The sequence below is a fragment of the Streptococcus sp. CL5.50 genome (assembly GCF_049738015.1).
GTDB lineage: Bacteria > Bacillota > Bacilli > Lactobacillales > Streptococcaceae > Streptococcus > Streptococcus mitis_CA.
Genome location: NZ_JBKOTR010000007.1, coordinates 57,672 through 115,342 on the forward strand (window position 1 = coordinate 57,672; position 57,671 = coordinate 115,342).

Consider the following 57,671-nt stretch of genomic DNA (forward strand, 5'->3'; position numbering starts at 1 on the left):
AAAGCACGCGCAATACTAAGTCTCTGTCTTTCTCCCCCAGATAGATTTGATCCATTCTCGCCACATGAAGTTTGTAGACCTAATTCATTTTCTAAAATATAACTTTCTAAGCCAGACTGCTGTACAGCTTTTTTTATATCATCTTCAGTAAAGGATTGACTAAGGGTAATATTTGCTTTTAAAGTATCATCAAAGATATAAACATCTTGCTGAACAATAGTCATTAAGTTATAAAGGCTCTCTGCTGAAATAGCTTGCAAATCTTGATTATCAATTGAGATATACCCACTTGTTACATCATAGAAACGCAGTAATAGATTGAGTAAAGTTGATTTTCCACTACCTGACATACCTACTATTGCAATTTTTTCCCCCTTTTTGATCTGTAAAGATAAATTATTAAAAATCTTTTCCTCAGTATTAGGGTAGGAAAAATCTACATTTGAAAAAGAAATGACATCATCAAAATATTCTTTCGTTTTACCAGTTTGAAGTTCGATTACATCTTTTACCTCAAATGAATTCAGTGTAGCCTGACCTTCGCGGAATTTACTCATTCCCATACCAATTTCATTTAGTGGCATTACTACAAAATTGACTAGTTGAACAATAGCTGTAACACTCCCAATTGTGGTATGCCCACCGAAGACCAGATACATTCCTCCACCAAAGGCTACTAAAAAAACAATCATCCCTGAAAGTTGAGAAACAACATTAGATAAAACATCAAATTTCCCTTTGATGAAATATATCTCATCCAATTTTTCGCTTTCGTTTTTGTAATCTTGACCGATAGCCTCTTTCACATTAAAACTCTTTATAACTAGAAACCCTGCTAAAATATCTTTAACCTTAGCTAAATATTTCTGCTCGGCTATCATAGAACTATTTTGTAGAGAGGCTGATTTTTGTCCAATAAAACCTGAAATCATCATAGGAATAATGCTAGCAATGATAACTAATAAGGTCAAAAACCAATTACCTATAAACATGGCTACTAGTGAGAAAATCATTAAGGAAATATTTTTTGAAATATTAAAATACTGGTGCAAATAATCCTGCTCAATTTTCTTCATGTTCTCAGTTAATATTGAAATAAATTTCCCTGATTTTTCCTTAGAAAATTCTCTATAATCCCTATCTAAAATAGATTTAAACACCTTATTTTTGTATCTTGACATAATCTGCCTAACAAGTTTATTTCTTAATCGAAGGGATATAAAATTAAGACTGGCATAGATAAATATTACGATAGCGCCTATTAGTATCGCTTGGGTTAAATCTTCCCTATTTTGGGACATTCCACTATCAATTATAATTTTAATAGAATAAGCAAAAGCAATATTAGTTAAAGGAACTAGTATATTAAAAATCATGAAAGTATAAAAAGATTTCTTATGGTACTTTGTCAATTGTTTCATTCCTAATCTACCTCATAATTCTTAAATTTCATTTAGAAAATGTGACATAAAATATTCTTCTAAGTCAATATTCTCTCTCCTAAGCTCTCTCATAGAGACCTGTTCTAGCATTTCTCCATTTTTGATAACACCAATCTTATCTGCTATCTGTGAAATTTCCGATAAAATATGACTTGAGATGAATATTGTAACACCACATTCCTTAGATAGAGACAACAAAAGATTCCGAATTTCTTGAATTCCTATTGGATCTAAACCATTGATTGGTTCATCTAAAATTAACAATTTAGGTTTTGTTAGGAAAGCCCGAGCTAAACCAAGTCTCTGTCTCATTCCTAACGAAAAATCTTTTACTTTTTTAGTCGTATTTTTTAATCCGACCATTCTTAAGGCTCTTATTATATCTGATTCGGTAATATTTTTCCTCATATATTGCGCGTGAATTTCCAAAATTTCTTTTGCTGTGAGGTTTTCATAAAAAATTGGTGTTTCAATAACACTTCCAACTTGACTTAGAATCTCTTCTCTGTGTTCTTGTAGATTTTTCCCAAAAATTTCAATACTACCTGATGTAATTGTTGATAAGGATAACATACATTTCATTAACGTTGTTTTTCCAGCACCATTCGGTCCTAAAAAACCATAGATTTCTCCTTCAGCAATTTGAAGGTTGATACCACTTAAAATTTCTTCCTTATCAATTGTTTTAAAAACTTCTTTTACTTCAACAATATTTCTCATTTCTATCTCTCTTTCTATATCTAGCTTTAAATGCAAGAATTTTTCTTCAGGAGCATAAATACTAACTTATACAGTCTCTTCGTTTAAATAAATCATCACAAAATTAGCACTTTCCTTCCATTAAATTTAGCTATACTACTTGATATTAATATCTGATTTTGAAATAGTATAAATTGAAAACGAAACAATCATTAAACTTATGAAACTAGCAAATATTAAGAAGAATAAGTTATCAACAAAATTATTCGTTAAACTGCCTGGACTTACATTCGAAAGTAAAGCTGCTAAACCAAGTCCTGAAAGCATTGTTATAGCTATTGAATGCCTAATCATGCCTAAAACAAAAGGTAGTATTCCGATTAATACCGTTCCAAACGTAATTCCAGCTAAGTTAATCATTTGATTAGCTACTGGGATATAATTTGATTCAGTTAAAACTGCTACTAATTTAATTAATAATTGAATAACTAAATGTGCAGTAAAATGAGCAATAAATGATATCAGAATTACTGTAAGCACTTTTCCCCATAGTAACTTTATTTTAGAAACAGGGTAGGAAAACAGCTGAAAAATTGTTCTTCGTTTAAATTCATCAATAATAATCGTAGACAATAAATAAGATTCAAAAATCAAAAATGCTGCTTTGGTAAATAAAGATGAAAACAATGAAGCTACAATTGCCCAACCTTCCCATTTACCAGTAACTCTAATAACATTAGAATCCTGTCCAGTGAATTCTCCTAGTTTATTATCAGTACCTAAACCCATAATAATGATTGCTATAATACCTAACACTATAAATATAGTACACATCCAGGCTAAAAATAATTTTGATTTTGAAACTTTATTTAATTCTATTTTAATAAGCGACAACATAGATTTTTCCTCCAAAAAATTTTGTTAATATTAATTACACTATTCAAAAAGCACTTTACATACTTCTGGTATGTGAAATTCAAAAAATAAACATACTGAAGGTATGTATAATGGAATTTTTAATACCATATCTAGAGTATGGTATTTTTTAAAATATCAATACTTATAATTTATTTGACACCTTTTAAGTGATCGAATAAGTTGAAAATCACCTCCATCATTTCATCAGAAATTAACTGTACCCCTAGACCTTCAAAAGTAAGTTTAATGAAATTCATTTTGCGCTTTAATTCTACTAATGAAAAAACGGAAATTTGGAAACCAATCCAAATATTTAGAGTTAAAACAATTAAATCTGCTAGCTCTTCTGGATATTCTGTTTTAATAGACCCATCTTCAACTCCTTCGAAAACTCTTTCTCTAATTTCGGGTAAAAAATCAGAAAATAGACCTAGATACTGCTCTCCTAACAAACGTGGACTTCTTAGCATGATTGAGGCAGAGTAAACGAGCCTTTGATGTTCAAAATTAGAGAAAGAGTCCATCAAAGAATTTTGTATCTTTTCTAATCCAGTATTTCCTCTCCAATTATAATTGAAAATTTCTTGATTGTTTTCGCTAATGATTGTTTGCAGTATATCATATTTAGACTCAAAATGATGATAGATAACACCTTTTGTTAATCCACCTAAGCCATCTATGATATCTTGTATTGACGTATTGTCAAATCCTTTTTCTAAAAATAAATTTTTTGAGACCTCTAGTATTTTTTTTCTAGTTTCATGTGAGTTTCTACTCCTTGCCATCATATTTCCTTTCTATCATACTGTCGGTATGTAATTCTATTGTAGTGGAAGTAACTAATAATGTCAAGTTCTTTATTGGAAAATGCAAAAAAGCCTTACAATCAAGGCTTTTCTATACTTTCACAAAAATCCTAATAAATTTCCATTCAACTTCTTCTAAGCATCTTTTCTAAAAAATAAATTGACAATCTCATCTTCTGAAAAGTCTAGCTCACCAAGTTTTTCAAACAAAATTTTCACTAGCTTGTTAGATTCTTGATATCTTAACTCCTTTATTTCTTGCTCGCTTGCTATGACAAAATATCCTAATGTTCCACAGCTAATAATCAAATTCTGTTCTTCGAGAACTTTCATTGCTTTTTGGACAGTTGCCGGATTACACTTCTCGTTTTCTGCTAATCTCCTTATTGAAGGAATTTGTTGTTCAGGTGCATAATCACCTCTTAAAATAGTCGTTCTTAATTTTGATGCAATTTGTAAATATAGATGGGGTTTCATTTAATCTTTTTATTATCACTTTGCCTAACAAACTTCCAATATGCAGAATAGGGGATGACTGTAGCTAGTAGAAGATAGTATTTATTTGCAAACATATCTGCTTCTCCTTTTGCATTGAAATGAATCGGAACTTTTTCTGGGAGAAATCTACAAATAACAACTATTATAGCTAGCATTACTAATAACACCAAAATATCTTTTATCAGTCTGTTTTTCATCTTATTTTTCTCCTTTAACTAGATAAAATTTGACTTGCTTATTGTTAAATAAACACCCATTGTAATAATCAATAAAACTACTGATACTACCTGTAAAACAAATATAATCGGAAGATTAAACAGCCAATTAAGCAAAAGTGGCGTAATAAGCGCAATCATACCAATAATTCCAGTTACAATAACAGGAAGACTTTGTTTGACAACTATCATCTCACTGTCCCAATCATAGTTAGGATATTTTTTATTTAATGCAATTCCGATTACCGTTATAAAAAGGGAGTAACATATAGGAACAATAACTAGATTCATAACTTGAATAGGATTCATATCAAGTTTAAGCATAAATACAGATACAGAAATCATATATCCAATCAAATGAAGTGTAAGGTTGACAGCTATCTTAGCATTTAAAATCATTTTCACTTCAACCGGAGAACTTTTCAAAATCCAAATATTTTTACCCTCTAAAGACATAGATGAAGCTGCTGGACAACTGAGTGAAAGCATAGATGAAATAAAGACGGGAGCTAAGTTTGAAAGATACTCATTTATATTTTCAATTCCTGCAGAATTTCCTATTTGCCCTACAGAATTAAACAGGAAACATATACTAAAGACACATAAAAGAATCACTCCAAGCCCAGCATTCAAGACTGCCATATAAGAACTTAAAAATCGTCCAAGCTCTTTTTGATACAAGGCAAAAAATACCGATTTTCTTTCATAAGATACTTTGCAATTAGCATATCTTGATTTTGTATTGGCAAGTGTATTAAGTATTCCATACTTCAACGAAGCAATTTTGACAAATAGATAAAAGACGACTATTGAAAGAACTATATAAAATCCCATTCCATAGTACATTGGAAAATTGTAGTATGACATAAATAGTCTAGAAATTGGATACAGTCCAGTAATTTGCTTAGCCAGAGTAACCCCAATACTACTTTCATCACCTGATTGCAAAGCTGATAATGCAAAATATCCAATTATACCTAACATCGCAAATGAAAAAATAAGAGAGATAACATTTTTCCTTTTAAAAAAAGATGAAGCGACAACAATAACGATTCCCATGCATGTCGCTATACACATGGGGATCAACGGGGCAAAAATTATAGAAGTAAAATACAATATAATCTGTAGGAGGTTTAAACTTCCGTTCAAGCCCCATACAATTCCACCCGGAAGCATAAACATCAAGCCGATTAAAAAATTCAATAAGTACATAAACATGAACTTGCTGGTGATAATATACGAACTTTTAACAGGTAAGGATAGGAGAATTTCCATATCTCGACTGCCAAATAAAATGCCATTCGAATAAAAGACAGTCAAAAATAATATTGAAAAACTTGATACAGAGACCATATATGCCGGTATCAAGTTCTGCTGTCCAACTTGTACCAATGTTTTAGCTGTTAGCATATTATAAAAAAAGCAAAATAAGGCAAGAGTTACTATGCCAAAACTCGCAATAGCCATTGAACTTTGTTTTTTATTTCCCGTCTCTCTAATCTGGTTAATGGGAAAAAAATTTATCAATTGTGCTCTAATTAGTATCCAAATGTTACTCATTGCCCTGCACCTCCATGAAAAATGCCTCCAATGATTCATTGCCTTTGATATCTCCTGTATTACCACTTGCAACTAACTTTCCATTTTTGATAATGGCAATCTTATTACATAATTTTTCCGCAACATCCAATACATGGGTTGAAAAGAAAATAGCACCTCCATCTGAAACACACTCATGCATAATTTTCTTTAGTAGGAAAGTTGCTTTGGGATCTAGCCCAACAAAAGGTTCATCTAAAATCAACAGTTTGGGAGAATGTACAAGTGCAGAAATAATGGCTGTTCGTTGCTTCATACCATGTGAATATGAAGAAATAATCCCCGAAAGATGCTCAGTCATATCAAATAAATCACCGTATTTTTGGATTCTCTCCCTGCGTGTTTTTGTAGGAATTTCAAACAGGTCAGCAATAAAATTAATATATTGAAGTCCTGTCATATGTTCATACAAATCTGGATTATCTGGGATATACGCCATCATTTTTTTACAAATAACAGGTTCTTCTTTAATAGAATGACCGTTGATAATTATACTTCCGTCTTCAAAATCATGGATACCAACAACTGCCTTTATCGTTGACGTTTTTCCTGCACCATTTGCTCCAATAAAACCATAAATATCTCCAGGCTGTACTGAAATAGATAGGTTATCCACAACCTTCTTATCCCCATAACTTTTACTAAAATTCTTTATCTCTAACATATTTTCGTCTCCATTGACAATTTGTCAGTTATATTTTGAAATAATACCGATAGCTTGTTTTGATTTAGCTATCGGTACATAGTTCTCTTTACAAACATTCTATCTTTTTTTAATTGCTAAAGAGTCCTTTTGTATTTAGATTTTGTTCCAGCATTATCTTAAATGCATTCAAGTAATCTTTGACAGGTTCTTTCTTTGAAGTTATTATACCTATGTTATTTGAAACAAAAACATAGGCTGTCATCAGAAATTCTGCTGTTTCTGATGGATATTTTACAGAAAATACTTTTTCTGAGATACCTTGATTTATTATCCTCTCAAAATATATAGTCAGTTTTTCAATGAGCTTATGAGATAACTTATCTAACATATAACGATTTTCTTCAAGATCAACCGTCTTTTGTAACTCAGTTCCTTCCGCTGAAACGTTATCTGTAGAGATTATTGTGGCATCTATAAAGGCTCTTATTTTTTCAATAGCAGTTTTGTCGTCATCATTGACAATCACATGAATATCTCTCAATAATTTCTCTGAATAACGTTCCACAAGACAATACAGAATATCTTCTTTGTTCTTAAAGTGATAGTATAACAAACCTCGTGATATATTTACCTTATCGACTATATCCTGAGTTGTTGTGTTCGCATATCCTTTCTCCATAAAGAGGAGCATAGCAGCATCCATAATCTCAGCCCGTCGAATTTCCGGATCTTTTACATCTCGCATTTTATTCCTCCTGATTATAAATTATACTACTATACTGACAAATTGTCAATTATAAAATTACCTTTTTGAGGATACCAAAAAAATCCTTGACACCAAGGATTTTTCGTCAACATTTTTTCTAAGCTCGTACAAGCAGTGATACCGCCTCAACATGCGCTGTTTTCTTTATTTGTACACTTTTTTTCGTCATCGGTTACGGCATTAAAACACAATTTATCATTTTCTATTTTAGCATTCTTTCTTTTAGATTTGTAAGATTTTGCATCTTTAGTCGAAGAATCTCCCGTTTTAAAAATTATAGTCAACATTGCTGGATCAATTTCTCCATCAGAATTTATTCCGCCTACTATTATTTTTTCAACGATACTTTCAAAAATGTCCTTGTCAAACTCCGTCAAAGTCTTTTGTGAAGTTAAAATTTCTTTAAAATTCTCTAATCTACTTTTTATATCAACTTCTGATTTTAAAGTTACTTCTAAGTTTACTTTTTCTTCTAAAAGTTTTTCTTTCTCAATTTGTATTTGATTGAATTTATCTTCATATACAGAATCACTTATTTTTCCATCTAGATTCATTGAAACTAATTTTTCTTCTTTTTTGTACAACGAATTTAATTTACTAACTATCTTATTCAACTCTACTTTTAAGGTATCATCAGTAAGCTCTTCTTTTATAATTTCAAGAAAGTCTTCAGTTAGGTTATTATTTTCATAAAACAACTGTTGGTAGCTCTGTAAAAAAGCATTTTCTATTGCTTTTTCCTCTATGCCTTTACTATGAGTGCAATGCTTTTTACCTCTCTTTATAGATGTTGTACAGTGCCAAATAATCTTTTTGTACTCTGAACTAGAGTGCCAACTTCTTCTAGACAGAACAGTACCACAAAAACCACATTCCAATCTACTGCTAAAAGGGTACATTCTTGAATATCTTTCTCGTTTACCTTTTGTATTTGCTATGGTTTTTTTGTTTCCTGATCTCCGTAATCGAATTTCTTGCGCCTGTGTAAAAATTTCTGGACTAATTATTGCATCATGATTATTTTTAATGTAGTATTTATCTTCTTCACCGAAATTTATTAAACGTCTCTTACTAATGGGATCAACAGTGAAAGTTTTTCCCATTAGAATATCACCTTTATACTTCTCATTTTTAATAATTCCTAAAACTGTTGTATCTTGCCAGTGATCAAGACCTCTCGGAGTTTTATAACCTAGTTCATCAAGTTCTCTAGCTATTGCCCTACCCCCAATACCATCAATGTATCGTTCAAAAATATAACGTACTATCTTGGCTTCTTTTTCATTTATTGATATCGACTTTGTATCTTGATTATAGTCATAACCAAGACAACCTTGAAAACCAATAAGTTCTCCACGTTGCATCTTCATTTTTAAACCCTTTTTAACATGGGCAGATGTATTTTCAACTTCCTGTTGAGCCACTGAACTTAATATCGTCAATAGTAACTCACCATCCATAGTTAAAGTATCAATATTTTCTTCTTCGAAAAATACACCAATTTGTTTATCTTTGAGCAAACGAACATATTTGAGAGTATCTAATGTATTTCTAGCAAAGCGAGCAATGGCTTTGGTAATGATATAGTCTATTTTTCCATCAAGGCAATCTGAAATCAATCTTTGAAAATCTTGTCTTTTTCCAACTTGAGTTCCTGAAATCCCTTCATCAGCATAAATGTCAACCAAAATCCAATCTGGGTGCTGTGATATATACTCTCTATAATGACGAACTTGAGAATCATAGCTATTTTTTTGATCATCACTATCGGAACTAACACGACAATATGCTGCTACTCTCCTCGATAAAGAACCACTATTATCATTTCTTCTAGTTACTAAAGGATTTGCTTTTATAATTTCAACGTTATTTGACATGGCTTAACCTCCTATTTCTCTGCATTTATTTTACCGCAACCAATAAAAAAGGTCAGCTAATTTGTGTATATTTTACGCAGTTTCAGCTTTATTTTTTCATATTCTTTTTCGCTAATAAGTTTTTTTAAGAATAATAGATTTAGCATCTCTAGCTCGACTATATAATTTTTTAAATTTGATTTCAAAAAATCACTTCCCTTTTATCTTTTATCAATCTCCTCCATGGCATGACTGATGAAGTCATCATAAGAATTTCACTTACTGCTCTTTTACGTTGGCAGCCTGAACGGTCAGAAGTATCATTGTATATCATTTGTATCATGGCATATAAAGTATCGCTCTATTTTATTGATGGTTTTAAATCGCTCTTATCATGGCGAGCCATTCAAATTTGCTCCACAAATGAGGAAAGTACCATTTTGGACTATTCAATTTTCAAAGAACAAATAAAAAATCCCCTCATTTTCACACTCTATGAAATTGAGGAGATTATTTTCTAAAGCGAATTTTATCAGGAAAATCTGTCAATCCCAATAGGTAGTCTGTACTAACATCGTAAAAGCTTGAGAGAGTTACCAATACATCTGCAGTTAACATATGTTCCCCCCGTTCAATTTTAGCATAAGCTGAGTTTGTAAACGAAAGTATTTTAGCTATTTGTTTTTGGGTCAAATCGTGATCTTCCCTCAAATCTCTCAAACGTCTGTACATCTAGCTTTCTCCTGAGAAAAGTATAATATATAAAACTAAGAAATCATTCAAAGTGTCCAAATTGGACATTTTGAACTAAAATTAATTTATTAAACACTTCTCATAAGCATATCTATTAACCATCTGAGAGCAAAGATTTTATCAAATATTTAATATTACTGACTTTCAAAAATTAGTATTATTTTAAAATAAAGTGAAACACAAAAGACATGTTTATCTGATATATTATAGTCTCAAAAATATTACAAAATTATAGGAAAATGTTCACAAATCAATCATACAAGCACTTCTCTGAAGCTGAACAATACTAAATTTTAGGTTTATTTAAACAAAGGAAAAAACTGCTTAGGCTGCTCGTCGTTAGGATAGAAACCGTTCTATTTTTACTTGTAAAACTAATCGAGATTCTGTAACACAGGTGAAACAAATCAATGGATAGAAGATCTACTGATAACAGTATTATGCAAATCCAATCTAGAATTTTCATTATCATTCTATAGAAGCTAGCTATTACTTGTAACTTAATAAGATTTAGTCTGACTTTCTGACAGAGTTCACAGAAGTGATGAAAGAAAAACCAAGGGGACATAGTATGAAAACTTTCGTCCACACTTATAAATTCCAACCTTTTGATTATGTGACTATTAGTTAGCATATTTCGGGAGTATAAAAATTTAAGCATTGAAAATTGCATACTATATTTTACTACTGATTATTCCAGAACTTTCCCTCCTGATAACATGTTACTCTAAGTTGCTCTCAGTGGGAATGATTAGTATTATCACTCATGGGAGTTTCACCCGCTATCTTTTTACGATGGCGGCCTGAACGGTCAGAAGTATCATTATCATTAATTGTGTCATGGCAGATAGGTTACCATACTATTTTTGAATAAATGATTCTCGCTCATTTCCTAGCACATTACATTCTATTGCTCAACAAATAAAGTCCCACCTAAGATTATTCAATTATCAATGAACAAATCAGGAGGGACTATTTTTTATTTTTCAGGTAATAAGGACAATCTGCCAGCCCTAATGTATACTTTATAGAGGGAAGAGAGCATTATTAAATAGTCAATAGATAGCTAGCGTTCGTTGAGCACCCTCAATCTTAGAGTATGAAATTGACTCCAGAACAAGTACTGTGCAATATACTCTTGCGTAAATCAAATCTCTGACGCGCCTATACACTCGTTCACTTCTAAGAAAATTATAGTTAAGATCTGAACGAGACTTGTATTTTATGCCAAATTGGCATAAAAATATTTAAAAACACACTTATAAATTAAATAAATATATTATTAACTATTGTTAATGATTAATAGTGTAAAACATAAAAACGAACAAGATTAATTTTCTAATAAGGTACATTCTTAATCCGTTCGTTTTCTATTTAATAGTTTTTACTATCTTAAATGCCGATTGTTGATTTATATATCATTTTAGGTACTGCTATCTTTTTCATATATAAAATATGTCGAAAATATTGATTCACCCTATTGTTTTTTATCGTTGATCAAGGCCCATTGATTTTTGAGTTTTTCTTAAATCCTAATTGGTTTACTGAAAAAATCGTCTAAAGCTTAATTCTATTAATTTGCTGACTTTCACGCTCCTTTATTAATAAACTGAGTTTCAACCAATTCTTTATAGAGTTTATTCCTTGATAATAGTTCTTGATGAGTACCGAAGTCATGCACTTCTCCTTCTCTTATTAAATAAATTGAATCAGCGTTTTGAATAGTAGATAATCTATGAGCAATTATTAAAACAGTCTTCTTACTAGATAAATCTTTAATTACTTGTTGTATTTTTGACTCGTTTATACTATCTAAATTCGATGTACTCTCATCCAATAATATTATGTCATTCGGAGAAATTAAAGCCCTAGCTAACGATAACCTTTGTTGTTCACCACCACTCAAAGTGAGTCCAGACTCCCCTATTACCCTATCTAGTATTTCTTCCTCAGGAATATCCTGAAAAAGATTAACTAAATTAAGTGCATACAAGCAGTCAAATCTTGAAACATTCTTATTAGCTATTTGTAGATTCTCTAGTACTGTTCCAGAAAAGATTGAAGCATTTTGTTCCACAAAGGTTATCTTTGAACGAAGAACTTTAATTGGCAAATCATAAATATTATTTCCATACAATTCTATTGACCCATTATCTGAATCATAAAATCTTTCAATAAGTTCAAATATTGTTGTTTTTCCTGAACCAGATGGTCCAACTAATGCTGTCACTCCCGGACCATTAACTGAAATATTAATCTTGTTTAGAATATTTTTGTCAGAATTGCCATTATATTTAAAGGTTAAATTTTTAATTTGCAAAACTAGATTCGTTTTTTTATCAAGAACATTTAAAGAATTTACATCATCTTCTATCGGAAGTTCCAATGCAAGTTTAATCCTAGAATAAGCTCCTAACCCCTCATTTATTGATGACAATACTCCTCCTAGCATTGCAGCTGGAGTCAGCACTAGCATTACATACATTATAAAGGCACTTAGATTTCCAATAGATATAATCCCTGTAGCAACTCTAATTGAACCAATTCCAATAATTATTATTAGCATTATTTGTAGTGCTATATTGGAAAAGCCACTTATAATCGATTTAAAAATAGCTACTTTTTTACCAATTTTTGTCGCATTAGTTACAACACTACTCATTCTTTCAATAAAAACAACTTCTGATAAAAATGCTCGAATAGTCCTAATCCCCCGCAAAGTTCGTTCTAACTCAGAGGATAACTCTCCAACTATTTCTTGTAAATCCTTTGCAATCGGTCTAGTTTTTTTTCCAAGAAATAAGCCACAAATTAAAAGAGAGAGTACGGCTAACAAAGATACACCAAATAATTGAATATCAAGATAAAACATCATAATCAATGCAAATATCATTGTGAATGTTTGTGATATCAATTCTACTATTCCTTGGCTCAAAATCCCCCTTAGCTGGGCTGTATCCGCACTCAAGATTGATGCCAAATCCCCAATCTTTTTAGTATCAAATACTTCAATCTTATATTTTATTGATCGATTTACAATTTGAATTCGTAAACTACTCACTAAATTTTCACTAATACTCTCCAATATATACTGCTTAATTGAGTTAAGGATTGCAGATAACAATACTATTATGGAGAAAAATATTACAGTTTGTCCTAAAATGTTATCGTTAATATTGTCAATAATTTTTGAAAGAAGTATTGGTTGAAAAATTGATAATGTTGACGAAATCAGTGCAATAATCAAAGCAATACTTATAGCTATTTTATATGGTTTTAGTAATATTAAAAATTCCCGGAACATGACCTCTGAATGATTTTACTAATCATTTTTCAACCTCTTTTTGACTTTCAAATAAATTAATAGGAGTAAAATCAAATTCCACAATAACAGTATGATATGACTATCAGATACTGCTGATATTTTAAAACTTTCAGAAATAGTTTCATAATAAATGAATGGTAATACTCCAGGAAATACACGCTCAATATAGGGTATAACTAATATTGGAAATAGTAGCAAAGTAGCTATCGCTGTCATTGAACTCTTAAAAAATAAAGTTAAATAATATGCAATGAAGAAACACAAAACGCTACTAAATAGATAAGAAAAAAACTGTATTACGCTAACTTCTTTAATACTTCCTTTAAAAATGAAGAAGATTGCGATAACTAAGAATGATAGAATGGCTTGTAATACACAATCTATCAATTCAACAATAATGATTTTTTGTGTACTACTTTTTTTGTTTCCGATTAATAAATAGACTATTTTAGATTCTGGATTCTCGACTTCTATAGATCCATTTATCAGTCCACCAATCATAAATAAATAAGATGTAATTGCCAAAATTTGATTAATTGATAACACAATATAACTTCCATTGATTTCAAATGTTATCAAACTAAGAATACATGTAAATAGAATAAGCAATAAATGACTTAAAATTTGTATTTTCACTGCATTCAAACTATATTTTTTATAAATAAGAGCATATACTATTTCATCCATATTTCTTGTCCTTCTGATTTTTATACCAACCTTTAATATACATCAAAATTGTTACTATTGATGCTTGAGATAATAATAATAATAAACCATACATTTCCGAAGGATTGTTATTTTCTACTCTTCCAAATACAAATGACTTTGCACCTATTAGGGGTAATAAATTTTCAAGTGTCGGAGAAACGACTTTCAATATGCCTGATAAAGTTATAATAAGAATACTTACAATAACAATGACAGATGGAATAGGCTTTCTTGTTATTTTTACTAAAAACATTGAAAGCAATGTCAATGTTATGGCAAAGATAATGATTCTTAACGTCACTTCTAAAACAAGACCTAGGCTAAGATAATTTTGCAATGTTTCATCTAACATTACATAGAGCATTGCACTATTTATTAGGGATAGAGCAACTGTCAACGTACTGGCTACAATAATTCCAGAACAAATCTGACCTGTTAAAATCGTCTGCCATTTTGGTGTTAATAATTTAGTTAATGATTCCTGACCAAATTTGTACTCCGTAGATAGAATCAGTGCAAATAAGATTGGAAAAAATAGAATACTAGATTGATAAGGGGAAGACAATACAGCATCTCTTACTGTTTGAAACTCCGTTAATTGACTAGTCGTATCTTCAAGCATAAGAATCTCTGTATTACCATTTGCTATCGCATTAATGACTTGAATATTTTGAAATGTAAAGAATACAGTGATTCCAATCACAATTGCTACACCCCTCCAAAAAAGTGGCAATGATAATATTTTGTATAGTTCACTACGAGTATTTTTCATAAATCATTACCCCCATCTAACTTGTAACAGACTTAAAATATGCTTCCTCAAAAGAGCCATATTCTTCAAGAACATCTTTACTGCTACCATCAATGACTACCTTACCATTAGATAATCCTACAATTTTATCAACCGTAAGTTCTAACTCATTCATATAGTGGCTTGTGATTAAAACTATTTTATCGTCTCTTACAAATTCTCTTAGAAACTCTCTAACCCATCTAATTCCATCTGGATCAAGTCCATTAATTGGTTCATCCAAAATAAGTATTTTAGGATTCGCTAAAATAGCCGTAGCCAGCCCCAGTCTTTGCTTCATTCCAAGAGAGTAGTCTTTTATCCTTTTATTACCAACATCCTGAAGGCCAACTATTTTTAAACATTCTAAACATCTCTGCTTTTCTATACCACTAGTTAAAGCAATCCACCTCAAGTGATTATAGGCCGTCCTTGTTGGATTGGGTTGAAAACTATCTAGAAATGCACCTACATATCTGAAGGGGTATTTTCCTAATTCTTCATAATTTTTTCCATCAAAAGTCGCTCTGCCTTCATCTGACGAAATCAAGCCAAGCAATATTTTTATTAAAGTTGATTTACCAGACCCATTTGGCCCAATTAATGCCGTTATTTCGCCCTTTTTTGCTGTAAACGAAACTTCTGAAAGAACACTCTTACTGCTAAAACCTTTGCTAATTTTCTCAATTTGTATCATTTATCTTTTCCACCTTTTACAAATATAATTTTTTGAAATTTAGATAAATCCATTTCTTTACCAATGGGTTTCCCATCAATTTCTAGCCATACATGAACTATAAATTGTACTACTTGGAAAGCTGAAACCCGAACTGAAGTTCGTCTATCTATTATTCCTCGTAGCATAACTGCAACTGCCCTTTGTAAGCACCCATTACCTGCACCATTTGTCGAAGTTCGATAGCTACCGTTTTTGTAATAGTTGATTTTTGGTACATAGCATTCTCCTTCCTATTATTCATATTACCCTACAGCAATTTCAATAGAGTAACAACTATGTTTACCTGTTAAATTCTGAGCAAATTGATTTAACTTACCACATATATTGCTGATTTGGAGTTTTGAACTACTCTCAGAAAAATATGCTATAGAATAATTCCCAATCCATAATAGTGACTATTAGGGCAGATGATAAGTTGTCATCTACATTTCATATTCTACAAAACGAATATCGGAAAAATATCAGAATTTCTGATTTCTATGTAATTTTTTTGATTCCAGATTATCGTATTGTCGTATACTAGTGATAGAGTAACAGACTATATACTCATTTCCATAAGAAGTCTGCATTATTTAGATTATTATTATTCTATATCATTACTTGAGGGTAAACATGGTATAATTAGAATATATTTTAAAAGGAGAGATAATTATGAAATATAAAGTCCTAGTCATAGATGATGATATTGCCATTTTAAGACTTATTCAAAATGTTCTGGAGAATAAAAACTTTGTCGTCGATACGCGGACTGCTATTCCAGAAATTGATATCTGTCATTTTATCGGCTATGATTTAATTATTTTAGATATTATGATGCCCCACGATGGAATTGAAATCTGTAAGTATATCCGAGAATTTATTTCTGTTCCAATCATATTTTTAACAGCCAAAAATTTAGAAGAGGATATTGTATATGGTATACAGTCCGGTGCAGATGACTATATTACAAAACCATTTAGCATACCTGAACTAGTAGCTAGAGTACAGATGCATATCCGTCGAGAAGTGCGCAATAATCATTCTAGTGAGATTCTACAATTTGGACCTCTGGCAATTGATAAAACTAAAGAAGAACTTAGAATTTCAGATATACATATTCCAACTACAAAAAGAGAATTCCAATTAATTTTGTTGCTTTCCAGCAATCCAAATAGAATATTTTCAAATGACGAACTCTTTGATTATCTTTACCCTCATGATTCTGAAACACTGGGAAGGTCTATTACAGAGTATGTATACCAAATCAGGCAAAAATTAAAACCTTATGAAATTAATCCAATTAAAACAATCTGGGGAGGTGGTTATCAGTGGATAACGCTCTGACTTTTAACCAACTGATTAAACAAACATATTTTAAGATTTTAAGACAATTTCTTATTAGTCTTTTTCTATTTTATTTGCTACCATTGTTATTTACTGCTTTTACTAATATTACTGAAAAAAATGCAGGTGCATTTACTATCTATTTCAGCACGATTTCTTGGATTTATATTAGTCTAATTTTATTTTCTATTATTGCTAAAAATATTAGCAACCTTCTAGAAAAGATAAAGCAAGAAACAAATATTGTTTATAATCAAAGTCTATTGGTTGATATAAATGAACAAGCCCCAGCTAAATTAACTTTGATTGAACTGATTGAAACAAGACAAAAAATTCAGGAAATGCAGTCAACGATTAAAAAAATGCTTCAATCTGAAAAACAGCAAAAAAAGGAATTGATGTTTCAAGTCTCAGCTGCAGCACATGATTTGAAGACACCTTTAACAATTATTCAAGGAAATGCTCAATTTTTACAATCTATGGATATTACTGGAAATATTGGTCAATGTTTAGGAGATATCGAAATTGCTAGCCAACAACTTAATAGATACTTTAATCAGCTAATTAATTACTCTAAAACATTCTATAATGATAGTTCTAATTGGGAGAGTTTCTCTTCGGATTACTTACTTGAATTATTTGAACAAGAAATTAAGTTAATTACTGATAAAAAGGCAAAAATCCAATTTTCCAATAATCTACCAATCACTATTAATTTAACACTTAATTTAAACCTATTCCTACGAGCAATCCTAAATATTATTAATAATGCAATTGACCATTCCAAAAGTAATTCTCCATTAATAAGAGTAGACTATAAGTTAATAGATAATAAATTTTATATTTCCATATGGAATAGCAATTCTTCATTTTCGGAGAATATACTCGAGAAATATGGGTTACTATACTTTCAAGACAAACAGGCAACAAATTCAGAGCAAGGAAGTCATTTCGGAATTGGATTAGCATTTGTTAATCGGGTAGCGAAAATTCATGGCGGAGAAGTAAATTTGAGTAATTTTGAGAACGGTGCTCTTGTCACTATTTGTATACCAGTCTAGTCTTTAGTTATCAAATATTTTATACCACTATGTCAATTATAGAGATTAGTCCATCAAAATATTCTCTTGAAATTTTGGATTAGGATTATTAGTAGTAATATTTAACATTTTTACAAATTCTTCCAATATTATAATCAGTCTTTCATACTCATAAAGATAATGACCTAGCTCCTCTTGTAATACTCTTATTTCTTCAGTCACTTGCTCTAGTGTAATTGATTCTGTTAAATTTAGTTTTGAAAAGTCATACCTTGCTAGTTTTCGACTATTTGGATCTTCACTCTTCAAATTGATAAGCACTTCCGCCATCTTGTTTAAGGTGGCGATTTTTTCATTTGTTTGAGTCAGTTTGATGTCTAGCTCTGCTATTTCTGCAACCAGTTCGTCTTTGATGTCCTGGTATTTTTTGTCTGTCTCTGTCAACTCAATCAAGAGATTAATCTCAGAAATCTTTTCTTGAAGTCGATCAACAGTCGGTCTTCTGTATGGTATTACTCGACTATCGTTGGTTAACTGTCTAATCAAGGTTCGCCCTTTAATATACTGATTTTTATCCGAATGTTCTTTGTTATAGACAAAGTATGAGGTTGTCTCACGTATAAAGATTTTATATTTTGTCTGATTCTCTTCTTCCTGAATATCTAATTGATAATTGGGAATGAAAATGAGACCACTCTGCTTAATACCAAAAGACACTTTGATATAAATGCCCTCATCAACTAGCTTCTCTATTTGGTTCTCTGCAAGTTCCACTTCAAATTCATGAACGGTATCTCGTTTTTCCTTAAATGTCTCAAAGGCATCCTCAATCTTTTCAGTGGATACTTTATCCTTATCTCGTTCTTCTTGGAAAGCATAGTACTGTTCCTGTAAATTCTCTAATCCTTCTGAAGCAACGACTTCCTTATTTTTAAAATAATCTTGAAAAAATTTGACATCATATAATTTCTTATCACTTATTTTTTGATGACCCAAACTTATCTTTTGATTCTCTTCTTCCAGGATAAAAGTTACATTTTTTTGTTTTAAGTCAATGGTTAGATTCAATTCTTTTGCTTTTGTTATTAAATCTTCTAAAGAATTGACACGGTTCAACAAAAATTCTAAACGACTTTCAATCTCTTGCTTAGCAAAATGCATTCTAAAAAATTCTTCATCATATAAATCTCGTTTGCTGAGTTGGCGTCCTCGAATTGGTTTTATCATCGTTCTATCTGTCATCAAAAAACGGCTATGCTTTTGACTAAAATCAATCTGAACATGCAACTGCTTTGCTTTCTCTAAAAAATCATCAAACGATTTAGATTGCTGCAGCAAAAAATAAAGACGTTGCTTTAATTCAAATTTATGACTAGACTGCCTATATTTTTGATAGTCACGGTAAGAAAAACTCTTCTCAATAATTTTCGCCCCAGCCACTTTAGAAATACGGTCTGAAATCATACGGAGGTTTCGTTCCAAGGCATAGTTCCATATCAACTTTTTATCTGAATTGCGGTCAATAGAGTTGATTAGGATGTGATTATGAACATGATCTTTGTCTGTGTGAGTTGCTACGATAAACTTAAAACGACCTCCTGTCAATTCCATCATGGTCTCATAACCAATTCGATTAATTTCTTCAGGTGTCAGGTTATCTTCAGGAGAAAATGATTGGATGAGATGATGGGCATGAATAGTTTGTTGGTATTTTTCTTGTCGGTCGTTTCTGGATTCGTACAACTTGTCATTATTGGTGAAGTTGACATTGTACATTTCTACCATTTCTGCATGACTAGGGAAGTCCAAGTAATTGCTCATACCAAAATCAGATACCAATTTCAAATTGTCCGTTTTATCGGGATTGAGGATATACTTAATTAAACGCCTACGATATTTTTTTCCGTGCGTCGCAAAGTGTTTAGTAACTACCATGAAACTCCTTCAGTCTTTTCACCTCCACTTGAAATTCTTTGTCCACTTCCTTAATTAACTCTCCGACTCCTTTACTCAATTCTTGTAATTGGTCCTGAGAAATCAGGTGGCTTTGATTAATCGCACGCGCAATTTGATTGATGTTATTTCCAATCCTTCTCAATTCAAAAACTAACTGGTCATAAGTATCAGTGTTAATCGTGACAAATGACATATTGGGATTAAGCAAAACTTTTCTGGCATAGACTGAGAAATTTTGACAATTGCTCTTAGCAATCCGTTCATTCAATTGGTGTAATTCTGGATCAGTTAGAAATACTTTTTTGAGATTGGTACGATAGCGATAAACCATTACATCCTCCTAACCCATATATTTTTCACGGAACTCACGACTGAGTGGCTGCACTTGATTCACTTCTACAATTAATTCTTGAACACAAGTCAATAAGATTGAGACGTGCTCTTGAGTCACTTGATGATTCTCTTTTGCAATAATCAAAACCTCATGCACATCTCGACTAATCTGTTCTAACTTTTGAGAGTTCCAAAGAGAGAACCAACTTTCAAAAATTCTATCCTGATAATTCTTTTTCAATAAATTCTGACGAAGAAATTCTGAGAAACTATCCATTTTTTGTTCCCTCATCATTTCTTTTATCTGTTTTTCTTCTTGTCTCGTGATTCTAAATTGCTTTCGGATTGACTTAATTTCTTGTCCCATTCTGATATCCCTTCAACATTCTACTTGTCTGACAGTGTAAGTCTACCTCACATTGTCAGTACGCTTCCTAAAGACCTCACTCGCTTCTTGTTCGGTCTTTGCGAGCTCAGATATTGTGTCCACAATATCCCAAAAATCATATCGCCAGCCGACCAAAACCTTCTAGTTTTGATAGCCAACGATAAGATAACTTGGTGGCTTCGCCCCCAAACCCCCAGTTTAAATTTGAGTATCGATTTTCTTAGGATGATATTAGGATAACAAGGAAGATTTGGAAAAGGTATCACAACATCAAAAAAAATAAGAAAAAGAGCCAGGTGGCTCTCTAAAAAATAATTGCAATAAAACATTAAGAAGAGTTTTACAATTCTCAACCATTGATTTCCTATTAATTTTCGTATATTACAAATGGAACTTTGTAAATTTTTGTTTCATCCATCTGTATAACTGAGACTTTATCAAAACCTGATCTATCTAATGTTAAAAATGCTTTTCCTACAATTCCTTGTGTATTTAATGGATTTGTTGTCATGAATAGATTAACCTCATTATAGGTGTTAACTATTTTCTGTACCTCTTCTCGAACTGTACTAACTAATAGAGGATTGTTATATCTGTTACCACTATAATTTCTTTGCGATGAAATTTTTACTGTTGTATTTTCCAAATAGTCAGGTGCTAATTTTTCTATAGGAATATCATATGTATCACATACTAATAAATTTACAACTTTATTCTTTTTGTTTTCAATTAGATACTCAACAATAATTTCTCCTTGAAATTCATCATATTGAACAACTGATGATTCAGAGATAAACTCTGAAAAAACTCCATTATTAATAAGTTCAAACTGCATTGGTATTGAGACACCTATAAGTTGTAACTTTCGATAACCTAATAAATTTGCTGCAATCCACAGTCTTTTATAACAGTTATGAAGATATACAGAATGACCATCATTAAATGTTCGTTCAGCATTGTTTTTTCTAAAAATCATCAATAATGAAGTAGAGATTAATAAATAAAGAACTATATAAGTAGCGGTAGAATTATCAGGAATTAGTTCAAAAATAGCTCTTGTAAAAAAATTGGTATTTGATATTTTTTCAACTTCAACCAGGGTCAAACTCTTCCCAATCAAATAACAAATCAGAATTGGAAATATAAAAATTAATACTAATGGTAAATAAAATTTTTGAGACCAAAAAAAGAATTTCTTAAATAATTTATTTTTTCGATTCATACGTATCTATACATCCTTAAAATAGATTAGAGTGGATTGCCACTTATTTGATTCCCTAAAGTATAATCTACCAGCCCGAAGTCCAACTATCAAAAAGAATAACCTGTCATCATTATCTGAGATAATTTTTTCCCATGAGTTAATGTCAACACAAGATGCAGTAGGTATATCTTCAGGATGGGTATGCCATTCTCCAATTAAACTTATAAAACCTGAACTTTTACTAAAATAATCATCTGCAAACTTCTGGTGATATGGAGAAGTTTTTGAGAATTTAAATCTACTTCTTACATCATTATCCTGTGGTTCTGAAAAATTTATAATAAGTATCGAATTATTTAAAAGTCTCTTACCAACAAAAATACCACCTGCTTCAGGCTCCAAACCCAATTGCCTAAACGCTAGTAATGAATTAAAAATATCAGATGGTATTACAATTTGATATTTATTATTCAGATTTACATATATCAACTTTATAATCTCCGTTACACTCTGGACAAGATATATTTGTTCTTAAAGAAACATTTAATAAATCACTATTTTTTAAACAATTGTAGTATCGAACACTATATGTAAATCCTTCTTTTCCAAACTGTTTATCTGAACCAATTTCTGATACTAGTCTGTTTTCAGAAGAAAATTCCCCATCCAAGTACTGTAAATATACTTCTATAGCTTTATTTGCCAAAGAACTAGGCGCAATAACATTATAAGGAATAAATGAAGAATAACAGCTAGCTAGACGCTTTTCAAATATTTGATTTTTCTCCGCAAAAGAGGCTCTATTATTAACAAGACGCCCATCTTCATAGTTCATACACATATAGCATCCATTATTTTGCGGAGAAACTAGTAGGTTATGATACCCAACTCCATATGGATCTAACCAGCAATACAATACCGTTTTTCCAATCTTTCTGAAAAAATGATTAATTTCAAAATTAGTTTTAGTATCTCCGACACAAGAAAAAACAAAATCATATTCATAAAATAAATTTGGATTCTTCCGAACTATTTCTTGAAATCGGATACCCTCACATTCAATTTCCAAATCAGGATTTTCTTTTTTTAATCTATCTTCTAAAGCGTCTACTTTTTGAATATTATCTATTATACTATCCATACCTAAGTAGTGTCTTGAAATGTTATCGACCGTTAAAATATCAGGATCTATTAAAAGAAGTTTCTCTATACCCATTTTAGATAAATTGTTTGCAACAAATGATCCTACAGATCCAAGTCCAACAATTACAACTTTTTTATTGAGAAAATCATATTCTTGGGATGTCCTACTCACTCTATACTCCTTGTCGAATCTTGTAATATATACTGGAGTAATATTGAAACTCCCATTTTTTGATTTTTTTGCCTTAGAACCAATTTTTTTTCTATCTTTATTTTTTTGTGGTACCTTATTATCAATTTTAAATGGATATTTGGAAGTTCTAGACTCAAAAAGCGCACCAAACAAAACATAATCATTATCAGATATAGGAAGTGATAAAATTAATATGAATGACTTTCGTTTCGTTTTACACCACTTTTGGAAGCGGCGTCTAACACCCGAAGATAGATTTCCTGTGATCATTTTCTTAAACGTTGCTTCTGTTAGTTCATTCAGGGGGTTAGGAGGAATCACAGGATTCGAATCTTTAAGTGGAAGTATGTAAACATCTCTCCTTTTTTCAGAATGTGGCGCAACACTCCCTTTGAGTTGTGAACCATAATTAAAAAGATGGAATTTCTGATTCGACAGGACTAATTCATATTTCTCAAATGTACTGACCCTGGATAAGTAACTTCGAATCTCTATATATTTTGTTTTTGACTTCAAACAACTGATATACCAATATGACAGAAACTCTTTCCTGAGCTCTTCGGTCATTTTTGGTGTATCCCAACTATCCAGTAATGCCTTTACTTTTTCACAGCAATCTTTTAATAATCCACTTGGATTATTAAACTCCCAAATTAAATTATCTTCTGAAATGTAACACAATTTCCCTTCGGAACCGACATGGCTGTACCATTTATTAAAATCCATATAATTTGAAAGATAGATTTCAGGAAGTGAATGGGGAAAATCATTAGAAATGATAATTTTTAAGGTAAATTTTTTATATTGATAAAAATAGCATTCCTTATCTTCTAATTCCAGGCTCTTTAAAGGTATTTCGTCAAAGTATATCTGGAATATTTCTTTTTTTTCTAACATATACGCCTCTAAGCACTTGGATAATCACTGATTATAGCCCGAGTCCCAAAGTTTTCTGCAGTCTCTTTTTGTTCAATAATAGGAAAATCATCACCAAACTGTTTACTCAATACTTTTGTAGACTCACTTAAATCAGTAGAACTTATTGCCTCATCTAGTGAGTCTCTTAATTTTTCTAATTTATTCTTAAAGGCTTCCATTTGTATATTTGATACCCTTTCATATACATCAGTATATGGCTTAACAGGTAAGATAACTTCTAATCTCGGATAAAATAATTTTCTTTCAACATCATATCTATCCGAAAATGAATTAATCATAGTATTTATTAAGTTTCTTAAAGCTGAAATATCATCATAAGTAGTTTTCCCAGATAAATAGTCTACTTTTTTGGTTACAGAAAAATTATTAATAGCAAAAACTGAAATCCCAATACCTGTCGGTCTATTATCTTGATTTTTAAATTTGAGATCTTTCCATCTTTTTAAGTAACGAATTACTCTCCTAAATTGGTTTCTGTCTTCGGAGTTCTCCATAGCATTATTAATTTCTTTAGTTAATTCTATAGGGTCTGCTTCCTCCCATTTAATGTTTTCGTCAGTACTATTAAGTTTTCCTCTGGCTAAAAAATAGTTATCATTTTCAGTACAATACACCGCTATATCAATGTGAACATTATCTTCAGGGAATGATACTGTCACACATGGATTTTTTACTTTGACACTCTTTTCCCCAAATTCGGAAGCTAATGCATCAAAAATAAGCTTCTTTACCTCTTTAGGAGAATTCGATTGTCTATCAACATCTATTTTTAAACCTCTATCTAAATCATAATCTCCTTCATCAATTGGCAAAATACCCGTGTAAGTTGAGTAACTTCCTTGGTTGAAAAAGCTTTTTCCAAATCCTGAAACACCTTTGTTTATTGCTTCTTCAACTTCTTTACGTTTGTCAATTAATACTTTTTTATCGTCATCGTCTAGCTTAATCGTTTCGTGAAATTTAATAAACTGTGACTGTAAAGTTGGCATGAGTCTCTCCTTAAATTATCGTCTTTACTTATCTTCATTATATCATGTTAAACGACAATTGTTGAATTATTAATTGAATAATAAAAACTTATTTATACTATGCGTTTTTTCTATTCTAAAGACTTTCTGCCCACCTCAAATAACTAACAAAAGTTATAAGTAGATTATATTTTAAAATTTGTGTTCTAACAACCATTTCGATTAGTTAAATCTTTCAATCTTTCTTCTCCTGATTTAAGCATATCCTTCTCTACTTGATTCCATTCTCCAAATAGTAAGTCATGAAGAACGGTTGCTGCTGAAGTTGTATTTTCTTTTGAATCATATACACAACTTCTATCTCGTTGGTAAATTTGAATTCTTTCAAAGATAGCTAGTTCTTCCAATTGTCGTGTATTATTAACTAGATGATTTACAATGAAATCATGATGTTCTTTTGTAGTTGCGCGTGCTTGATTTGGATTGATAGCGTACAGTTCTTCGAATCGGATAAGAGTGCTCAGATAGGACAGCTTAGGCTTTGTCGCAATCAAGGCTAATTGTACTTCGTATCCCTTATTTTTCAAGAGTTGTGCTGTTTTCTTTGGAACATCAACTGTTCGTAAAGTTCCCTCTATCAAAAGATTGTATCCCAAATGACTCAATTCTCTTACTAAAGACTCTACCATTTTCCCCGCAAACTCTTTGGTATACTCCACACTATCTTTGCCATATTCTTGCTGCAGTTCTAAATAGTGTGGATGCTGAGAACGAAAACTATCACCATCTATGATAACAATATTTCCTTGAAACTCTTTCTGTTTAATACGATGAATTGTAGTCTTACCGGCACCACTTTGCCCTCCAAGCAAAATCGCTATAGGTTGCTTACTGGACTTTTTTCCTCTTGTCAGTGAACGAAGATTCCGCGCTAAAGCATGTTTGAATTCACTATCAGTATAATCTTGGATATCCATTAGGCTACCATCCGTTTTTCAGATATCTCTAACATACGTTCAATTCCATCCAAATAGCCGCTATATCTCTCTATTTCATCAAAAGTTTCAACTAGATAGATATTCGTATGAATCAAATCAGAAAGATCATCACTCATTAAAATCCAAGGATTAGATTCATCATCAATGCTAATTCCCTGACTATCTTGATAACGATAGAGTCGTGATAATAGATTAGCTCCTCTTTCTTTCACAATTTCAATTTTTAAAGTCAATTCATAATCTTCAACAGGATTCAGCATTTTATCTTCTCCTACAATATCGACATAAGATACATTAAACTTCTGACAAATGATATCTATTAGTTCCGTAGAGACTGAACTCGTTCCATTTTCATACCGGCTCAAGCTATTTCGAGAAATTCCTACAATTCGGGCAAAGTCGTCTTGTGTTAAGTCATGTGTTTTACGTAAGGATTTTATGTTCTTTCCAATCATGGCAAACTCCTTTTATTTTTATACCACCATTATAACATTTAGAAAAAGTAAATGCACCATTTTTGGTGCATTATTGACTGTTTTTCCTAAATCTCTCTAAATTCTTCTCCAATTGTTCTTTATGAAGTTGGTTCTTAGCTTCCTTTAATGTGTCGTCCAAAGTTTCTTCTCTGTAAGTGGCTTCTGTTTTTAGTTGTTCTGATCCTTGATCTGGAGTGAAAATGATATCTAACAGTCGGTCTATTTTTTCAAGATCTTGGACAGACATATCAGATAGTCTATGAATTAGCTTCTTAAATACATCACTATTGTCTTGGTTTTTCTTAAAAAATGTTGTAAACATCTATAACCTCTCAAAAAAAGCAGCCTATCAGGACTGCTTAGTGTAATTCCGAAATCGCATCATAAATGGACTGCAATTTCTTATTGTCTTTATTCTTTGTGTCAATCAACGTATGTAGCTCTTCAATTTTCTTTTGACTGCTTTCAATATCGCTATTGTTATCCGCAATAAGTCTTTTAAGATGTTGCTGATAACTTGTAGTGATATCTGTCTCTTTTCCTGTTCTAACCTCTGTAACTTTGGGTTTAGAACTAGAATTTGATTCCGTCACAGGTGCTTGTTTGCGCTTTTGAAAAGCTGCTTCATAATTTACATCATTACCTCCTTGATGATTTCCAAATAAGGCCGCAATTTTATCTGGATCTTCTTGATTTTCTGATTTACTTTCTAATGGTTGATTAAAATTCCAATCTTTTGTCATTCACTCATTTCATCCTTTCTAAATTCAGAATCATCGAATTGTCTTTCTTTACCAAAGGCATGGTCAAGAGCTTCTTCAAAACTCATGTGACTAATGCTTTGACGCCTTTTGAACGTCGCAAACATCGCTGTCTCCAGTTGCTCTTTGTAAGCAGCGAGTTTTTCTGTCTCTCTTGCTACCTTGCTTTCTTGCCTAGTGACCTTTTCTTCTAAGCGTTCAATAATGGTCATATACGATCCTCCTTCATTCTAATATTAGCTAAAACATCTTGATTTTGTTATCACAATTCTAAACATTGAGAGGTTTGTCTTACTGGTTGATTCCTCAATGTCTCTTTTGCAGTCTCGATCATCAATTGTAAATCTGACTTCTTTTCTCTAAGGACATCATTCCAGTCTACTTTTTCTTTCCCTGATTCATTATCAGGTAAATCCAGTAAAACAGGCAATCCTGATTGAGATAACTTATCGGAAAAATCTTTTCCTGCATCATCACAATCTACCGCGAGTGTCAATAAATCAGGATGATTATCAAAATAGCTGGTGGTATTACGAATTGTATTGAACAAAGGCAATAACTTTGAAGGTATTACTGTATCTAAAAATTCCAACTTCTGATTTTCTTCAGCTATCAGTCGTAAAGTTTGATAAGCAACAACAGACCTTTTTAATCCCTCCATAGATACCAAACGAACATCTGATAGGCTTTGTTGATGAAGTTCGTAATAGCTCATCAAGTCGATAAACGATTCACAAAAGACCAGTCTATTTGGTTTACCAATATCAAAGGATATTCCAACATGTCCATGGCTTCCTTTTAGAATCGTTTTTAACCTCTCTCTAGGAAGAGAGTGATTCTTATAAATCCCTTGTATACTTGCTGCCTGCAGTTTGTGACGATGATCAAAGCTTTTAAAAACAATAACAGGTTCAACAGTTTCATTTGTTTTCCAACTAGCTTGTGCTATCAAACCTTGTTGAATCATCTTTTCTATGATTTCTTCTGAGATTCCTCTACATTCTGTTAAATAATATCTGGCCAGACTACAGTTAGAATCTTCTACTCTCTTTAAAGGATAATAAAATGGTCTCAATATATTTTCTTGAACAGCTTCTTTTTGAAAAGGTTCTTCAGAAAGAAAAGCCAGAGCTTCTTTAAAAGAAATTCCCTTAGCAAGTCGAACAAAATCAATGACATCACCTTGAATATCTCTTGAAAACCATTTAAAAGTATTGGTAGTTGAAAAAATCCGAAATGAATCGTGTTCAGGATGTTCATAGACACTGCTCGAAACTTGTTTAAAGGAGATACCTAAACGATTGGCTACATCAAGAATTGAAATTTGCTTACATTCTTCTATTTCCATATCATCATTTTGTCGTAGTATTTGGCAGTGATGGTATTGATGATGATTCTTCTAAAGTTTTAGGAGTGGCCTTATCTAAATCATCTAACCCAGATTTCCAAACCTGCACTTGATTGACCAATAACTTACCAGGTAGTTTAGAATAGGACAATTTAACAGTTCTTGTTTCTGTCTGATTGGTCTTTGATTGGTTGGCATTCTTTAAATCGGATACATAGGTTACATTATAAGAGACCATGGCAATGGCTTGATTCGTAGTCTGATTGACAAAGATATCAGCTTTTTCAAAATGATAATCCAAAATATAATCCTTATACACTTGGTTCATGGCATCATTTTGACTTGACAATTCTTGAGAATAAGCCGATTCAGTCATATAAGGTTGAATACGTGTATTATTTTCTCCGAGCTTTTCTTTCGTATAGTACTGCGTTAAAAATTCTTTTACAGTATCCGATGACAAAATACTTGCTTTATCTTCTTCTTGTTTGTCCTCTACAAGTTTAGCTGCAGCCAATTCGATTTCTTTGCGACTTTGTTTAGCAGTAGAATGTTGACCAGCAGTATATCCCATCATGAGAATAAAGCTAGTTGCAGCCACTGCTCCAACACTAATTAGGGCTTTAGTTTTGACTTTATTTAACATCTTAGACCTTCTTTCTATAAAAACTAGGTCAAGAATAACAAAAAGAACTTGTAAGTTTTATCACATCACAACGAAAGGGAATTCCTACATTTCAGGCGCAAAATCGTACAGTTCAGAGAAAAATATCAAAATTAGCTGTCTTCAGTTTATAATATAAATATGAACAAATTAAAAGAAGAAAATTTGAGAAGAGCTCTTTCTCATATTGAACGACATAAACAAGCCATAAATACAAGTAATAATAGTGAGGACAATGATTTTCATAAATTATTACTCCAATTTAGCTATGAAGTATATGAAAGAATCAAGGCAAATAAAAAACCTTATCCAAATTTAGATTCAGATAAAGTCTTTTAACCTGGATAACAAGTTTACATATTTTCCCTATGTGCTGCATTCTTTAGAATTTTCTTCTTAGTTACTTTATGAAACTTTACCATTCTTTAATGTATAAACTTTCTCATACTCATCCTGATGAAACTTATGGGCGATTTCTAAAATGGTAGCTGGCTGAGAAAATAGCAATTTATGGATTTCGTCTGCATTTTGTTTGTCTAGTGCAGCGGTGATTTCATCTGCTAGTAAAATTGGTCTTGGTCTCAACAACGCTCTAGCAATCTCGATTTTCATCATCTGTCCACCTGAAAGATTGTTTCCATCGAGATAATAATCAAGATCCTGACCCAGTTCATCCCAGAGTTGAACTCTTTGCAGTACCTTTCTGATATCATTATCGTTATGATTTTGGTAAAGAGATACATTTGTCCGTAGCGTCCCTTTGAAAATATAAGGTTTTTGATGAATAGTGGATACCAACTCATGACTGGGGGCATACTGCTTGCCATGCCTACCTAAAAAGCAAATCTCTCCGTCATAGTCTCTATCATCCCCAGTCAAGATGTGAAACAAGGTTGATTTGCCACTACCGCTGGCTCCTGTAAGCAAGACTCGATTCCCAGCTTTCATACTTACACTTATATCATCAAAAATAATCTTATCTGCATATTTCTTGCTAACATTTTTTATAGATATTCCGAGAGTGGTTGGGAATGTTTCAGATACCTCTTCCCGTTTAATATCCTCTTTTAAAAGAATATTCAGCACTTTTTCTTTTACTACTGTCGCTGATTGAAGCGTAGAGGTTGCTTCCAAGAGTTGTTGCAATGGAGAAATCAGATTCATAGATGCTGTCATCATGGCAATCAAAACAGTCAAGGAAAGATGGGTGGTAGACATCATCACCATTCCAATCACAAAAGGCCCCACTAGCCCTAGTCCTTTCAAAGGACCTGTCCAAAACATAACCAAATTATGACTTGTATAGTAACGATATTGACCAGACTCCATCTGATCAATGGTATCATAAACATGTTGACAATATTCTTGCTCAACTCTATTTGAAACAATAGTATCAATCCCTGCTGAAAAATCTGTAATATTGGCTAAACTGATTTCTCTTGCTTTACTCAGCTCTTCACCACGTCTTTTCAATAGTTTATGAAAAACAAATTGAGGCATGATCATGAGAAAACCACCTATGGTAAAGAGTAGACCAACCACAACATCCTGTGATACTAAATACATGACAGACACTAGGATAGAGGTGCCAAATATAGGATATAAAAAAAGTGGAGATAAATATTCCTTCCAAAACATTGGAATATCTTGGGTTAAAAAAGAATTAAATTCAGATGCTGAATACTCCAATCTTTTGTCTGCAAATAAACTCAAGGCTTTCTTAGAAATAAATAAATTAATATCTTTTATGATGGAACGTAGAAGGACGTTATTTAGGTACATGCAAATATAAATAAAGATAAAGAAAGTAAGACTCAACAGTCCAAAGATTGCAATCATCCCTCTATTCTCAATATCCACAGAGCCGGCCATTTGGATAATCAGTGATATCAACAAGCCCTGACAAGAGTACAGTAAAGCAAAGATAACGAAACAAAGTAGTTTCCATTTTGAAATGATTTTTACGATTGTTTTCATCTTAGTCAGCTTTCAATTCATAATTTATATTATTGGAACAAATTGATAATTCAAAATTGTTCATAATATTTCTTCTCATTTTGAAGCATTTTTCCTCAAAACTAGTCTCATTGAAAATATCTCTCTTAGGGCAAGCTCCGCCCTTACAAACTAGCAACAATTGACATTTTTGACATTTAGAGTCAAATTGATAAGAATGTACCCATCTTTTTTGATTGTTCTCGTTAATGACACTATTTCCTAGTTCACCTATTTTATTTTCTTCGTCATAGAGACTAACAGTACATTTTAATAGATTCCCTTTTGTGTCAATCGTATAAGAGTTTGGTTTTTGAGCATAACATGATGAATAATTACTTCTGAATACAAAATCATCAAATAATCTGTACCCTAATTTAATTGCACTTTTTGATAATTCAAAAGAAACATCTGACTCAAATCGTTTTACCTCGTATCCCTCTTTTCTATCACCGCATCCCCAATCTCCTACATTTCGAAATAGCAGATGAAATCGCTTATCATTTTTAAAAACCTGTGCATCTTCTAATAAAAATTTTTCAATATTCTTATAATTTTCCTGAGAAACATTCAAGCGAATCATAATGTGGAATTGAGATTCTAAATTTATTGCATTTTTTAAGTTTTTCATAATGCGATCATAGGAACCATGACCATTTTTCAAAATACGCTGATTGTCATGCCCTTCACGAGAACCATCTACTGTAACTTGGTATGTTTTCACGTAACATTCTGTCACTAATCGCTCTAATACTGTACGATTTAACAAATATCCGTTCGTTGTCATATCAGCGTGATAGCGAATCCCTAACTTTTGAGAAATTGAAATCAATTCTTTTGAAATATCTAAAATATCTCGATATCCTAGTAATGGTTCTCCTCCAAACCAAGATACATGTAAGTCTTCAAAATTTTTCTCAGATAATTTTTGATTTACAAAATCTATTATTCCAGTTTTTTGAGATGTAATAGTACAATTTGAAAATTTTTCATAACAATATTTGCATCTAAAATTACAATCACCATGAGCTAAAATAATAATTCTCAAAGTTGTTTCATCCCTTTTCCTAAATAACTCAATCATTTTGTTTAACTCATTTTCTTTTTCATCAAAATCTTGAGATTTTAAAAAAGATTCAAACTCGCTTTTGATATGATTATCCTTCTCAATCTTATCCAAAAGTTTATTTTCAATTTTCAAAGAAATATTGTTCTTGGTATTAAATAAGAAGGTATGATTTTCTTTTTTCAATTCTATTACATAATTTGAATACTTCATCTCATCTTCTCCATCAAGAAACAGCGTGCAGAATTAATCTCAAAATCGTACTCTGCACGCTACAATACACTTAGATAATAAAAGCATATTTTTATTACCTTTTAACACTCTAATTAAACAGTTTATCTCAAAAATATGTAGGAATTTTACTGTTCAATTAAATAACAACTTAGCTAATAAAATTACTAGCAACCAGCACCACAGACTAAATTATTAAATTCAATTCCATAGTCTTGTTCCATGTCGTGTTCGACAATTTCTTGGATAACCATAATAAAACTCCTTTCAATTTTGATGCTCTTATTATATAATATTAAAAAAAGTGTAAAGAAGAAATTCGGAAATCCGTACATGAATATTCAAGAAAAATTTAAAGCCATTCGAAAACAACGCAAGCTATCACTACGAGATCTGGCCAATGTCGCAGGTAGCGCAAGTAGCATTTCTGATTTTGAAAAAGGGAAAACAAATCTATCTAATGATGTGTTATTACAATTACTTGGTTTTATGGTTGTTGAAATCAACGAAGTATTTGAATGGAGTGCTTTTCAAGATGCAGAGTTCCTAGAATTGATGACCCAAGTGGAGAATGCTCTACAAACTCAAGATATTGCAGTTCTCATACAAAAGCGTGAAACATTTCAAGAATTTTTTGTCGCTAAAAAACACTACATCTACCATATTATCTCTTTAGTTCTTGATGTTATAATTTCTAAACTTCAAGAAAAAGAACCCACACCTGAAATTATTTCTGAATTGACAGATTATTTTTTCTCCTTAGATTATTGGACCAATTTAGATGTTGGCTTGCTAGGAAATATTGTTCATCATTTTACGACAGAAGCTCTAGTCCTATTTACAGATAGTATTTTAAAAAACACTCCCAATCAACTGCGAAACAATCTAGATCGCATAAAAATTGATACTGTCATTAATTGTCTGTCTGTTCTTTTAGCAAGACGTGAAAAAAATGCCAGCAAAGCACTGCTCCAATTATTATCTCGTAAACAGTTTCCTACATATTTTACTTATGAGAAATTATGTATATCTGAATTCAAAGCAATCTATATGTATATTTGGTGTGACAAAGAAGAAGCCGATAACATTCATCAAACAATACTTAAAACTGTTTCTCTACTCTTTACAAAAGATGAAGCCAATAAGTGGGATGATTACTTTAAAGAAAAAATTTCATCGGCAGATATTAAAAAGTAGCTGAACAATCTCTTGCTCAGCTACTTTTTAATCTTCTTTTCCAACTGATGATTTTCAAAAAAACAAAAATGAGCAAGAATAGATTAAAAATCACATAAAATCCTGTAAAGCTTATCAGACCATTCTGGGCTAAATCTTCTACATAAAGGTTGGATTCAGTAAAGAACAGATAAATTCCATAACCCTCCACAAAAATAAAAAACTGACAAAACCAATCAGGAAAAGTCCACTGGCAATAAGGAAGAGCCTCCATAAAAGAATGAGAATTCCTCCTACTGCTAAAAAAATTACTGGGATAAGGAGTAAATCATTCATGACTTTCTCCTTTCTAATCAATCAACTGACGGTAATGAGTGGCAAGAGAGGAATCAAATTCCTCTAGCTAAGGACTTGTAAGTTTTATCACAAGAAAAAAGTATGGTCTAATACTAAATTTTCAGTAGAAAATTTAGTAAAGCTTCCTACAATAAAACGCATAGTATCAAGGTTTTTGTGGTTCTTGATATTATGCGTGTTCTGCTTTTCGAGACTTTTTGTACAGACTCATAAAACCTAATCAAAATTAATTATATGAGGTTTCAAAAAGCCTTTTATACATACCTTCTTTACCACATAACTCATCATGTTTTCCGCTATCTATGATTTTACCGTTATCCATAACAATAATATTATCATATTCCTGAGCGTTAGATAGTCTATGAGTTATAAAAATTTGGGTAATTCCTTTATGTTTTAAATTATCCATTATTTTCTTCTCTGTTATAGTGTCCAATTGACCAGTACCTTCATCAAAAATCATAATCTCTGGATTTTGCAAAATAGCTCGAGCTATTGCTAAGCGTTGCCTTTGCCCACCTGATAAATTATTACCATTATCCCCAATACTAGTATAGTATCCCATGGGCATATTATTAATCTCTATATCTAATTCAGCTAAACTTGCTGCAGAAATGACATCCTCCATAGAATGGCTATGAGTTAAATCTATATTGGAAATCACAGTGTCGTTAAACATTACATCATTTTGTAAAACAACTCCGAAACTCTTCCTATAACTATTTAAATCAAATAAATTAATATCATTACCATTATATAAAATCGTATTTTTCTCTACATCATACAGCCGTAGCAATAATTTAATAAGTGTAGTTTTTCCGCAACCTGTCCTCCCCACTATAGCAATACGTTCACCTTTCTTAATAGTTAATGATATATCATAAATAACTTTATAGGCACTACTATAAGCAAAACTCAAATTTCTGAAAGTCATCATTTCAAATGGGGGTAGTTTAGAAATAGAAAATTGATTTTTCTCTTCTGGAGTATAAATGATATCAAAAACTCTATCTAAAATTGTAAAACAAAATTGAAATTGAAAACAGTTTTGTACGATTAGAGTAATAGGTGAAAGAAGCAAAGAAACCAATGATAAAAATGACATTAAATTCCCCAGAGACATCATATGCTGCTGTACTTCTAGTCCTCCCAAAATTAAAATTAGTAAGTTTGGTACGAGTCTATAAATAGCAATAAAAGTCTGAAAAATATTTAGATAATTTTCACGCTCAACATCAAATTTAAGCTCATTATTAAACATTTCTTTCCATTTAGAATATGAAACATCTCCTTTTGCTGAGACTTTCAAAAATAATAGATTAGAAAAAATTTCCATCAAATAACCTTGAGTCAATTCTTTAGAACTGATAAAATTCGAATTCTTTTCTTCCAATTTTTTTAACAAAAAATATAAAACAATGAATAAAAACACAGCAAAACATGTGATTATAAGTGTAAAATATAATGAAATCATTGCCATAGCTATAAAAGCAATAATAATTGTAGATAAATCAATTAACAAACTTGATATTCCACTTGAAATTATTTTCTCTAAAGAATCTAAATTATTGATTCGAGTTACAATTTCACCTGAAGATCTACTATCAAAAAATTTCATAGGTAGAGTGAAAATTTTGCCAACAATTTTATCTTTTAATGTAAATATGTATCTCTTCTCAACTATAATGATTAATTTAGTTCGTATGAAGCTAAATAACGCATAAAATATAATTAAGGAAAAAACTGAAATAAGCATCCCTAAATGATACATTTCTCCTTGACTAATTACATTATCAATAATAAATCTTGTTAGCAAAGGTAATAATAAGGTGAGACTCTGTACCAAGATTGATATTAAAGAAATATAACTTAGCCTTTTAATATCAATTTTACCTATCTTCAATATTTTAAAAAAATTATTATGTTTCTTTTTTTTAGTAAATTTCCTATTTGGTGAGAAGAAGATTACAATACCAGATATATTATTTGCAAAGTTTGATATATCTTCTGTTATTCTACCTTGTTCTGGATCGATGAATACTACACTATGCTCATTATGTTTTTCCACTACAATATAATGAGCATTACTAGTTAAAGCTATATAGGGTTCTACAATTTTGTTCCCCAAAAATGTTTTAACATTTAAAATCTCAGACGCCTTTGAATCCAATCCAAAATAAGAAGCTATATTTTTAATATCTCTAATGGATAATCCATCCCTTGAATTCTCAAAATCACAGCATAATTCATATAAGTTTGCCTCATGCCCATAATAATCTAAAATCATTGCCATGCATGCTAAACCACAACTGGTATCAGATAATTGTTGTATGAATTTTACCTTTTTCAATTTGAATCACCAAATTTCTAGATTAATTACAGAAGGAATTGATAAATTATTCAAAGTTAGTAAGCCTAATCCTATTCCAGCTATTCCACTCATTAGACTTGGAGAATTCTTATACGGAAGACCGCATTTCCAATTTTCTGATTCTAAATCATCAAGAATCGTATTAAGATAGGAGTAAACTACGCTGTATAAATGCTCAGAGTTCGTTTTCTTAGCAACATAAAATAGAATGTTTAGATTCCCTAAGTCTCCATGGCATAGACAGTGGCTTTTTCCAAAACCATATTTTATTGTTGTATCAATAGCTACATCCATATCAGATTTCATTGTTTTTCGAAACTCTATATTTAATGTATTATTTTTATACAATTCTAATCTACTTATAAGTATACCCGGAGCACCATGACACCATGAAACAGGAATATTTTCAACAATATCTTTATATTTGATACCACTTTCTGTTTCTCTATAATCTGACCAATTAGATTTTTCAGTATCAAACATAGAATTTTCAAAAATTATACCTTGTTTAATTATAGTTTTAAGCTTTTTATCTTCTGGGAAATATCTACTAAGTTTTGACAACGCCCACACAATTCCTGAAACTCCGTGTGCAAAACCCGCTAAAGGATTGGAAGCCATCGTTCCTTTCCATGCTCTTCCATCTTGCCCTTCAATAGTAATTTTTATAGAATTTTTTTCTAAATGACTAAATATATCATGCGCTAATATCAAGAGAGCTTCGTCTCTAGTAACTTCAAATACATTTAGCAAATGTATAATCGCACCAGCAGAACCTACAAGAACATCAAAATTTTCATCATTTCTATATCCTTTTTTCAAATCATCAATAATATCATAGATATAAACATCTAGTTCATCAGAATTAAAGTGTTCAGCCATCCTTGTCTTCAGCAACAATAATACATATATAATGGGTGTCTCTCCAGAAAAACCTCCAAACAATACCTGAGAGTGATTAGCAAATTGCTTTCTTGAATCTAAATAATACTTGAGAGATCGGTAACATTTTTTCAAGTATATGAGATAATCTGTTTTCTTGGTCTCCAAATATAAGAATAAATAGAATAACATAATACCTGATATACCATTATACAGATCACATCCGATTGGAACCATATTCCAATCATTCGTTTTCTCTCCCAGTATGTTCATGTCTACCCAGCATATATCTCCTGAAGTACCACTATATGAAATTTTAGATAAATAGTCAGCAATTTTTTCTGTTAGAGGTACAATTCTACTTTTTGTTTCTTGTATTTCTTTCTCATTTAAATTATGTATCACTTTTACAGATGGTTTTAGAGGCACAAAAGAATCCTGAACTAAATTATACGAAGGATCGTAATTCAAAGTTGTTTCAATCAAATTTAACTGAAATTCCATATCCTTCTGACAAAAGTCTCTTATTTGTTGAATTACTAATTCTATTCCTGAAATATTAAAGAAATTTTGATATTTCGTTAGTTCAGAACATAAGAATCTATCAGATATTTTTGTCTGAAATAATGGAATATCACCCAATAATAATGATTCGAATTCTGAACTAGCTATTCTTTGTACTTTTTTATCCTCAAAAACTATTTTCCAAACTTTTGAAAATAACATTTCCCTATCTAGACCACTCCTTAAAAAACTAGGATGATAAGATGTTTGTATTAAATTAGAATAAAATTGTGTGGGCCTCATTATTTGTCTAGAATACGCATTATTAAATTTTTCTATCTCAACCAGAAACTCTTCTATTGATGAAGGATCTTTTGAAATAATTTCATAAGCTTCTTTAAAGCCAGCAGAAACGTAATTTTTATATGAATTCAAATCAACGTCCTTGCCCGATAGAATAAAAGGCTGATTATCTTTACTTTGCAATGCGGATTGTTCATAACCAATTTTCATTTCATCCGTCATACTATGCATGATACTTGCACGTTCAATCGGAATCATCTCTCCTGCGCTTGAACTTAGACCGCTAATATCCACCCCAGAGTTCCCATCTTTACCCCAAACTATATTAGGTAAAATACCTACTCTTTTCACAGATTTTTCTAATAAAGAGAATATTAGTTTATCTGCCGTTTCGTATTCCTTTCTGTATTCCGTTGTATTATGAAATAATGTTTCAATATCGACAAGAACTGGTCTATTACCATTAGCTATGATATTTTCAAAATGAATATCGTTTCCCCTCATAGCAAATAATAAGAATAACAAGTATCCTAGATGTGTATAAAACTGAATAAAATCAGATTCATATGTGCATGGTAAGTGTTCTATGTACTCTACCCATCCATAATTTCCACGATTCAAAATATTTGTTACATATAGATTTTTATTGAATTTCAGGTTGTACCAGCTAAGCAAGTTTTGAAACTTCACATCCAATATTAAATCTCTTGGTTTATATACTAACTTATTTGTTCCAAACCAAAGGAGATATACTGATTTTCCATGATTATGAAAATCTGACACACCAGATTCAATCTTTGTTAACTCCCCATTGATAGAAAAATGTTCCTGTAATAATGCTTTATCTTCTTTTAGGTTTGTTAAAAATTCTACATTATTAGTAACCCAATTTTGAATATTTTCAATAATCAATCGAAACATAACAGGATATTCTTTTAATATATCCCAAAAATGGTCCGATAAGTATATTTCTGAAAAATATTTAAATCTTTTTTCTCCAGTTTCACCTTTTAACATATTTTGTTCTTTCAGAACTTGTAATTCTAATATCAATGTTCTGTAAGAAATATTCAAAATTTGTTGGAATAACGCAATTAATAAACTATTCAAGACGTCTCTAGTGACTTTCAAATTCTGACTACTCAAATTATCTTCAAGTTTATAGGCAGCAAATTTCAAAAATGGTATGACAAAATTACTGAAAATAGGTTTTCGTTTTCCCTCACTGTCAACTATATAAAACTCTGGTAATGTATAATCATTTCTCTTAAAAAAGAACTCTATAAATTCGTTCATATGTGAAAATGAATCTATATCTTTCACATCATATGTACGTTCTTCCAAAAAAATATCTAAATCATGTTTAGAAAAATCATTTTTTTCTTGTAAATATTCCCAAAATTCATTAGAACCTTCTCCAATAAAATTATCCCAATACTCTTTTCTTTTTCTTGATTTCAAACCATCCCCTAAATCATGACTAGAAATTTTTCTTTCAGAGAAATAAGAAGCATCTTTAAAATCTGTTATGTTTAATTTTCGATTCATTTTCAACTCCTAAATATAAAATAACAGGTGACATCCTACTTTTAGGTGTCACCTATCCCAAAGATTCAATAGAATTAATCTATTAACAACAAATGAATGTTAAGAAAGGACACTCTGTGGTGATAGTACAACCACGACCACAAGAATGCTCTCCTGAATAACATGCACAATAAGATCTAGCTGTTCCGCCAGCCATAGTTTGGTCCATCTCGCTATCGCTAAGTTCACGCAAGATATCCCCAGCTGGATTACCTTCTGTACTTAGTGATTCGTAAATAGGTTTTTTCCAATCAGACATAATTGTTGAATCCCTTTCTAGTTACTGATTTCTCTTATTAAATATAGTGACACCTCAAACCTTTGGGATTAAAAAATTCAAAAGAGATACCAGTAACAAATATTTAAATCCGCTGTAATTATAACTCTGAAAGTTATGATTACAGTCATTTATAAGCAAAAATAATGTTCATCATGCGTTTATCTGCCAACAAATAAAGGAGACATGCCACCAAGGTAACCAACCAAATGGCATATACAGAAACTGTTAAAACCGTAAATTGCTCCATGATGATTAGTAGTAAATTTGCCAGATAATACCGCCCAACAACCGTTGTTAAAGCAAACAAACCTGCAAATGACAATAAAAAGGCAAGTGGTAGGGCAAGGATAAGTTCCTTCCGATATTTTCCTAAGAAGAGGACAATAATACCAGCAGACAGTGTATAAGCAAAAGCAATTGCTCCATAAACAAGTCCCCAAGATAACATTGCAAGACTAGAGAAAGCAAAATCACCATCCATTAACTCTAGGACCAGCATAGCCAAAAAAGTGAATTCACTGACTAGTAGATTAATCAACAAAGCAAGCATAAATTTCGCTTGGAGTAATTGTTTCAAATCGACAGGAATTAGTCTGAGATTTGAAATCGTTTTAGACACTTGTTCTATTCTTATCAAATCCACTAAAATCATGCTCGCAAAAGGGAGGAGAAAATAGTAGTTCAAAAAGAAGAAACCATTTTCTACATACCAGCCATTCACACTACCGTACGAATGCCCTTGATAAATCTGATGACCAATCATAAACTCTAACAAAAAGAGCAGGATGGCTACAAAGGGAATCATATACAGTATCTTTCGCCTTCTTAGTTTAGTCAATTCTAGCATCAACATTTATTCATCCACCTTTCTTAACCAAGATTTAATGGACAAGAAAGACAAAACAAGTAAAGATAAATCTAGTACAACAATCGATAAGATAGCTGGCTGTTGAAGCACCACTCCTTCTCTGTTTCCTTCCCAGATTAAACTGTTAGCACTTGTTACTGGACTGATATTTGGACTCGTCCTTGCTAAAAAAAATGACACTAAAACATACATGACACCGACCAAATTCCCAACTATCTCCTTGCCTCTGACTTTTATCATGACCAAAGCAACTAAAGGAAATACTCCCATGGGAATTAAGATACCACTACTCATACAAAGATAGAAGAATCTTAATAATAAAGACAAACTGACTGTCGAAGAAAAGCGGGATAGTAGTGCGAATAAGGAAACCGAAATATAGGTGAATAACATGATACACAGAGCGTTGATTTCTATATACAAAATCTTAGCCCAGAATGTCTTCATTAGATTTGCTGAAGCGAGTTTCAAGTTGTTCATGATGCGATAGCGATATTCTACACCAAATGCCTGTATTGTATAGGAAACACAATACAAAGGGAGAATCAAAAAGTTTAAATAAGACAAAGAAAATTTATAGACAAAGGGAAAGGAGTCAAACAAGCCTCTCGCATCATTTACATAATAACAGATGAGAGCTAGGTAGAGGGAAACAACACCATATACGACAAAATTCAGTTTTTGATGCCTTTGTTTGAGAAATTCAATCTTCACTAAATCAAGCAATTCCCTCACCTCCTGTTACCCGCTTAAAGTAATCCTCTAAACTTTCATTGTTTTTATAAGAATATTCTTTTAGAACTATTCCGTTATCTTTTAAGGAGTTAGATACGACTGCAATGTCAAAAGTAGGTGATTCTCCCTGAAGTTCAAGTTCTATATCCGAAAGAATACTAATCTGTTCTTGCAGATTTATCCTGCAAAGCACTTCCTTAGCTTGAGGAGCATCCGAAACAATTAGGTGGATTTTCCTTTTATCTGCACCATCTATTAATTCCTGCATAGTCTTTTCAGCCATAAGGTGGGCATCATGCAGTATCCCAACTCTATCTACAAGCTTTTCAAGTTCTGAAATAATGTGACTGGATATTAAAATCGAAATGCCATGATTGGTACTGAGTTCCTTTAGATAACGGCGCATTTCAAGGATACCAATAGGATCCAAACCATTTGTTGGTTCATCTAATATCAGAATTTTCGGCTGGTGCATAATAGCGTTAGCAATTGCTAACCTTTGCTTCATTCCCAGAGAATACTGCTTGAATAGTTTTTTATTTTCCCCATCTAATCCTACTACTTGTAAAGCTTGCTCTACCTGTTTTAGCGAAATTCCTCTCAATCTTGCAAAAATAGAGAGATTTTCAGGTCCCGTTAAATTAGGATAAAAAGAAGCACTGTCCAATACCACACCGATTTGAGATAGCAAATCCTTAGAAAATTCACCTAACAGTTTTTCAGATAGAATATTCACTTCACCACTATCCATAGCTGTCAAGCCTAAAATAGCCTTGATAAAGGTTGTCTTTCCAGCTCCATTTCTTCCTAGTAAGCCATAAATTTCTCCCTGTTTTAGCGTAAAGTCTATCTTATCTAAGATAATTTTCCCATCATAGGATTTTGATAAATTAGATGTCTGTATTACTGGATTTCTCATTTTATTCTCCTCCTACTCACTATGGTTTAAACCTAGTTCTATACTCTCCAAAGAAAATGAAAATTTAAGTAAAAGAATCATTAAAAACAGTTTAATTTCTACAAATTTATATTAACTTAAAATTTCATTTTCAAATTGATGAGTATCGAAATCTAGGCTATCCGCATTTCACATTGTTCGTTGTGCATTCGAAAGAGCCTGTGAACCAACGTTCACAACGTCCCGCCAATGTAAGTTGAACAGCTGTAAACCAACCAGAACCTGATTTACCGGAAAGTTCTTGGTTTTCAACCTCGAAACTTAGAGAATCAATCTCTGGACGACTTGTATTTTTAGCCATAAGGTTGCCTACTTCCTTCTTTTAGATGATCATCTTTACAGTAACTAGTATAAACTCTAGTATTGGCTAAGTAATGAGTAAATCGTGCAAGTTTTTTATTTTCGAGAAAAATTTTTATAGTACCCAATTAAAAAGTAGCTGAACAATCTCTTGCTCAGCTACTTTTCAATCTTCTTGTCCAACTAATGATTTTCAAAACACTACATACAAGCAAGGTTAGATTAAAGACCACATAAAATCCTGTAAAACTGATCAGACCATTCTGGGATAAATCTTCCATATAAAGGGGCGGTTCAGTAAAGAACAAATAAATTCCATAGACCTCCACGAAAATAAGGAAACTGACAAAACCAATCAAGAAAAGTCCACTGGCAATAAGAAAGAGTCTCCATAAAAGAATGAGAATTCCTCCTACTGCTAAAAAAATTACTGGGATAAGGAGTAAATCATTCATGACTTTCTCCTTTCTAGTCAATCAATTGACGATAATGGGTGGCAAGAGAGGAATCAAACTCTTCTAGTTTTTGAACCAATTCCAGATAGTCCTCTTTTTCATATTCTTCAAAGTCCACACCTCGATGATTCTGAAGAGCGATTTCCAATTGGCTAGTAAGTTCTCGTTTGGAAAAGCTGTAATCCCCTGTCACTTCCTCATAATGTTCCTTTAATTCCTTGTAGGTTTGGTATTCTTCAGGTGTTTGAAATCCCTGTACCAAAGCCTCTTCTAATTGATAATAGGTATCTTCCATCATAATCGTTACCTCGTTTCTTTCTATCTTTATTTTACCGCGCTTTTCTTTTCTTGTCCGCTATTTGTATCTATTTTTTAATCTAATTCAAAAGAAAGTTGTTCTTGCTTTTCTTTTCCTTTTTCGTGGAATTGTCTTAAGGCCTGATCAATAATATCTAAATCCGTTTCTGTTTCAATCAATGGCGCGAGTACATCGTATTCGGCCTTTTTAGTTTGATAATCCTCTTCCTTTGGAAAATTTTTCTCAATTTCAACTTTAGCAGTAGTCCATTTATCCTGTAATTCATCCAATAAATTCTGAGTTTTCACTTGGTCCTCTTTAATGTGATCAATCGTATGCTGAAGTCTTTGAATTGTCCCCAAAGGAGAATACAAATCCAAACTGACAGAATACTGATTTTCTCCTACAATTTTAACAGAGAAGGTTTCAGGAAGAGGCTGATTTATTGGAAGACTAAGCATTTTAATGTCAAATCCTCGATAGCTTGCTAAGGTACGAAATTCTTTGCTGTCAGCTTGATTATGACGAATAAGACGGTGTAGGGATTCCCCTGCTTCAGCTCGTTGCTCAAAAGCTTGTTTGCCTACTGTCATAGAAAATGCCTGGTCTTTCGACATTTCAGACTGTTGAATGTCGCCTTCATACTTGCTTAATCGTTTCTCAAGAATGGGCATATTTTCTTCACAGTAAGAGATTGTATGACGATAGTGATCCTTGCTGCGCTGAAAGGCGCGTCTTTGATTTTCTAATAGAGTTAGATCATTCTCTAGTTCCATCTTATATTTGAGATAAGGATTACCTGTTGCTAGTGCCTTAAAATCAGAAGCTGTCATGGTCTGCTCATCAATGTCTTCTGCAGCACGAATTGGCTCCTTAGAAGTCATAATCTGCTTAATATAACGGAGTTTGTTCTCCTGAGTTGCCCATAGATAATTATCAAACGAACCTTTGGTAATGTAGTGGTAAATATCCACTTCCTTATTTTCATTTCCTTGTCGGATAATCCGTCCATTGCGTTGCTGAATGTCACTTGGTCTCCACGGTACATCCAGATGATGAACTGCTTTCATCTTGCTCTGAACATTTAAACCTGTTCCTCCTTTTTCAGTTGAGGCAAGAAGAATCCGCACCTCTCCTGCATTGACCTTTCGAGACAAGCTATTCTTCTTTTCATCACTATTGGCATCATGTACAAAGGCAATTTCCTTACTAGGGACTCCTCTATCAACTAATAAAGCCTTAATCTCAGAATAAACATCAAAGCCATTGTCCTTTTTCTTAGGTGTTCCAATATCTGAAAAAATCATCTGAGTAGCCTTATGTTCCATTCCCTCACGATAAATTCTTTCAACATTATCCACTACCTGAAGCAGTTTATGATTGTCTGCTAGACTATAACTAGAGTCCAATAAACGCATATCAATTGCTAGTTTTCGTGCCTCACCTGTTATCTTTAACATGTTATCCTGGATCGGATCAACTGTTCCACATTTGACCATATCTGACCTCATAACCAATTCTTCTAAATAGAGTTTCTGGTTTTCAGTTAACTCACTCTCAATAGGGATAATATGAGCTTCTGGAACAGGTAAATCCAACATATCTTGTGTTTGAATGTCGGCTGTTTCTTTATAGATTTTCATCAACTCAGGTAGATTGACAAACTTTTTGAATCGTTTCTTAGGTTGGTACTTATCCCCTGTAGGAGCTAATTCCATAGAGTTTTGAATTTCTCCAAAAGCACCTACCCAAGAGTCAAAATAATCAACTTGATAGCGTTTTAAGATATCCGGTTGAATGTAGTTCATCATAGTGTAGAGCTCACTAATAGAATTGGAAACAGGTGTTCCTGTCGCAAAGACAATATTCTTAAAATCATGTTCTTCCTGAATCTGTCGAACCTTCATTTCCATATCCACATTCTTCTTAGACGTTGTATTGGTAATCCCTGCTACATTTCCTAGGCCAGTAATCGGACGAATATTTTTAAAGTGATGTGCTTCGTCCACAAAGAGAAAATCAATTCCTAAGTTCTCAAAATCAATAAAACTATCACGATTAAAGCGTTGGAGTTCTTCCAATTGTCTCTCTAGACCACTTATTGATTGTTCTGCTTCTTTAACGGTATACTTATTTTCTGAATGTGTTTTAATCTCTCGTAGTTCATTGAGTTTATCCTCGATATAATTCATCTGTCTTTCCTTACTGACAGGGATTTTTTCAAATTGAGAATCCCCAATGACAATGGCATCGTAATCTCCTGTAATAATACGTGACACAAATTGTTTTCTTCTCGCCTTCACAAAATCTTTCTTAGTGGTCACAAAGACTTTTTTAGTAGGGAAAAATTTCATGATTTCTTGGCCAAATTGAGCAGACAAACTAGAGGGCACCACATACAAGGGCTTATGAACCATCCCCAACTCCTTTAATTTAAACCCAGCACCAAGCATGGTCAAGGTCTTTCCTGAACCTACCTCATGAGCTAATAAAGCTCTTTTTTCTTCTACGATTCTTTGAATGGCATTCTCTTGGTGAGGACGAAGACTGATATTTTGTGCCAAGCCATCAATGACTAGATGGCTACCGTCATACTCTCGACTAACCGTTCGATTATAAAGACGATTATAGCTTTCCTCAATAACTTGTTGGACTTCTGGATACCGTGAGACAAATTCTTGAAAGAGCTCTTGTAAATGCTGCTCTTTTGCTCTTAGAACAGAGGTTTTTTCCAAATCTGTGATAGTCTTTTTCTTTTCTCCTTCCGTAACAGTCATAGTAATCGTCGGTTGGTTTGAATTTAGTAAATTCTCAAAAATCTTTCTTCCTGTATCATAACGTGACCCACTGACTCCAAGACTACTATCTTTGGCACTTGGATAGCGATAAACAAATGATGTCCTTAAATGAACCTGGCCATCTACAGGATTCACTTCAATAACTTGTTCAACATCAGGCGAAGACAATTCAAATTCACGATTGGTAAAACATTCAAAGGCAAATTTACCATAAACGGATTGAGGAATCCAACGTGACCCTATTTTAAACTCAATATCTGCCAGATGAATCCGTGGAGGGCGAACAGATTCTAACAAATCTAAAGCGTGGTTCCAATCATATTCTTGGTTGTTTTCCTCCACTAATAGTTGAACTACTTCTATCTTGTTGAGAATATCTCCTGATAAAAACTGGTTCTTAGAAAGATATTTTCTTTCCCCTCTTAAATAGCTTTCTGGATCTATTAAAATCTGGTCACCTAACTCATCTAAAATAGCAGCCTGGCTATGTTCGGGATAAATTGATACCATATAGTCTAAATCAACCCCTCTACCATCCGATAAACTAGAGTTTAAGGCATCTAGAGCCGTTGAAACTCTTGCAATCACTCTCTCTGGCCTAACCAATGCTTTCTCAAAGGCTAAAGATTTTTTATATTTTACTTTCTGATCTTTAGAATCAATGTATTCATCTTCTAAACTTGCTAGTAAAGAATACTTATCGTCACTATCAAATAAGTTCCGATTAACGGAGGCATTCAAGTATCCAAATTGACTTACAAAGCGGTCATAGTCACGATTGAGTTTACTAAGTAATACCTGAAAATCTGTCCGATTATAATCTGGATGACGTTGAATTTCAATTAAGGATTGATAGGTCTCTCTCAAAACAACCATGCCCTTAATGCGACTAATGTCCTTATCCGATAAGGGACTTTCATAAAAGACAGTTTTTTTGAACAGTCCCTTATATTTCCCTCTTTTACTCGCTTCTTCTGACTTGTAAACATCTAGTGCTTCCTCATCTGTCAAATGAAGTTGCACGAATCGGTCTATTTTATGTTCAGACAAAGAACTGTCCCAAGCTTTAAACTCTCCCTTCTCGTCTACATAATAACTAATTTCGTCTACTTTTGAACTTTTCCGAATGCCATGCGTATCTCGGTAATAAATTTGATTTCTCTCATATCCAAAAGAATAGAGCGCTAAGTCCTCACGTATACGACTTGGGATCGAATTATCCACTTCTTCTTGGATAAAAACAGGTGCTTTCAAAGAATTGTCAATTGGTTTAGGTTCTTCCACATTTTCTAATGCTTCCATAATGTCAGTAGCTAATATTTCTGATACCCCCTTAACATTGAGGGTTCCTCCATTAAAATTACGTACCTCATATTCACCCAAAACTTGTGTATTGTATTTCCCATCAAAATAAGGATTGATCCAGACACGCTTATCCTCCTCAAAGGGAATAGAGCCACTAAAGACAAGCTCCTCTTCATTAAGATTCTTTGCTTGGTCCTTTTGAAAGAAGAGGAGATCTGTAGTCACTCGAGTACCTGCAATCTTTTTAAAAGCCGTATCTGGCAACCGAACTCCCCCTAAAAAATGAGTGTTGGATTTAATTTCTTGTAAGACATTATCTGTCCGCTTATCCATTGTCCCGATAGATGAGATAATAGACACTTGTCCTCCATCTCTTACTAAATCAAGTGAGTGTTTGACAAAGTAATCATGAATCATATAAGGTTTATCATAGTTTTTATCTGCAATCCGAAAATTTCCAAACGGAACATTCGTTAAGACTAAATCAAAACTATTATTTTGATAGGGAACTTCTTCAAATCCTCTCACTTCAATATGGGTATTGGGGTGGAGTTGTTTTGCGATTGCGCCTGTCACACTGTCTAATTCAACTCCATAGAGTTCTGATCTCTCTCGTATACTTCTAGGCATCGCCGCAAAGAAGTTCCCAGTCCCCATAGAAGGATCTAATATCCTTCCTCCTTCAAAACCATCATCCAGTAACTTTTGCCAAATCTGGCGAATAATCAGTGGGTCTGTATAATAGGCTGTGAGAGAACTTTGTTTCATGGTCGAGTATTCTGATTTACTTACTAAGCTCTTAAGAGTTAAACGTTCTGTTTCATACTTTGGATTGAGTTCATCGAAAAATTCATTGGCAAGACCGCCCCAGCCGACATACTTGGCTAGTAGCTCTTGTTCTTCTGGATTCGCTTGTCGTCCCTCTTTTTCTAATCTTTTAACAAGTTCAATTGCGGCGATATTCGTTTCAATCTTTTCTCGATTTGTCTTAGGATAAAAGTCCTCTAAATCATCTGGAAAAACAAAATCTTTAACGGGGACATCCGTCTCTTCTATATCTGAAATAAGCGTTTCTGTTTCCTTATCTTTTTCCTTTTCATTTTCATTTTCATTTTCTTCTTCCAGATAGGAAAACAAATCTATTTCCTGACTTTCTCTTGATGAATCAATCTCAATCTCTGAATCTTCTTTTGCAAGTTCTACGAGAGACAATACTTGTTCAATCTCTTCCAAACTGTTCAAGTATAAGATAGGATTTTCTTCAAATAACTGCTTGGAATCATTGAATAGCTCTAGGCGAACTAAGTCATTTAACTGGGCATTTTCAATCGAAACCAACTGAAATACTTGACCTTTATAACTTACTTGTGAACTGATTGGATATTCCCTCAAAGCTTCTTCTACAATTTTATCTACTTTAGATAGGGAATGAACTTCCACATTTTCTTCTACCTGGTCAATATTATCTAAAGGTAAGACCACTTCCTCTACTTGCTTAGACTTTTCTCTTATAGCCTTTACTTCATCAAAATGAGTAATAATCTTCAGCTTTTGTGTCAGTGGGAGTTGTGTGTAGTTTTCTTCATGATGGACAAGATCCGTCACGGTATCTAAAGTAGCCATTAATTCAGAACCCAAATAGGCTAGAACAGCTCCCTCTTTTTCTTCAAAATGAATCTCAAGAACTTCTTTTTTAAGCTCTTTGGAATCAACCATTAGCAGAAATTCCTCTATATCTCTACTAACACGGTCAGATAGATTATTCGCAACCCGATAGACATTGACTAAATTGACATCCTGATTCTGATGAAATACAAGCTCACTTAATGGTTCTAACTTCTCTTTTTCAGATTGGATGTAAAATCGAGTGGAAAGGTTATAGGTTGCGACTTCTAGCACCAAGTTTTTCTCCCAACTACTTAATTGAGATAATTTACTTAGACCTGCTTGTCCAAAATTTCTTGTATAACTTTCTAAATCTTGGTCATGATTTTCAGAACTGGCCTCTAGGAAAGAAACAATATCTTGATCAAAAGAATAGACGTGAGGAATCTCTTCTATCTTGCCCTCTTCAGCCAAAAAACTCTCTACCAAATCCTGCCATTTCTCATCAAAATGTTGCGCTTGATAACGAAGAAATAGGTCCATTTTCTCCCTATCTTTTGGAATTGTTCCACGAAACATAGCCAATAATTGTATTACTTCCATACTCGCTCCTTTCATCTATATGAAAATAGGAGAATCACATGATTCCCCTACAACTCTATCTCCATTTCAACCTCTTGAGGACTGGTTTCTAAATCACTAGACAAAAGAGAAACGGCATCTGTTCTCATGTAGTAAGTATATAAGTCTTCAAGGTCTTGTTCGTTTTCAATCCCTGTTTCAATACTAATAAGAGCCTTTATAAATTCCTTGTAGTGACTCTCCATCATATCTGAAATCTTTTGTTTCATTTCCATAAATACTGAAGATGGTTCAGTTATACTTGTTTGGTCTATGTCTTGTAAATCCTTTTCTAAGGGATTGGTTCCTTCTTCTACTTCTACTAAATCTGAACGACCATCACCATCAGAATCTGCGCTAAGAGGATTGGTTCCTAGCGTCAATTCTTGAGCATCAGTCAGTCCATCTTGATCCGAATCACGTTGATAAATGGCTTCCATATACTTCCTTCTTTCCTAGTTAATCTTTTTACACTCCAATCCTACCAAATATTCCTTGAAAGAAGTATCACAACAAAAAAGAGAACGAGCCAAAACTGCGTTCTCCTTAAAATGATAAAACATTATTATCAAAGTAAAAAGATGACTTACAGAACCTGTAAGTCACCTAGTCAGTCGGTTTATTCTGGTGTCTGCCACCGCTTGGCCCTTACGTCCAAGATTGCTATCGGATTTCGTTCTGGTGTCCGCCACCGCTTGGCCCTTATGTCCAAGATTACTATCAGATTGACCATGAGCCGACCACTCATCTACACCATTATTCTAACGAATATGTGCTACAAATGCAAGAGAAAAACTTATTTTGGATTTATACACTATAGAAAACATACATATCTTCAGATTGAACTTTTGTTCAAAATAAGCTATAATGAATTTAAGTAGAAACAGGAGGTAGAACAAATGGCTACAATCAGTTTAACACGTGATATAAAACTAACAAACGAAGATGCTCTAAAAATTCTTAATCATAAACCATCTAAAAAGCTACAAGCCGTCTTGAAATCTATTGAATCACAGGACGCTACCGCTCCAACGAAAAATAAACTCATTTCAAAGTATCTGTAAGATGACAATTCAAGTAACACCACTTAAGCAATATCTTGAAAATATTCAAGTGCTAGCTCCTGATAAAACTGAGAAGCAAGTTCAGGAGCTATTTAAAACTATCATTTTAGAAAATGTTGATTTCAACGGTAATGAAGAGATGTTGACTTATCTATCTGATAAAGCCCCCAATTTTGAAAAACAACATCGTTCTCGTAATTTTATCGTTGAAGAAACTGAAACAAATAACATCATAGGATTCTTTAGTTTATCTCTCAAAGTTGTTGATATTTCTGATTTAGAGAAATCCTTAAAAAAGAAACTCGTCCTAAAAGGGAAAAGTCCCAAAAATATTGATTATCTCCCTGTGTTACTTATCGGTCAATTCGGCAAAAACACAAAGCTAAATAAATTATCAGGACAAGAGTTATTTGAAATTGTAATTCAAAAAATTGAAGAATTTCGAGCAATTGTAGGAACTCAGATGGTATTTTTAGATAGTATCAATCATCCTAAAGTCATTCAATTTTATGAACAGTTCGGATTTGTTGCTTACAGTCAATTGATTAAAGACGATCATCAAGTAAGTTATCAGCCTATGGCATTAAATATGTCACTCTATAAAAAATAAGAATCATGTCACCTAAACTGATGACATGATTCTTTTATTTCACCGTATAGGCAAAACTAATGGCACTATCTGCTTGCGAAATTTTTCTAAAGGTATAGTTAGGGTTGCCACCATAGTTGGTTTCAGAAACTAGAAAAGAACCATCATCATAGACCTTCTCTACAAAAGCCACATGACCATAGTCTGCTGGTGTGCCATGTGTCCCTCCCACAAAGGAAACAATAGCACCTGCTCTTGGTGTGGAACCCGTTTCCCCACCAAGACTTGAAGCTGTCGCAACCCAGTCTTGACCATTGCCCATGGTATTAATGATTGAAATCTTCTCTCCATTTCTTCCTTTTAATTTTAAGCCTAATTGATTCATACGAGCCGCAACACCCCATGTACATTGTCCATAGGCATAGGCCATACCATCTCCACCACCAGGAACAGAATGATCATACAAGTCTCCACGAACCCCTTCAAGGGATTGCGGGTCACTCTTTGCCTGTCCTCCATTTGTTTGGCTAAAGCCTTTTTCAATTTGGTAATACCATTCCGTTGCTCTGGTTTGTCTTTCCAGTAGTTTGTCACCAGAATTTCCCTCCCAATAGGTAAGGAAGAGTTGGGCCAAATTGGCTGCACTGCCCGTATTTCCAAAGAAATCTTTTAACCAACTTTGATAGTAAGGACTATCCCCATGAAGCATAAAATCAAGCTGGAGGTCTAAATCATACCATTTCTTATTTTGGGTGCGTGCATAATTTAACAAAGCTGTATGACGTGTTGAACCATCTGCGGTATCTGTCCATTGCCCTAAACCTAGACCTCTATGAAGAATATTAGGATAAGCACCACTATAAATGGCTGGACCTCCAATCGCTAACCAGCTTTCATCATCCCATGAGGAATCGGTAGCGCCAACTGGAGGAGATAAATAATCCCCTTCAGCTCGTTTAGGATTGATAGAAGACTCTACAGACCAATTTCCTAAAATTGCCGCAATGGCTTGGGGACTTGCCCCTTGAGATTTCAAAAACTCATAAATATGTTTTGCTCGTTCAAACTCATCCCCACCAAACTGACCAATGGCAGGTAAGATAGTGGTCTGAAGTTGAATGACTTTTGGAAAATAAAATTGCGGATTGACATACACCAATTTGTCTTTCTTGTTCTTATACTTTTGATAGGAAACTTTCAAGCCTGTATCGTCTGGTGTTTCACCAATAACATCACCAGTTAAGACCCTTGTCCCCTCAATCGCACGGCCATTATGAATGGAATACAAGGTCAATCGACTCTCATTCTCTCCTTTTCCATTAGTGAGAATTACATTGTCACCATCTAGAGATACGACCCCATCCATTGGTGCGACAATCGTTTGGTGAGCCTTTGCTTCTAGTAGAATGTACTCCTGAAGAGTAGGTTTTCCGTCTAAATCATAGTATCCATAGCGATAAGTCATGGTTAGACTATCTTCATTGCTTTTCCCCTCAAATGGATTGTCCAATTCCTGCATGGAAGCATATACACCCTCTTCTTTTAGTTCCTTCATTTCCTCTTGATCGTCTTTCGATAGTTTATACTTAGGAGTTTCATAAAGGTCTTGCATGGATTTCAAATCTTCCCCATCGTTTAAATCATGCCACAAAGTAGACAGATAATCCTTGTAAGTTTCTGAACTAAATAAGTGAACTGGTTTCTGTAACTCATAGTCATGGAATTTAAAGTTCATATACCCCATCACATCATCAACTTTTGTGTAATAGGTAATTCCTTTGTCATTTGTACGAGTATGTTCTGCATCTTCCCAAGTTAGGTGGGTATAAGCTTTTGTTAATTCAAATTCATCTTGTTGAATCAAACTAGCAGATGAAAATCCTAAAAAGAAGCTCATCATAAGTAAAAGAAGAAAGACTATTCCTCCAACTATCCAGGTTACAGGATTTCCAGCCGCAAATGTAAAGAAGGAAAAGGCTGCTTTTAGTTTTTGATAGATATTTCGGACACTGGTAAGACCTTGTTTCTTTAATTTTCGAAACCGATTCTTAAAGGAACTTGGGTTATCTTTCGCTAGTTTCCATCCTTTCCCATCCTTAAAATGATGGTATCGCTCTTTTGTGTTGGTCAATCTTTTCTTGGTAAAACGACCTGTTGCTTGTCCTGTTTTGACACTAGCTTTTCCAAGATTATAAGAAAGCCTACTGTAGCGTTTTCCTTTTCTAATGGTCTCTTGAAGTGTGCGATAGCCTTCTAAATCTTCATTTTCTGAAGCTAACTCTCCACCTTCACGTCCAAGGACATAAAGGAAAGTTTTGGCTTTCCTACTGACTTTTTTGGACTTATAGGCTTTTTTAGTAGATTTTAAATTTTCTTTAGCAGCATTGACTTCTTTCTTAGCTTTTAATTCTTCTAAACTCTTCCCTTGAAAGAAAAAATTAGATTTTGCTTTCGATTCCTGACCGTAGAGAAATTTTTGATTGGTTTTTCTTTCTTTACGACTCTCTTTTCTTTCTTCTTTTGACTGTGCCTTTGCTTCTCTAAATTGCTTCTTGGCTATTTTCAATCGTTTCCTAGCATGAGGCAATCGTCTGTCTCTTAATTCTTTCCGATTCAAAAGAGATGGAGGAGTATTTTGAAGGATGTGATTGTAGTCTTCATTTGCTTGTTTTACTCTAGCCTTTGAAGCTTCTCTCATCTCCTCTAGCTTTTCTTTTATCTCTTTTTTCCATGCTTTTTCATCCAGTACAGCGGAATCTTTTTTCTGTTTCCTTACCTCCTTCTTTCCTTTTTTCAAGAATTTCTTCTCATCTTTTAGACTTCTTCTAAATGCCTTTCGGGCACGTATGATTTCTCTTTTATCCTTCATTTACCTTCCCCTTAATTAGAAGCCATTTTATCAGGATCCGTACTCATGATATCAAACAATTGAGTACCTTGAGGAATCTTATTTTTAAAGGGAACGACAACTGAACCAGCTTTTATTAGTCCAGCCCCTTTTTCTGGATTGACTAGGTATTTTTCGAGTTCTTTTGACAAGCCTAAGAGTTGAACCAATTCTTCTCTATCATTTTTTGCTTGCTTGAGGAGAATCATAAATTCACTATTTGCAATAATCCGTCTACCATTTGGATCTAACAATAAGGTTTCGACGTTTTGGGTTATCCCAGTCGGACTGGCTCCATATTTTCTGACACGACTCCACAATTTAAAGAAGAAATCACTGGCATATTTATCTAATAAGAGAAGCTGCATCTCATCGAAATAAATCCAGGTCTTCTTCCCTAATTTTTGATTCCGAACGACACGATTCCATATCTGATCAAAAACAACCATAAGGGCAATTTGTTTCAGCTCATCTCCTAACTTTTTAACATTATAGATTAAGAAATTGGATCCTGTTTGAATATTGGTCTTATGAGAAAAAATATCAAGAGAACCTTCAACATACAGTTCCATATCAAGTGCCAAATTCTGCGCTTCTTCTTCTGGCTGTTGACTCAAGACAAAAACCCATTCTTCCAAAGAAGGCTCTTTAAATGACTGATAGGTGAGTCTCGTAACTCGGTCAATAATCGATTTTTCTCTTCCATCCATTTTTCTATCCAATAACTTGCCGATAAAGGATAAAAGAAATTCTGATTTTACCTTTACAGGATCTTCATCCATATTTTCCTCAGACAAGTCAAGGACATTGAGATAAGTTTGGGAATCGGGCGCAATATCAATCATTTCTCCCCCAAAAGCTCGTCCAATGATACTGTATTCTTCTTCTGGATCCACAATGATAATTTCAGTATTTTCACCAGATTCCTTGATTTTGGTCGTGATAATTTCATGCTTGGTTGCCATCCCTTTCCCAGCTCCAGATGTTCCTAAAATCAGACCAGACGGTGTATTTAATAGGCTGCGATCAATGGTAATAATATTACTTGATATTTGATTGATACCATAATATTTTCCACTACGGTCTTGTAAGTCTACTGAAGTCCAAGGTGAGTTCACTGCTACATTGGACGTTAATAAACTCCGTGATACTCCCTCTAAAAAATCACAACCAAATGGCAGCAAACTATTAAAGGCTGCTTCTTGCATATATGGTAGTTTATCAATCATTAGGTCATTTGAACCGGCCACTTGTTGGATAGTGTCTAGGGCTTGTTTAAGTTCTTCTTCATCCTGACCAAAAACACCAATCAAGAAGACTGTTTGAAACAGTTTATCTCCTGTCTCGGTCATGGTTTTTAAGAGTTCCTCAGCTTCATCGATATTGCTTTCTAATACATGACCTACTTTTTCCAAATAGATACCTGTACGAGCTAGTTTTTGTTGTTCCCCAATCTTTTGGGATTCCATCAAGGTCTTCTTTGTTCGTAGTTTCTTCATGGCATCCGCCTTAGTCGAACTTTGAGCATGAAGGCTCACAATCAATTCCAAATCTCCTTGCATGAGGTCTCGGATAAACTGATCCCCTAATTCCATGCCGTAGTCTCTCACATAGACAATCTGTAATAAGCGGTCATTGATTTGTAGGTAATTCTTGTTTTTAAAATCCAAGAGATTAGGTGCTATGAAGTGACGAGTTGTCTGACCCGATCTCGTTAAATCACGGTAAGAAAAAGGAAGATGGTGTTCTCCTCTAAGCATATCTGCCAACAAGTTGACACGGTCTTCTCCAGCCAAGGATTCAAATCGAGCATCAATTTCTGAGAAACCACTCTTGAAATATTCTCCAATTTGAGACAAGGAACGATAAGCTTGTTTGGGATTAGAATCCTTTCTACCAAAGCTAATCAGTTTCACAGCTGAAAAGTTATTTTCACCACTGTCTAAATTTTGATTCATCATTCGATTCAATTCTTTACGATAGGTATCATACCCATCTTCTTTCTCCTCATACAGAACACTCTGTCTAAACTTTTCTAAATTCAATCTTTTATTAAAGATGGTCAATTGGAAGTTGGTTTGGTCATCTAAAGAGTTAATCAAATCAGAATACTTCTCAATGATTGCGCCCTTATCTTCTAAACCAACGGTCTGGTAATTGACATCACCAAGTAAATAGCTTTGTGAGAAATAATCTTCTTTTACCTGCATCAGACCATTTTGATACAGGGCTTGATAGGAAATAGTATTAGCCGTTGAGGGTAACACTTCCTCTTTTTTCCCTTTAACTTCTTTCTGATTAGTCATTGAAGTTTTTTGTTTCTTTAATGTATTTGATTTTCTTTTCATGTTCAGATCCTTTCTTTCCTGTAATTGTGCGTAGGGGAACCGTTAATTCAAAATGAAGACGGTATTTCAAATAATGTTCAAAATATAAATCATTGGGTTTATAGACTCCAAAAAGCATGAGGGGGATGGTAAAGGCAAACACAAAACCGTAAACAAACCAATCTCCAAATTGCCAGAAAAAGAGATTCAAGCCCAAAACAATAATTGTGACAATAAAGGCTGGTAAAACAAAGATGATTTGTCTTGTGGTGAAACCTAACCAAGCCCTGTGTTGGTATTTTGAGATGTCTTTAAAGACACGTGTATTCATGACTTTCCTTTCTAAAAAGGCTAAGAAGCAATCACTTCCTAGCCTTTATCTAATTACATACCTAAAATTGAGCGAGCCGTACGTTGAGAACCAACGAGGGCAATAATTAGTAAGATAGCTTGTACCAAACTACCAAACATAATCGCAAGTGATTGCAGGACTCCTGCACCATTTGAAACAGCTATTTTTCCAGCAGATTCAAACAAAGGAACAAGAGAAACAATCAGAAAAATAAGAACCCCTTGTACCGCATAGACCATAATATTTTTTAAATAGCCAATACC

Annotated in this window: 54 protein-coding genes and 1 pseudogene (2 of these 55 cut by a window edge); 7 read left to right on the forward strand and 48 right to left on the reverse strand. The window is 32.9% G+C overall.

Annotated elements, in window-relative coordinates; all coding sequences use genetic code 11:
* From ACLNCV_RS05880 to ACLNCV_RS05955, 16 genes are all read right to left on the reverse strand, one after another.
* Positions 1-1,421, reverse strand: the 5' portion of a protein-coding gene (locus tag ACLNCV_RS05880; protein WP_424844983.1) for an ABC transporter ATP-binding protein. It extends 262 nt beyond the left edge of the window; 1,421 of the gene's 1,683 nt are visible here — the first part of the coding sequence; its start codon is at positions 1,419-1,421; its stop codon lies beyond the left edge, outside the window.
* 21 nt (positions 1,422-1,442) lie between these two features.
* A complete protein-coding gene (locus ACLNCV_RS05885) occupies positions 1,443-2,162 on the reverse strand; it encodes an ABC transporter ATP-binding protein (RefSeq protein WP_424844984.1) in 720 nt (239 codons plus the stop codon).
* A gap of 135 nt (positions 2,163-2,297) precedes the next feature.
* Complete coding sequence (locus ACLNCV_RS05890) at positions 2,298-3,038, reverse strand: ABC transporter permease (RefSeq protein ID WP_424844985.1); 741 nt, start codon at positions 3,036-3,038, stop codon at positions 2,298-2,300.
* 170 nt (positions 3,039-3,208) lie between these two features.
* Positions 3,209-3,844 (reverse strand): TetR/AcrR family transcriptional regulator, encoded by a 636-nt coding sequence (locus ACLNCV_RS05895; protein ID WP_424844986.1) that lies wholly within the window; start codon positions 3,842-3,844, stop codon positions 3,209-3,211.
* 156 nt (positions 3,845-4,000) lie between these two features.
* On the reverse strand, positions 4,001-4,342 hold the full coding sequence (locus ACLNCV_RS05900) for a GntR family transcriptional regulator (protein ID WP_424844987.1): 342 nt from the start codon (positions 4,340-4,342) through the stop codon (positions 4,001-4,003).
* Positions 4,339-4,560 carry a DUF1648 domain-containing protein gene (locus ACLNCV_RS05905; RefSeq protein WP_173254376.1) on the reverse strand — a complete coding sequence of 74 codons (222 nt, stop codon included), beginning with the start codon at positions 4,558-4,560 and terminating at the stop codon, positions 4,339-4,341. The genes ACLNCV_RS05900 and ACLNCV_RS05905 overlap by 4 nt, the downstream gene beginning before the upstream one ends.
* Positions 4,561-4,578: 18 nt before the next feature.
* Entirely contained in the window at positions 4,579-6,138 is a 1,560-nt protein-coding gene (locus ACLNCV_RS05910) for a putative ABC transporter permease subunit (protein ID WP_424844988.1), read from the reverse strand.
* A complete protein-coding gene (locus tag ACLNCV_RS05915) occupies positions 6,131-6,841 on the reverse strand; it encodes an ABC transporter ATP-binding protein (protein WP_424844989.1) in 711 nt (236 codons plus the stop codon). The genes ACLNCV_RS05910 and ACLNCV_RS05915 overlap by 8 nt, the downstream gene beginning before the upstream one ends.
* 109 nt (positions 6,842-6,950) lie before the next feature.
* Entirely contained in the window at positions 6,951-7,568 is a 618-nt protein-coding gene (locus ACLNCV_RS05920) for a TetR/AcrR family transcriptional regulator (RefSeq protein ID WP_045611710.1), read from the reverse strand.
* Between the two features lie 146 nt (positions 7,569-7,714).
* The gene (locus ACLNCV_RS05925; protein WP_424844990.1) at positions 7,715-9,466 is read right to left on the reverse strand and encodes a recombinase family protein; all 1,752 of its coding nucleotides are present in this window, start codon (positions 9,464-9,466) and stop codon (positions 7,715-7,717) included.
* A 489-nt stretch (positions 9,467-9,955) separates the two neighbouring features.
* The gene (locus tag ACLNCV_RS05930; RefSeq protein ID WP_049544702.1) at positions 9,956-10,177 is read right to left on the reverse strand and encodes a helix-turn-helix domain-containing protein; all 222 of its coding nucleotides are present in this window, start codon (positions 10,175-10,177) and stop codon (positions 9,956-9,958) included.
* Between the two features lie 1,609 nt (positions 10,178-11,786).
* On the reverse strand, positions 11,787-13,502 hold the full coding sequence (locus ACLNCV_RS05935; RefSeq protein WP_424844991.1) for an ABC transporter ATP-binding protein: 1,716 nt from the start codon (positions 13,500-13,502) through the stop codon (positions 11,787-11,789).
* 18 nt (positions 13,503-13,520) lie between these two features.
* Positions 13,521-14,210, reverse strand: coding sequence for a hypothetical protein (locus ACLNCV_RS05940; RefSeq protein WP_084925506.1), 690 nt, complete (start codon positions 14,208-14,210; stop codon positions 13,521-13,523).
* Positions 14,203-15,003 carry a hypothetical protein gene (locus ACLNCV_RS05945; protein ID WP_084925504.1) on the reverse strand — a complete coding sequence of 267 codons (801 nt, stop codon included), beginning with the start codon at positions 15,001-15,003 and terminating at the stop codon, positions 14,203-14,205. The genes ACLNCV_RS05940 and ACLNCV_RS05945 overlap by 8 nt, the downstream gene beginning before the upstream one ends.
* A gap of 16 nt (positions 15,004-15,019) precedes the next feature.
* Positions 15,020-15,718 (reverse strand): ABC transporter ATP-binding protein, encoded by a 699-nt coding sequence (locus ACLNCV_RS05950; protein ID WP_084925502.1) that lies wholly within the window; start codon positions 15,716-15,718, stop codon positions 15,020-15,022.
* Positions 15,719-15,869: 151 nt separating this feature from the next.
* Positions 15,870-16,001 (reverse strand): hypothetical protein, encoded by a 132-nt coding sequence (locus ACLNCV_RS05955; RefSeq protein WP_424844992.1) that lies wholly within the window; start codon positions 15,999-16,001, stop codon positions 15,870-15,872.
* A gap of 410 nt (positions 16,002-16,411) precedes the next feature.
* Between ACLNCV_RS05955 and ACLNCV_RS05960 the strand changes: the two genes are divergently transcribed.
* Both ACLNCV_RS05960 and ACLNCV_RS05965 read left to right on the forward strand, forming a co-directional pair.
* On the forward strand, positions 16,412-17,083 hold the full coding sequence (locus ACLNCV_RS05960; protein WP_049544692.1) for a response regulator transcription factor: 672 nt from the start codon (positions 16,412-16,414) through the stop codon (positions 17,081-17,083).
* Positions 17,068-18,144, forward strand: a complete 1,077-nt coding sequence (locus tag ACLNCV_RS05965) for a sensor histidine kinase (protein WP_424844993.1) — start codon at positions 17,068-17,070, stop codon at positions 18,142-18,144. The genes ACLNCV_RS05960 and ACLNCV_RS05965 overlap by 16 nt, the downstream gene beginning before the upstream one ends.
* A gap of 45 nt (positions 18,145-18,189) precedes the next feature.
* Here ACLNCV_RS05965 and ACLNCV_RS05970 read toward each other — a convergent pair whose 3' ends face one another.
* The 14 genes from ACLNCV_RS05970 to ACLNCV_RS06035 all read right to left on the reverse strand — a co-directional run bounded on the left by ACLNCV_RS05970 (position 18,190) and on the right by ACLNCV_RS06035 (position 29,476).
* Entirely contained in the window at positions 18,190-20,058 is a 1,869-nt protein-coding gene (locus tag ACLNCV_RS05970) for an SAG1250 family conjugative relaxase (RefSeq protein WP_424844994.1), read from the reverse strand.
* Positions 20,045-20,410: a plasmid mobilization relaxosome protein MobC gene (gene mobC, locus ACLNCV_RS05975; protein WP_000263039.1), complete on the reverse strand. Its 366-nt coding sequence runs from the start codon at positions 20,408-20,410 to the stop codon at positions 20,045-20,047. The genes ACLNCV_RS05970 and mobC overlap by 14 nt, the downstream gene beginning before the upstream one ends.
* A 9-nt stretch (positions 20,411-20,419) precedes the next feature.
* A complete protein-coding gene (locus ACLNCV_RS05980) occupies positions 20,420-20,779 on the reverse strand; it encodes an SAG1252 family conjugative relaxosome accessory protein (protein WP_115904251.1) in 360 nt (119 codons plus the stop codon).
* A 388-nt stretch (positions 20,780-21,167) separates the two neighbouring features.
* Positions 21,168-22,022 (reverse strand): acyltransferase, encoded by an 855-nt coding sequence (locus ACLNCV_RS05985; RefSeq protein WP_084925497.1) that lies wholly within the window; start codon positions 22,020-22,022, stop codon positions 21,168-21,170.
* A gap of 6 nt (positions 22,023-22,028) precedes the next feature.
* A complete protein-coding gene (locus ACLNCV_RS05990) occupies positions 22,029-22,493 on the reverse strand; it encodes a Mov34/MPN/PAD-1 family protein (protein WP_158086277.1) in 465 nt (154 codons plus the stop codon).
* Entirely contained in the window at positions 22,471-24,237 is a 1,767-nt protein-coding gene (locus ACLNCV_RS05995; RefSeq protein WP_084925493.1) for a ThiF family adenylyltransferase, read from the reverse strand. The genes ACLNCV_RS05990 and ACLNCV_RS05995 overlap by 23 nt, the downstream gene beginning before the upstream one ends.
* Positions 24,238-24,245: 8 nt before the next feature.
* Positions 24,246-25,268 (reverse strand): nucleotidyltransferase domain-containing protein, encoded by a 1,023-nt coding sequence (locus ACLNCV_RS06000; RefSeq protein ID WP_084925491.1) that lies wholly within the window; start codon positions 25,266-25,268, stop codon positions 24,246-24,248.
* 185 nt (positions 25,269-25,453) lie between these two features.
* Complete coding sequence (gene pezT, locus ACLNCV_RS06005; RefSeq protein ID WP_424844995.1) at positions 25,454-26,224, reverse strand: type II toxin-antitoxin system toxin PezT; 771 nt, start codon at positions 26,222-26,224, stop codon at positions 25,454-25,456.
* Positions 26,224-26,700 carry a type II toxin-antitoxin system antitoxin PezA gene (gene pezA / locus ACLNCV_RS06010; protein ID WP_000579597.1) on the reverse strand — a complete coding sequence of 159 codons (477 nt, stop codon included), beginning with the start codon at positions 26,698-26,700 and terminating at the stop codon, positions 26,224-26,226. The genes pezT and pezA overlap by 1 nt, the downstream gene beginning before the upstream one ends.
* 70 nt (positions 26,701-26,770) lie before the next feature.
* Positions 26,771-27,043: a hypothetical protein gene (locus tag ACLNCV_RS06015; RefSeq protein ID WP_000495448.1), complete on the reverse strand. Its 273-nt coding sequence runs from the start codon at positions 27,041-27,043 to the stop codon at positions 26,771-26,773.
* A 37-nt stretch (positions 27,044-27,080) separates the two neighbouring features.
* Entirely contained in the window at positions 27,081-27,464 is a 384-nt protein-coding gene (locus ACLNCV_RS06020) for a DUF5945 family protein (protein ID WP_001845547.1), read from the reverse strand.
* Entirely contained in the window at positions 27,461-27,694 is a 234-nt protein-coding gene (locus tag ACLNCV_RS06025) for a DUF5965 family protein (protein WP_000152419.1), read from the reverse strand. Before ACLNCV_RS06025 ends, ACLNCV_RS06020 begins: the two co-directional genes overlap by 4 nt.
* 50 nt (positions 27,695-27,744) lie before the next feature.
* Positions 27,745-28,830: a DNA primase gene (locus tag ACLNCV_RS06030; RefSeq protein WP_424844996.1), complete on the reverse strand. Its 1,086-nt coding sequence runs from the start codon at positions 28,828-28,830 to the stop codon at positions 27,745-27,747.
* 4 nt (positions 28,831-28,834) lie between these two features.
* Positions 28,835-29,476 (reverse strand): hypothetical protein, encoded by a 642-nt coding sequence (locus ACLNCV_RS06035; RefSeq protein WP_050197876.1) that lies wholly within the window; start codon positions 29,474-29,476, stop codon positions 28,835-28,837.
* 159 nt (positions 29,477-29,635) lie between these two features.
* Here ACLNCV_RS06035 and ACLNCV_RS06040 point away from each other — a divergent pair, with 159 nt between their 5' ends.
* Positions 29,636-29,833: a hypothetical protein gene (locus ACLNCV_RS06040; RefSeq protein WP_004249782.1), complete on the forward strand. Its 198-nt coding sequence runs from the start codon at positions 29,636-29,638 to the stop codon at positions 29,831-29,833.
* Between the two features lie 66 nt (positions 29,834-29,899).
* Here ACLNCV_RS06040 and ACLNCV_RS06045 read toward each other — a convergent pair whose 3' ends face one another.
* Together ACLNCV_RS06045 and ACLNCV_RS06050 are read right to left on the reverse strand one after the other, a co-directional pair.
* Entirely contained in the window at positions 29,900-31,333 is a 1,434-nt protein-coding gene (locus tag ACLNCV_RS06045; RefSeq protein ID WP_424844997.1) for an ATP-binding cassette domain-containing protein, read from the reverse strand.
* Between the two features lie 139 nt (positions 31,334-31,472).
* A complete protein-coding gene (locus ACLNCV_RS06050; RefSeq protein ID WP_424844998.1) occupies positions 31,473-32,768 on the reverse strand; it encodes a radical SAM protein in 1,296 nt (431 codons plus the stop codon).
* Positions 32,769-33,119: 351 nt separating this feature from the next.
* Between ACLNCV_RS06050 and ACLNCV_RS06055 the strand changes: the two genes are divergently transcribed.
* A complete protein-coding gene (locus ACLNCV_RS06055) occupies positions 33,120-33,983 on the forward strand; it encodes a helix-turn-helix domain-containing protein (RefSeq protein ID WP_049478759.1) in 864 nt (287 codons plus the stop codon).
* A 16-nt stretch (positions 33,984-33,999) separates the two neighbouring features.
* Here the strand turns inward: ACLNCV_RS06055 and ACLNCV_RS06060 are convergent.
* From ACLNCV_RS06060 to ACLNCV_RS06115, 12 genes and pseudogenes are all read right to left on the reverse strand, one after another.
* Positions 34,000-34,298 (reverse strand): annotated as a pseudogene (locus tag ACLNCV_RS06060) (DUF5966 family protein).
* A gap of 247 nt (positions 34,299-34,545) precedes the next feature.
* Positions 34,546-36,669, reverse strand: a complete 2,124-nt coding sequence (locus tag ACLNCV_RS06065; RefSeq protein WP_424844999.1) for a peptidase domain-containing ABC transporter — start codon at positions 36,667-36,669, stop codon at positions 34,546-34,548.
* Positions 36,670-36,675: 6 nt separating this feature from the next.
* The gene (locus ACLNCV_RS06070; protein WP_424845000.1) at positions 36,676-39,927 is read right to left on the reverse strand and encodes a type 2 lanthipeptide synthetase LanM family protein; all 3,252 of its coding nucleotides are present in this window, start codon (positions 39,925-39,927) and stop codon (positions 36,676-36,678) included.
* Between the two features lie 82 nt (positions 39,928-40,009).
* Positions 40,010-40,225, reverse strand: coding sequence for a plantaricin C family lantibiotic (locus ACLNCV_RS06075; protein ID WP_084946468.1), 216 nt, complete (start codon positions 40,223-40,225; stop codon positions 40,010-40,012).
* 145 nt (positions 40,226-40,370) lie between these two features.
* Positions 40,371-41,099, reverse strand: coding sequence for an ABC transporter permease (locus tag ACLNCV_RS06080; RefSeq protein ID WP_247935387.1), 729 nt, complete (start codon positions 41,097-41,099; stop codon positions 40,371-40,373).
* Positions 41,100-41,840 carry an ABC transporter permease gene (locus ACLNCV_RS06085; RefSeq protein ID WP_424845001.1) on the reverse strand — a complete coding sequence of 247 codons (741 nt, stop codon included), beginning with the start codon at positions 41,838-41,840 and terminating at the stop codon, positions 41,100-41,102.
* Entirely contained in the window at positions 41,833-42,768 is a 936-nt protein-coding gene (locus tag ACLNCV_RS06090; protein ID WP_084888244.1) for an ABC transporter ATP-binding protein, read from the reverse strand. Before ACLNCV_RS06090 ends, ACLNCV_RS06085 begins: the two co-directional genes overlap by 8 nt.
* 157 nt (positions 42,769-42,925) lie before the next feature.
* Positions 42,926-43,108 (reverse strand): salivaricin M family lantibiotic, encoded by a 183-nt coding sequence (gene slmA / locus ACLNCV_RS06095; protein WP_371483371.1) that lies wholly within the window; start codon positions 43,106-43,108, stop codon positions 42,926-42,928.
* Between the two features lie 154 nt (positions 43,109-43,262).
* Complete coding sequence (locus tag ACLNCV_RS06100; RefSeq protein ID WP_371483369.1) at positions 43,263-43,583, reverse strand: DUF5966 family protein; 321 nt, start codon at positions 43,581-43,583, stop codon at positions 43,263-43,265.
* On the reverse strand, positions 43,576-43,860 hold the full coding sequence (locus ACLNCV_RS06105; RefSeq protein ID WP_424845002.1) for a DUF5962 family protein: 285 nt from the start codon (positions 43,858-43,860) through the stop codon (positions 43,576-43,578). Before ACLNCV_RS06105 ends, ACLNCV_RS06100 begins: the two co-directional genes overlap by 8 nt.
* A gap of 74 nt (positions 43,861-43,934) precedes the next feature.
* A complete protein-coding gene (locus tag ACLNCV_RS06110; protein WP_424845003.1) occupies positions 43,935-50,171 on the reverse strand; it encodes a DEAD/DEAH box helicase family protein in 6,237 nt (2,078 codons plus the stop codon).
* A 47-nt stretch (positions 50,172-50,218) separates the two neighbouring features.
* Positions 50,219-50,629: a cell envelope biogenesis protein OmpA gene (locus tag ACLNCV_RS06115; protein ID WP_424845004.1), complete on the reverse strand. Its 411-nt coding sequence runs from the start codon at positions 50,627-50,629 to the stop codon at positions 50,219-50,221.
* A gap of 141 nt (positions 50,630-50,770) precedes the next feature.
* Between ACLNCV_RS06115 and ACLNCV_RS06120 the strand changes: the two genes are divergently transcribed.
* The 3 genes from ACLNCV_RS06120 to ACLNCV_RS06130 are packed head-to-tail and all read left to right on the forward strand — an operon-like array spanning position 50,771 to position 51,863.
* Positions 50,771-51,070 carry a hypothetical protein gene (locus tag ACLNCV_RS06120; protein WP_223340508.1) on the forward strand — a complete coding sequence of 100 codons (300 nt, stop codon included), beginning with the start codon at positions 50,771-50,773 and terminating at the stop codon, positions 51,068-51,070.
* A gap of 18 nt (positions 51,071-51,088) precedes the next feature.
* Entirely contained in the window at positions 51,089-51,253 is a 165-nt protein-coding gene (locus ACLNCV_RS06125) for a hypothetical protein (RefSeq protein WP_000201399.1), read from the forward strand.
* Between the two features lies 1 nt (position 51,254).
* Positions 51,255-51,863 (forward strand): hypothetical protein, encoded by a 609-nt coding sequence (locus ACLNCV_RS06130; RefSeq protein WP_033680332.1) that lies wholly within the window; start codon positions 51,255-51,257, stop codon positions 51,861-51,863.
* 34 nt (positions 51,864-51,897) lie between these two features.
* On the opposite strand, the gene ACLNCV_RS06135 is transcribed toward ACLNCV_RS06130, so the two are convergent.
* The 4 genes in view from ACLNCV_RS06135 to ACLNCV_RS06150 are tightly spaced (at most 53 nt apart) and all read right to left on the reverse strand, a layout consistent with a single transcriptional unit that may run on beyond the window.
* A complete protein-coding gene (locus ACLNCV_RS06135; RefSeq protein ID WP_424845005.1) occupies positions 51,898-54,711 on the reverse strand; it encodes a phage tail tip lysozyme in 2,814 nt (937 codons plus the stop codon).
* 11 nt (positions 54,712-54,722) lie between these two features.
* The gene (locus ACLNCV_RS06140) at positions 54,723-57,035 is read right to left on the reverse strand and encodes a VirB4-like conjugal transfer ATPase, CD1110 family (protein ID WP_424845006.1); all 2,313 of its coding nucleotides are present in this window, start codon (positions 57,033-57,035) and stop codon (positions 54,723-54,725) included.
* The gene (locus tag ACLNCV_RS06145; protein ID WP_001097591.1) at positions 57,028-57,387 is read right to left on the reverse strand and encodes a PrgI family protein; all 360 of its coding nucleotides are present in this window, start codon (positions 57,385-57,387) and stop codon (positions 57,028-57,030) included. The genes ACLNCV_RS06140 and ACLNCV_RS06145 overlap by 8 nt, the downstream gene beginning before the upstream one ends.
* 53 nt (positions 57,388-57,440) lie before the next feature.
* On the reverse strand, positions 57,441-57,671 hold the final stretch of the coding sequence (locus ACLNCV_RS06150) for a conjugal transfer protein TrbL (RefSeq protein WP_001054257.1). It continues 624 nt past the right edge of the window; only the last 231 of its 855 coding nucleotides appear in the window; the start codon falls outside the window, past its right edge — the gene reads right to left on this strand; it ends in the stop codon at positions 57,441-57,443.

What these genes read in the sequence shown, in the direction of transcription:
- ACLNCV_RS05885 (WP_424844984.1), bottom strand. Translation starts at nt 2,162, where the DNA reads ATGAGAAATATTGTTGAAGTAAAAGAAGTTTTTAAAACAATTGATAAG.
- ACLNCV_RS05890 (WP_424844985.1), bottom strand. Translation starts at nt 3,038, where the DNA reads ATGTTGTCGCTTATTAAAATAGAATTAAATAAAGTTTCAAAATCAAAA.
- ACLNCV_RS05895 (WP_424844986.1), bottom strand. Translation starts at nt 3,844, where the DNA reads ATGGCAAGGAGTAGAAACTCACATGAAACTAGAAAAAAAATACTAGAG.
- ACLNCV_RS05900 (WP_424844987.1), bottom strand. Translation starts at nt 4,342, where the DNA reads ATGAAACCCCATCTATATTTACAAATTGCATCAAAATTAAGAACGACT.
- ACLNCV_RS05905 (WP_173254376.1), bottom strand. Translation starts at nt 4,560, where the DNA reads ATGAAAAACAGACTGATAAAAGATATTTTGGTGTTATTAGTAATGCTA.
- ACLNCV_RS05910 (WP_424844988.1), bottom strand. Translation starts at nt 6,138, where the DNA reads ATGAGTAACATTTGGATACTAATTAGAGCACAATTGATAAATTTTTTT.
- ACLNCV_RS05915 (WP_424844989.1), bottom strand. Translation starts at nt 6,841, where the DNA reads ATGTTAGAGATAAAGAATTTTAGTAAAAGTTATGGGGATAAGAAGGTT.
- ACLNCV_RS05920 (WP_045611710.1), bottom strand. Translation starts at nt 7,568, where the DNA reads ATGCGAGATGTAAAAGATCCGGAAATTCGACGGGCTGAGATTATGGAT.
- ACLNCV_RS05925 (WP_424844990.1), bottom strand. Translation starts at nt 9,466, where the DNA reads ATGTCAAATAACGTTGAAATTATAAAAGCAAATCCTTTAGTAACTAGA.
- ACLNCV_RS05930 (WP_049544702.1), bottom strand. Translation starts at nt 10,177, where the DNA reads ATGTACAGACGTTTGAGAGATTTGAGGGAAGATCACGATTTGACCCAA.
- ACLNCV_RS05935 (WP_424844991.1), bottom strand. Translation starts at nt 13,502, where the DNA reads ATGTTCCGGGAATTTTTAATATTACTAAAACCATATAAAATAGCTATA.
- ACLNCV_RS05940 (WP_084925506.1), bottom strand. Translation starts at nt 14,210, where the DNA reads ATGGATGAAATAGTATATGCTCTTATTTATAAAAAATATAGTTTGAAT.
- ACLNCV_RS05945 (WP_084925504.1), bottom strand. Translation starts at nt 15,003, where the DNA reads ATGAAAAATACTCGTAGTGAACTATACAAAATATTATCATTGCCACTT.
- ACLNCV_RS05950 (WP_084925502.1), bottom strand. Translation starts at nt 15,718, where the DNA reads ATGATACAAATTGAGAAAATTAGCAAAGGTTTTAGCAGTAAGAGTGTT.
- ACLNCV_RS05955 (WP_424844992.1), bottom strand. Translation starts at nt 16,001, where the DNA reads ATGAATAATAGGAAGGAGAATGCTATGTACCAAAAATCAACTATTACA.
- ACLNCV_RS05960 (WP_049544692.1), top strand. Translation starts at nt 16,412, where the DNA reads ATGAAATATAAAGTCCTAGTCATAGATGATGATATTGCCATTTTAAGA.
- ACLNCV_RS05970 (WP_424844994.1), bottom strand. Translation starts at nt 20,058, where the DNA reads ATGGTAGTTACTAAACACTTTGCGACGCACGGAAAAAAATATCGTAGG.
- mobC (WP_000263039.1), bottom strand. Translation starts at nt 20,410, where the DNA reads ATGGTTTATCGCTATCGTACCAATCTCAAAAAAGTATTTCTAACTGAT.
- ACLNCV_RS05980 (WP_115904251.1), bottom strand. Translation starts at nt 20,779, where the DNA reads ATGGGACAAGAAATTAAGTCAATCCGAAAGCAATTTAGAATCACGAGA.
- ACLNCV_RS05985 (WP_084925497.1), bottom strand. Translation starts at nt 22,022, where the DNA reads ATGAATCGAAAAAATAAATTATTTAAGAAATTCTTTTTTTGGTCTCAA.
- ACLNCV_RS05995 (WP_084925493.1), bottom strand. Translation starts at nt 24,237, where the DNA reads ATGTTAGAAAAAAAAGAAATATTCCAGATATACTTTGACGAAATACCT.
- ACLNCV_RS06000 (WP_084925491.1), bottom strand. Translation starts at nt 25,268, where the DNA reads ATGCCAACTTTACAGTCACAGTTTATTAAATTTCACGAAACGATTAAG.
- pezT (WP_424844995.1), bottom strand. Translation starts at nt 26,224, where the DNA reads ATGGATATCCAAGATTATACTGATAGTGAATTCAAACATGCTTTAGCG.
- pezA (WP_000579597.1), bottom strand. Translation starts at nt 26,700, where the DNA reads ATGATTGGAAAGAACATAAAATCCTTACGTAAAACACATGACTTAACA.
- ACLNCV_RS06015 (WP_000495448.1), bottom strand. Translation starts at nt 27,043, where the DNA reads ATGTTTACAACATTTTTTAAGAAAAACCAAGACAATAGTGATGTATTT.
- ACLNCV_RS06020 (WP_001845547.1), bottom strand. Translation starts at nt 27,464, where the DNA reads ATGACAAAAGATTGGAATTTTAATCAACCATTAGAAAGTAAATCAGAA.
- ACLNCV_RS06025 (WP_000152419.1), bottom strand. Translation starts at nt 27,694, where the DNA reads ATGACCATTATTGAACGCTTAGAAGAAAAGGTCACTAGGCAAGAAAGC.
- ACLNCV_RS06030 (WP_424844996.1), bottom strand. Translation starts at nt 28,830, where the DNA reads ATGGAAATAGAAGAATGTAAGCAAATTTCAATTCTTGATGTAGCCAAT.
- ACLNCV_RS06035 (WP_050197876.1), bottom strand. Translation starts at nt 29,476, where the DNA reads ATGTTAAATAAAGTCAAAACTAAAGCCCTAATTAGTGTTGGAGCAGTG.
- ACLNCV_RS06040 (WP_004249782.1), top strand. Translation starts at nt 29,636, where the DNA reads ATGAACAAATTAAAAGAAGAAAATTTGAGAAGAGCTCTTTCTCATATT.
- ACLNCV_RS06045 (WP_424844997.1), bottom strand. Translation starts at nt 31,333, where the DNA reads ATGATTGCAATCTTTGGACTGTTGAGTCTTACTTTCTTTATCTTTATT.
- ACLNCV_RS06050 (WP_424844998.1), bottom strand. Translation starts at nt 32,768, where the DNA reads ATGAAGTATTCAAATTATGTAATAGAATTGAAAAAAGAAAATCATACC.
- ACLNCV_RS06055 (WP_049478759.1), top strand. Translation starts at nt 33,120, where the DNA reads ATGAATATTCAAGAAAAATTTAAAGCCATTCGAAAACAACGCAAGCTA.
- ACLNCV_RS06070 (WP_424845000.1), bottom strand. Translation starts at nt 39,927, where the DNA reads ATGAATCGAAAATTAAACATAACAGATTTTAAAGATGCTTCTTATTTC.
- ACLNCV_RS06075 (WP_084946468.1), bottom strand. Translation starts at nt 40,225, where the DNA reads ATGTCTGATTGGAAAAAACCTATTTACGAATCACTAAGTACAGAAGGT.
- ACLNCV_RS06080 (WP_247935387.1), bottom strand. Translation starts at nt 41,099, where the DNA reads ATGTTGATGCTAGAATTGACTAAACTAAGAAGGCGAAAGATACTGTAT.
- ACLNCV_RS06090 (WP_084888244.1), bottom strand. Translation starts at nt 42,768, where the DNA reads ATGAGAAATCCAGTAATACAGACATCTAATTTATCAAAATCCTATGAT.
- slmA (WP_371483371.1), bottom strand. Translation starts at nt 43,108, where the DNA reads ATGGCTAAAAATACAAGTCGTCCAGAGATTGATTCTCTAAGTTTCGAG.
- ACLNCV_RS06105 (WP_424845002.1), bottom strand. Translation starts at nt 43,860, where the DNA reads ATGATGGAAGATACCTATTATCAATTAGAAGAGGCTTTGGTACAGGGA.
- ACLNCV_RS06110 (WP_424845003.1), bottom strand. Translation starts at nt 50,171, where the DNA reads ATGGAAGTAATACAATTATTGGCTATGTTTCGTGGAACAATTCCAAAA.
- ACLNCV_RS06115 (WP_424845004.1), bottom strand. Translation starts at nt 50,629, where the DNA reads ATGGAAGCCATTTATCAACGTGATTCGGATCAAGATGGACTGACTGAT.
- ACLNCV_RS06120 (WP_223340508.1), top strand. Translation starts at nt 50,771, where the DNA reads ATGACTTACAGAACCTGTAAGTCACCTAGTCAGTCGGTTTATTCTGGT.
- ACLNCV_RS06125 (WP_000201399.1), top strand. Translation starts at nt 51,089, where the DNA reads ATGGCTACAATCAGTTTAACACGTGATATAAAACTAACAAACGAAGAT.
- ACLNCV_RS06130 (WP_033680332.1), top strand. Translation starts at nt 51,255, where the DNA reads ATGACAATTCAAGTAACACCACTTAAGCAATATCTTGAAAATATTCAA.
- ACLNCV_RS06135 (WP_424845005.1), bottom strand. Translation starts at nt 54,711, where the DNA reads ATGAAGGATAAAAGAGAAATCATACGTGCCCGAAAGGCATTTAGAAGA.
- ACLNCV_RS06140 (WP_424845006.1), bottom strand. Translation starts at nt 57,035, where the DNA reads ATGACTAATCAGAAAGAAGTTAAAGGGAAAAAAGAGGAAGTGTTACCC.
- ACLNCV_RS06145 (WP_001097591.1), bottom strand. Translation starts at nt 57,387, where the DNA reads ATGAATACACGTGTCTTTAAAGACATCTCAAAATACCAACACAGGGCT.